Source organism: Bradyrhizobium sp. USDA 4011, from assembly GCF_054063415.1.
The window spans coordinates 6,632,530-6,689,100 of sequence record NZ_JBSSGG010000001.1 but is presented as its reverse complement, the minus strand read 5'-3'; the positions used below and the strand labels follow the sequence as shown (position 1 = coordinate 6,689,100).

The 56,571-nt window shown below is 64.7% G+C and carries 52 protein-coding genes and 2 pseudogenes (2 of these 54 cut by a window edge); 17 read left to right on the top strand and 37 right to left on the bottom strand.

Going from position 1 to position 56,571, the window contains the following annotated elements:
- The 4 genes from ACVW1C_RS31460 to ACVW1C_RS31445 all read right to left on the bottom strand — a co-directional run.
- On the bottom strand, window positions 1-234 hold the start of the coding sequence (locus ACVW1C_RS31460; RefSeq protein ID WP_456761584.1) for an MFS transporter. The gene continues 1,014 nt to the left of window position 1, outside the view; 234 of the gene's 1,248 nt are visible here — the first part of the coding sequence; it begins with the start codon at window positions 232-234; its stop codon lies off the left edge, out of view.
- A 385-nt stretch (window positions 235-619) separates the two neighbouring features.
- Window positions 620-2,101, bottom strand: coding sequence for a cell wall hydrolase (locus tag ACVW1C_RS31455; RefSeq protein ID WP_456761583.1), 1,482 nt, complete (start codon window positions 2,099-2,101; stop codon window positions 620-622).
- A 411-nt stretch (window positions 2,102-2,512) separates the two neighbouring features.
- The gene (gene ppdK, locus ACVW1C_RS31450) at window positions 2,513-5,428 is read right to left on the bottom strand and encodes a pyruvate, phosphate dikinase (protein ID WP_456761582.1); all 2,916 of its coding nucleotides are present in this window, start codon (window positions 5,426-5,428) and stop codon (window positions 2,513-2,515) included.
- Window positions 5,429-5,519: 91 nt separating this feature from the next.
- Complete coding sequence (locus ACVW1C_RS31445; protein ID WP_084518327.1) at window positions 5,520-5,675, bottom strand: DUF3096 domain-containing protein; 156 nt, start codon at window positions 5,673-5,675, stop codon at window positions 5,520-5,522.
- A 235-nt stretch (window positions 5,676-5,910) separates the two neighbouring features.
- Here ACVW1C_RS31445 and ACVW1C_RS31440 point away from each other — a divergent pair, with 235 nt between their 5' ends.
- A complete protein-coding gene (locus ACVW1C_RS31440) occupies window positions 5,911-6,270 on the top strand; it encodes a DUF1236 domain-containing protein (RefSeq protein WP_456761581.1) in 360 nt (119 codons plus the stop codon).
- A gap of 145 nt (window positions 6,271-6,415) precedes the next feature.
- Here ACVW1C_RS31440 and ACVW1C_RS31435 read toward each other — a convergent pair whose 3' ends face one another.
- The 8 genes from ACVW1C_RS31435 to ACVW1C_RS31400 all read right to left on the bottom strand — a co-directional run bounded on the left by ACVW1C_RS31435 (window position 6,416) and on the right by ACVW1C_RS31400 (window position 13,998).
- Complete coding sequence (locus ACVW1C_RS31435; protein WP_456761580.1) at window positions 6,416-7,516, bottom strand: hypothetical protein; 1,101 nt, start codon at window positions 7,514-7,516, stop codon at window positions 6,416-6,418.
- Window positions 7,517-7,636: 120 nt separating this feature from the next.
- Complete coding sequence (locus ACVW1C_RS31430) at window positions 7,637-8,230, bottom strand: class I SAM-dependent methyltransferase (protein ID WP_456761579.1); 594 nt, start codon at window positions 8,228-8,230, stop codon at window positions 7,637-7,639.
- Window positions 8,231-8,233: 3 nt separating this feature from the next.
- Window positions 8,234-10,408, bottom strand: coding sequence for a glycine--tRNA ligase subunit beta (glyS, locus tag ACVW1C_RS31425; RefSeq protein ID WP_456761578.1), 2,175 nt, complete (start codon window positions 10,406-10,408; stop codon window positions 8,234-8,236).
- On the bottom strand, window positions 10,408-11,343 hold the full coding sequence (locus ACVW1C_RS31420) for a glycine--tRNA ligase subunit alpha (protein ID WP_456761577.1): 936 nt from the start codon (window positions 11,341-11,343) through the stop codon (window positions 10,408-10,410). Before ACVW1C_RS31420 ends, glyS begins: the two co-directional genes overlap by 1 nt.
- 118 nt (window positions 11,344-11,461) lie before the next feature.
- Entirely contained in the window at window positions 11,462-11,653 is a 192-nt protein-coding gene (locus ACVW1C_RS31415; RefSeq protein WP_050403245.1) for a hypothetical protein, read from the bottom strand.
- A gap of 116 nt (window positions 11,654-11,769) precedes the next feature.
- Window positions 11,770-12,705 carry a S49 family peptidase gene (locus ACVW1C_RS31410; RefSeq protein ID WP_456761576.1) on the bottom strand — a complete coding sequence of 312 codons (936 nt, stop codon included), beginning with the start codon at window positions 12,703-12,705 and terminating at the stop codon, window positions 11,770-11,772.
- Window positions 12,706-12,950: 245 nt separating this feature from the next.
- Window positions 12,951-13,754 carry a tRNA1(Val) (adenine(37)-N6)-methyltransferase gene (locus tag ACVW1C_RS31405; RefSeq protein WP_456763226.1) on the bottom strand — a complete coding sequence of 268 codons (804 nt, stop codon included), beginning with the start codon at window positions 13,752-13,754 and terminating at the stop codon, window positions 12,951-12,953.
- Window positions 13,755-13,770: 16 nt separating this feature from the next.
- A complete protein-coding gene (locus ACVW1C_RS31400; RefSeq protein WP_456761575.1) occupies window positions 13,771-13,998 on the bottom strand; it encodes a putative signal transducing protein in 228 nt (75 codons plus the stop codon).
- A gap of 135 nt (window positions 13,999-14,133) precedes the next feature.
- Here ACVW1C_RS31400 and ACVW1C_RS31395 point away from each other — a divergent pair, with 135 nt between their 5' ends.
- A complete protein-coding gene (locus ACVW1C_RS31395; protein WP_176529732.1) occupies window positions 14,134-15,144 on the top strand; it encodes a polyprenyl synthetase family protein in 1,011 nt (336 codons plus the stop codon).
- Between the two features lie 182 nt (window positions 15,145-15,326).
- On the opposite strand, the gene ACVW1C_RS31390 is transcribed toward ACVW1C_RS31395, so the two are convergent.
- Entirely contained in the window at window positions 15,327-16,166 is an 840-nt protein-coding gene (locus tag ACVW1C_RS31390; protein WP_456761574.1) for an AraC family transcriptional regulator, read from the bottom strand.
- Window positions 16,167-16,403: 237 nt separating this feature from the next.
- Between ACVW1C_RS31390 and ACVW1C_RS31385 the strand changes: the two genes are divergently transcribed.
- The 3 genes from ACVW1C_RS31385 to ACVW1C_RS31375 all read left to right on the top strand — a co-directional run bounded on the left by ACVW1C_RS31385 (window position 16,404) and on the right by ACVW1C_RS31375 (window position 20,380).
- Window positions 16,404-17,645: an ABC transporter substrate-binding protein gene (locus ACVW1C_RS31385; RefSeq protein WP_456761573.1), complete on the top strand. Its 1,242-nt coding sequence runs from the start codon at window positions 16,404-16,406 to the stop codon at window positions 17,643-17,645.
- Window positions 17,646-17,864: 219 nt separating this feature from the next.
- On the top strand, window positions 17,865-18,968 hold the full coding sequence (locus tag ACVW1C_RS31380; protein ID WP_456761572.1) for a mandelate racemase/muconate lactonizing enzyme family protein: 1,104 nt from the start codon (window positions 17,865-17,867) through the stop codon (window positions 18,966-18,968).
- Between the two features lie 248 nt (window positions 18,969-19,216).
- Window positions 19,217-20,380 (top strand): IS4 family transposase, encoded by a 1,164-nt coding sequence (locus ACVW1C_RS31375; protein WP_456761571.1) that lies wholly within the window; start codon window positions 19,217-19,219, stop codon window positions 20,378-20,380.
- Window positions 20,381-20,440: 60 nt separating this feature from the next.
- Here ACVW1C_RS31375 and ACVW1C_RS31370 read toward each other — a convergent pair whose 3' ends face one another.
- Entirely contained in the window at window positions 20,441-20,812 is a 372-nt protein-coding gene (locus ACVW1C_RS31370) for a hypothetical protein (RefSeq protein ID WP_456761570.1), read from the bottom strand.
- A gap of 195 nt (window positions 20,813-21,007) precedes the next feature.
- Between ACVW1C_RS31370 and ACVW1C_RS31365 the strand changes: the two genes are divergently transcribed.
- Window positions 21,008-21,232: a hypothetical protein gene (locus ACVW1C_RS31365; RefSeq protein ID WP_456761569.1), complete on the top strand. Its 225-nt coding sequence runs from the start codon at window positions 21,008-21,010 to the stop codon at window positions 21,230-21,232.
- A gap of 244 nt (window positions 21,233-21,476) precedes the next feature.
- Here the strand turns inward: ACVW1C_RS31365 and ACVW1C_RS31360 are convergent, their stop codons facing one another.
- Complete coding sequence (locus tag ACVW1C_RS31360) at window positions 21,477-21,911, bottom strand: cupin domain-containing protein (protein ID WP_456761568.1); 435 nt, start codon at window positions 21,909-21,911, stop codon at window positions 21,477-21,479.
- A 320-nt stretch (window positions 21,912-22,231) separates the two neighbouring features.
- The gene (locus ACVW1C_RS31355) at window positions 22,232-22,888 is read right to left on the bottom strand and encodes a glutathione S-transferase (protein ID WP_456761567.1); all 657 of its coding nucleotides are present in this window, start codon (window positions 22,886-22,888) and stop codon (window positions 22,232-22,234) included.
- A gap of 172 nt (window positions 22,889-23,060) precedes the next feature.
- Here ACVW1C_RS31355 and ACVW1C_RS31350 point away from each other — a divergent pair, with 172 nt between their 5' ends.
- From ACVW1C_RS31350 to ACVW1C_RS31340, 3 genes and pseudogenes are all read left to right on the top strand, one after another.
- On the top strand, window positions 23,061-24,284 hold the full coding sequence (locus tag ACVW1C_RS31350) for a polyhydroxyalkanoate depolymerase (protein ID WP_456763225.1): 1,224 nt from the start codon (window positions 23,061-23,063) through the stop codon (window positions 24,282-24,284).
- 191 nt (window positions 24,285-24,475) lie between these two features.
- Window positions 24,476-25,270, top strand: a pseudogene (locus tag ACVW1C_RS31345) (substrate-binding domain-containing protein).
- A 220-nt stretch (window positions 25,271-25,490) separates the two neighbouring features.
- On the top strand, window positions 25,491-26,810 hold the full coding sequence (locus ACVW1C_RS31340) for an IS1182 family transposase (protein WP_456756648.1): 1,320 nt from the start codon (window positions 25,491-25,493) through the stop codon (window positions 26,808-26,810).
- A 109-nt stretch (window positions 26,811-26,919) separates the two neighbouring features.
- Here ACVW1C_RS31340 and ACVW1C_RS31335 read toward each other — a convergent pair whose 3' ends face one another.
- The 6 genes and pseudogenes from ACVW1C_RS31335 to ACVW1C_RS31310 form a co-directional block, all read right to left on the bottom strand.
- Window positions 26,920-28,656, bottom strand: coding sequence for a protein kinase domain-containing protein (locus ACVW1C_RS31335; protein WP_456761566.1), 1,737 nt, complete (start codon window positions 28,654-28,656; stop codon window positions 26,920-26,922).
- A 60-nt stretch (window positions 28,657-28,716) separates the two neighbouring features.
- The gene (locus ACVW1C_RS31330; RefSeq protein ID WP_456761565.1) at window positions 28,717-29,535 is read right to left on the bottom strand and encodes a formate/nitrite transporter family protein; all 819 of its coding nucleotides are present in this window, start codon (window positions 29,533-29,535) and stop codon (window positions 28,717-28,719) included.
- A 530-nt stretch (window positions 29,536-30,065) separates the two neighbouring features.
- On the bottom strand, window positions 30,066-30,812 hold the full coding sequence (locus ACVW1C_RS31325) for a transporter substrate-binding domain-containing protein (RefSeq protein WP_456761564.1): 747 nt from the start codon (window positions 30,810-30,812) through the stop codon (window positions 30,066-30,068).
- A 155-nt stretch (window positions 30,813-30,967) separates the two neighbouring features.
- Window positions 30,968-31,393 (bottom strand): DUF4399 domain-containing protein, encoded by a 426-nt coding sequence (locus ACVW1C_RS31320; RefSeq protein ID WP_173638108.1) that lies wholly within the window; start codon window positions 31,391-31,393, stop codon window positions 30,968-30,970.
- Between the two features lie 34 nt (window positions 31,394-31,427).
- A pseudogene (locus ACVW1C_RS31315) lies at window positions 31,428-32,983 on the bottom strand (SUMF1/EgtB/PvdO family nonheme iron enzyme).
- 210 nt (window positions 32,984-33,193) lie between these two features.
- Window positions 33,194-34,384: an MFS transporter gene (locus tag ACVW1C_RS31310; protein ID WP_456761563.1), complete on the bottom strand. Its 1,191-nt coding sequence runs from the start codon at window positions 34,382-34,384 to the stop codon at window positions 33,194-33,196.
- A gap of 89 nt (window positions 34,385-34,473) precedes the next feature.
- Between ACVW1C_RS31310 and ACVW1C_RS31305 the strand changes: the two genes are divergently transcribed.
- Both ACVW1C_RS31305 and ACVW1C_RS31300 read left to right on the top strand, forming a co-directional pair.
- Complete coding sequence (locus ACVW1C_RS31305) at window positions 34,474-35,274, top strand: AraC family transcriptional regulator (RefSeq protein WP_456761562.1); 801 nt, start codon at window positions 34,474-34,476, stop codon at window positions 35,272-35,274.
- A gap of 159 nt (window positions 35,275-35,433) precedes the next feature.
- Window positions 35,434-36,798 (top strand): malonyl-CoA decarboxylase, encoded by a 1,365-nt coding sequence (locus ACVW1C_RS31300; RefSeq protein WP_456761561.1) that lies wholly within the window; start codon window positions 35,434-35,436, stop codon window positions 36,796-36,798.
- 55 nt (window positions 36,799-36,853) lie between these two features.
- Here ACVW1C_RS31300 and ACVW1C_RS31295 read toward each other — a convergent pair whose 3' ends face one another.
- From ACVW1C_RS31295 to ACVW1C_RS31260, 8 genes are all read right to left on the bottom strand, one after another.
- Window positions 36,854-37,915: a hypothetical protein gene (locus ACVW1C_RS31295; protein WP_456761560.1), complete on the bottom strand. Its 1,062-nt coding sequence runs from the start codon at window positions 37,913-37,915 to the stop codon at window positions 36,854-36,856.
- 168 nt (window positions 37,916-38,083) lie between these two features.
- Window positions 38,084-39,253: a mandelate racemase/muconate lactonizing enzyme family protein gene (locus ACVW1C_RS31290; protein ID WP_456761559.1), complete on the bottom strand. Its 1,170-nt coding sequence runs from the start codon at window positions 39,251-39,253 to the stop codon at window positions 38,084-38,086.
- Between the two features lie 133 nt (window positions 39,254-39,386).
- The gene (locus ACVW1C_RS31285; protein WP_456761558.1) at window positions 39,387-39,650 is read right to left on the bottom strand and encodes a DUF3297 family protein; all 264 of its coding nucleotides are present in this window, start codon (window positions 39,648-39,650) and stop codon (window positions 39,387-39,389) included.
- Window positions 39,647-40,123, bottom strand: coding sequence for a glutathione peroxidase (locus tag ACVW1C_RS31280; RefSeq protein ID WP_456761557.1), 477 nt, complete (start codon window positions 40,121-40,123; stop codon window positions 39,647-39,649). Before ACVW1C_RS31280 ends, ACVW1C_RS31285 begins: the two co-directional genes overlap by 4 nt.
- Before the next feature lies 1 nt (window position 40,124).
- Entirely contained in the window at window positions 40,125-41,516 is a 1,392-nt protein-coding gene (locus ACVW1C_RS31275; protein WP_456761556.1) for an amidase family protein, read from the bottom strand.
- A gap of 72 nt (window positions 41,517-41,588) precedes the next feature.
- A complete protein-coding gene (locus ACVW1C_RS31270) occupies window positions 41,589-42,155 on the bottom strand; it encodes a c-type cytochrome (protein WP_456761555.1) in 567 nt (188 codons plus the stop codon).
- A gap of 72 nt (window positions 42,156-42,227) precedes the next feature.
- Complete coding sequence (locus ACVW1C_RS31265; protein WP_456761554.1) at window positions 42,228-43,484, bottom strand: PQQ-dependent sugar dehydrogenase; 1,257 nt, start codon at window positions 43,482-43,484, stop codon at window positions 42,228-42,230.
- A 183-nt stretch (window positions 43,485-43,667) separates the two neighbouring features.
- Window positions 43,668-43,925, bottom strand: a complete 258-nt coding sequence (locus ACVW1C_RS31260) for a DUF6894 family protein (RefSeq protein ID WP_050402107.1) — start codon at window positions 43,923-43,925, stop codon at window positions 43,668-43,670.
- Window positions 43,926-44,250: 325 nt separating this feature from the next.
- Here ACVW1C_RS31260 and pqqA point away from each other — a divergent pair, with 325 nt between their 5' ends.
- The 6 genes from pqqA to pip all read left to right on the top strand — a co-directional run bounded on the left by pqqA (window position 44,251) and on the right by pip (window position 48,801).
- Window positions 44,251-44,331, top strand: coding sequence for a pyrroloquinoline quinone precursor peptide PqqA (gene pqqA, locus ACVW1C_RS31255; protein WP_035635412.1), 81 nt, complete (start codon window positions 44,251-44,253; stop codon window positions 44,329-44,331).
- A gap of 175 nt (window positions 44,332-44,506) precedes the next feature.
- Entirely contained in the window at window positions 44,507-45,436 is a 930-nt protein-coding gene (gene pqqB / locus ACVW1C_RS31250; protein WP_456761553.1) for a pyrroloquinoline quinone biosynthesis protein PqqB, read from the top strand.
- 20 nt (window positions 45,437-45,456) lie between these two features.
- Complete coding sequence (gene pqqC / locus ACVW1C_RS31245) at window positions 45,457-46,212, top strand: pyrroloquinoline-quinone synthase PqqC (protein WP_342713339.1); 756 nt, start codon at window positions 45,457-45,459, stop codon at window positions 46,210-46,212.
- A gap of 93 nt (window positions 46,213-46,305) precedes the next feature.
- Window positions 46,306-46,614: a pyrroloquinoline quinone biosynthesis peptide chaperone PqqD gene (gene pqqD / locus ACVW1C_RS31240; protein ID WP_456761552.1), complete on the top strand. Its 309-nt coding sequence runs from the start codon at window positions 46,306-46,308 to the stop codon at window positions 46,612-46,614.
- Window positions 46,611-47,837: a pyrroloquinoline quinone biosynthesis protein PqqE gene (gene pqqE, locus ACVW1C_RS31235; RefSeq protein ID WP_456761551.1), complete on the top strand. Its 1,227-nt coding sequence runs from the start codon at window positions 46,611-46,613 to the stop codon at window positions 47,835-47,837. Before pqqD ends, pqqE begins: the two co-directional genes overlap by 4 nt.
- Window positions 47,827-48,801 (top strand): prolyl aminopeptidase, encoded by a 975-nt coding sequence (pip, locus tag ACVW1C_RS31230; protein WP_456761550.1) that lies wholly within the window; start codon window positions 47,827-47,829, stop codon window positions 48,799-48,801. The genes pqqE and pip overlap by 11 nt, the downstream gene beginning before the upstream one ends.
- 235 nt (window positions 48,802-49,036) lie before the next feature.
- On the opposite strand, the gene ACVW1C_RS31225 is transcribed toward pip, so the two are convergent.
- The 7 genes from ACVW1C_RS31225 to ACVW1C_RS31195 all read right to left on the bottom strand — a co-directional run.
- Window positions 49,037-49,498 carry a MarR family winged helix-turn-helix transcriptional regulator gene (locus ACVW1C_RS31225; protein ID WP_456761549.1) on the bottom strand — a complete coding sequence of 154 codons (462 nt, stop codon included), beginning with the start codon at window positions 49,496-49,498 and terminating at the stop codon, window positions 49,037-49,039.
- Window positions 49,499-49,567: 69 nt separating this feature from the next.
- A complete protein-coding gene (locus ACVW1C_RS31220; protein ID WP_456761548.1) occupies window positions 49,568-50,281 on the bottom strand; it encodes an SDR family oxidoreductase in 714 nt (237 codons plus the stop codon).
- Window positions 50,282-50,337: 56 nt separating this feature from the next.
- The gene (locus ACVW1C_RS31215) at window positions 50,338-50,712 is read right to left on the bottom strand and encodes a hypothetical protein (RefSeq protein WP_456761547.1); all 375 of its coding nucleotides are present in this window, start codon (window positions 50,710-50,712) and stop codon (window positions 50,338-50,340) included.
- 30 nt (window positions 50,713-50,742) lie between these two features.
- Entirely contained in the window at window positions 50,743-51,624 is an 882-nt protein-coding gene (locus ACVW1C_RS31210) for an NmrA family NAD(P)-binding protein (RefSeq protein WP_456761546.1), read from the bottom strand.
- A gap of 341 nt (window positions 51,625-51,965) precedes the next feature.
- Complete coding sequence (locus ACVW1C_RS31205; protein WP_456761545.1) at window positions 51,966-53,159, bottom strand: DUF1501 domain-containing protein; 1,194 nt, start codon at window positions 53,157-53,159, stop codon at window positions 51,966-51,968.
- A 15-nt stretch (window positions 53,160-53,174) separates the two neighbouring features.
- Complete coding sequence (locus tag ACVW1C_RS31200; RefSeq protein ID WP_456761544.1) at window positions 53,175-54,719, bottom strand: DUF1800 domain-containing protein; 1,545 nt, start codon at window positions 54,717-54,719, stop codon at window positions 53,175-53,177.
- Window positions 54,720-54,754: 35 nt separating this feature from the next.
- A protein-coding gene (locus ACVW1C_RS31195; protein ID WP_456761543.1) for a caspase family protein crosses the window boundary here: on the bottom strand, window positions 54,755-56,571 show its 3' portion. Its footprint extends 481 nt past the window's final position; 1,817 of the gene's 2,298 nt are visible here — the last part of the coding sequence; its start codon lies beyond the right edge, outside the window; it ends in the stop codon at window positions 54,755-54,757.

Sequence of the window (56,571 nt, the reverse complement as noted above, 5' to 3'; positions counted from 1 at the left end):
GGCGCCTGCGATCGGCTGGCCGAGGCCCCACAACAGGTTCTGCAGCGCGATGGCAAGGCCGAACACGTCGCGGCCCCAGGCGAATTCGCGGCCCATCGGCTGCACGAAGAAGCCGAGGCTGGAGCGCGGGCCGAAACTCAGCAGCGCGATCGCACAGCCGCAGACGATGATGACGAGCGGTGTGCGCCAGGTGGTGCCCGATGTCGATCGGAGATCCCCGCTGGTAACGGCCATCTTGTCTTCCCCCGCAACTGCTGCGGGGGAACCGCCCCGCGAAACATTGCGGGAGTTAATGCATCTGCATGGAAAGCCCAAGAGGCGGCGGAGAAAAATATTCGCTCGCAAGGCAGCTCTGCGAAATATGCGACGGTCATTCCGGGTCCTGGTCCGACGGGCCATCCCGGAATGACGTCGCGAGGTTCCGAAGCGGTTAAGCAAATATCGCGGCGGCTCATGCCGAATGGCAGGGAACGTCGCCTTCTCCTTCCCCCTGAAAGGGGGAAGGTCGGGATGGGGGTCAGCCACACGCATCGCTGCTCATGGAGAGACCAGATCCCCACCCGCTTTGCTCTGACGAGCAAAGCGACCTCCCCTTTTCAAGGGGAGGTTAGGTTGGCACCTATCGCTTGGCGCTGGCCTGCTCGGCCGAGCTCTGGGCGGCTTCGGCGAGTTGCGCCGAGATCTTGGCGGTCTCGGCCGGGTTGCCCCAGCTCGGCGCGTCGCTGCCGTCACCCCAGGCGCGCGGGCGATAGAAGGTGTGGACGCCGAACTTGTACGTCTTCTTCATTTCACTGACCCAGGACGGCCGCACCCAATAGGCGTGGTAGTGGGTCGAGCGATCGACTTCCGGCAGCCACAATTTGCCGTCGAGGATCGCCTTCGATATCTTCTTCGCGCGGTCCCACATGTCGGGCTCGCGGACCACGTCGGGGATGTTGTCGCAGGCGAAGGTGAACTGGCAGGCGTAGTGACGGTTCTTGTTCTGGTAGACCACGCCGCACACCGTCTCCGGATATTTGCCGGAGAAAGCGCGGTTCAGCACCACCTGCGCGACCGCGATCTGGCCGCGCACCGCTTCGCCGCGCGCTTCGAAATAGACCGCCTCGGCAAGGCACTTCTCCGACTTGGCGCGCGATTTCTCGTCGAACAGGCCGAGCCGCTCCGCCGGCGTCTTGGTGTGCTGGTCGTCGGCGTTGACCTCACCTTTCGGCGCGATGCTCTCGCCCATCTCACCGGCCTTGACCGGCCCGTCGGCATCGACCGGCAGTGACGCCATCACCTTCAGGTCGGGATCGGGCTGCGCTGCAGGCACAACGACGACTGGCGCCTCGCCGGGCTGCCAGCGCTCGAGATTTTCGGGCGTGCCGAGCGATGAGCCGAAGAACAGGCTGGCGGTCTTGAATGCAAACGGGTCGCGCTCATGCGTTGCATCGGCAGGCGGCGCAGCGCCAGGCTTTGCGGGCGCCGGCTTCAGATCGTCGAGCGGGCTGGCCTCGAGCGACATCGACACGTCGTATTGCTGCGGCGCGGGCTTGGCATATTGCGGCAGCGGCGGCGCACGCAGCGCCTCCTGCAATTCGGGATCAAGCGGCGCGTTATCGGCCGGTGCGGTTGCGGTCTTCATGCCCTTGACCGACGAATTCGATGTCGCGGGATCCTCGTTCGCCGGAGCCGTGTTCGCGGGCTGTGCAGGATCGACCTGGTCAGGCCGCCCGACGACGAGACGATCGCCCTTCAGGGTGCGATCGACCTTGGGAAAATCGGACGCCTGGTAGCGCGGCGGCGGCGCCGCGATCGGATTGCGCGTCACGGTGCCGGTGATGTCGGCGCTCGGACTGTCCAGCCTTGCGAGCAGGATTTGCGGATCCTGCGGCGCCGATGTTCCGATCGGACGGCCGAAGCTGTAGGTCGCGACCTGGATGGAGCCGACCGCGGAGGCGAAGACGCGTTTCTGCCAGCGCTCGGCGACGCCGGGCTGCCGGGCCAGGAGCGACGCAATATCCTGATATCCGAGCTCGGTCGGCATCAGTGCGAAGATGCCAAGACCGAGACCGAAGAGCGCGAGACGTGCGCCCTTCGGCTGGTTACGCGACACAAACATCGTACGCTCACGCAACGCTTACTGAGTGCAATCGAACGCGGTACATCCGCGCAATTCGACCTTTCTCGTTGCTAACTTGTTTAGGTTGCCGCGGAGTTAATCGGCGTTGCACGTGCGCTACACTCAAGCGATCGCGCATACGAGGCGCGCGGCATCAGTCGCCTTGGTAAATGCGCGGCGCATGAAAGTCGTAAACACCGGGTCAACGAAGATGGTGAATAAAGTGTTGCAGACAGTGACCGCCAATGCACCGTCATTGCGAGCGAAGCAATCCATCTCACCGCACATGCGGGTCGATGGATTGCTTCGTCGCTATCGCTCCTCGCAATGACGGTGCTTACTAAGTGCCTCAACAAGCAAAATGGCCGGGACTTGGTCCCGGCCATCGCACTCCTTGAACGACTTGATCGCTCACGCCTGGCTGGCGATCTCCTTGCCGAGCGCGGCCTGGGCTGCGGCGAGACGCGCGATCGGCACGCGATAGGGCGAGCAGGAGACGTAGTCGAGCCCGACCTCGTGGCAGAACGCGACCGAGGCGGGATCGCCGCCATGCTCGCCGCAGATGCCGACCTTGAGGTTCGGCCGCGTCTTGCGGCCCCGCGTCACGCCGATCCTGACCAGCTCGCCGACGCCGTCGCGATCGACCGAGATGAACGGATCGATCTCGAGAATGCCCTTGGCGACATAGGTGCCGAGGAAGCTCGCGGCGTCGTCGCGGCTGATGCCGTAGGTGGTCTGCGTCAGGTCGTTGGTGCCGAAGGAGAAGAACTCCGCGGTCTCCGCCACCTGGCCCGCCATCAGGCAGGCGCGCGGCAGCTCGATCATGGTGCCGACCTGGTAGGTCAGCTTGACGCCGGTCTCCTTCATCACCGCGTTGGCGGTCGCATCGATCCGCGCCTTGACCAGATCGAATTCGGCCTTGGTCGCGATCAGCGGCACCATCACCTCCAGTCCGACCGGCTTGCCGGTGCGCTTGCCGGCTTCGACGGCAGCCTCGAAGATCGCGCGCGCCTGCATCTCGGCGATCTCTGGATAGGCGATCGCGAGACGGCAGCCGCGGAAGCCGAGCATCGGGTTGAACTCGGACAGTTCGCGGGCGCGGTCGGCAAGCTTGCGCGGATCGGTGTTCATGGCGCGCGCCACTTCCTCGATCTCGGCCTGGGTGTGCGGCAGGAATTCATGGAGGGGAGGATCCAGAAGCCGGATCGTGACGGGCAGGCCCTTCATGATCTCGAACAGTTCGACGAAGTCGGCGCGCTGCATCGGCAACAGCTTCGACAGCGCTGCGCGGCGCGACTGCTCGTCCTCGGAGAGGATCATCTCGCGCACGGTGCGGATGCGGGTCTCCTCGAAGAACATGTGCTCGGTGCGGCAGAGGCCGATGCCTTCGGCGCCGAACTTCACCGCGGTGCGCGCATCGTCGGGCGTGTCGCCGTTGACGCGGACGCCGAGCTTGCGGACCTCGTCGGCCCAGCCCATCAGCGTGCCGAACTCGCCGGACAGTTCCGGCTCGATCATCGGCATGCGGCCGGCCAGCACCTGACCGACCGAGCCGTCGATGGTGATGACATCGCCGGTCTTGAAGGTGCGCGAGCCGATGCTCATGGTGCCGCGGCCGTAATCGACACGAATGGTGCCGCAGCCGGAGACGCAGGGCTTGCCCATGCCGCGCGCGACCACCGCCGCATGCGACGTCATGCCGCCGCGGGTGGTCAGGATGCCTTCCGCAGCGTGCATGCCGTGAATGTCTTCCGGGCTGGTCTCGATGCGGACCAGGATCACCTTGCGCCCGTCGGCTTGCAGCTTGGCCGCTTCGTCCGACGAGAACACGATCTCGCCGGAGGCAGCACCAGGCGACGCCGGCAGGCCGGTCGCGATCACGTCGCGCTTGGCGGCGGGATCGATGGTCGGGTGCAGCAGTTGGTCCAGCGACGCCGGATCGATCCGCGTCACCGCGTCCTTGCGCGAGATCAGGCCTTCATTGGCGAGCTCGACCGCGATGCGCAGCGCCGCCTTGGCGGTGCGCTTGCCGCCGCGGGTCTGCAGCATCCACAGCTTGCCCTGCTCGACCGTGAACTCCATGTCCTGCATGTCGCGGTAGTGCTTCTCGAGCAGCGTGTAGATCCGCGTCAGCTCCTTGAACGCGGCCGGCATCGCGGCTTCCATCGACGGCTTGTCGGAGCCGGATTCCCGGCGCGCCTCCTCGGTGATGTCCTGCGGCGTGCGGATGCCGGCGACGACGTCCTCGCCCTGGGCGTTGATCAGGAACTCGCCGTACAGCTTGCTCTCGCCGGTCGAGGGGTTGCGGGTGAAGGCGACGCCGGTCGCCGAGGTCTCGCCCATGTTGCCGAACACCATCGCCTGCACGTTGACCGCGGTGCCCCAGGATTCCGGGATGTCGTGCAGCTTGCGATAGGTCACCGCGCGCGCGTTCATCCAGGATGAGAACACGGCACCGATCGCGCCCCACAGCTGATCGTGCGGATCCTGCGGGAAGTCGTGGCCGGTCTCCTTGGCGACGGCTTCCTTGTACTTGCCGACCAGCTCGACCCAGTCGTCGCCGGTGAGGTCGGTGTCGAGCGAGTAGCCCTGGCCGTCCTTGAAGGTGTCGAGGATGTCCTCGAAGTGATGATGCTCGAAGCCGAGCACCACGTCCGAATACATCGTGATGAAGCGTCGATAGCTGTCATAGGCAAAGCGGCGGTCGCCGGAGAGCTCGGCGAGCGCCTCGACCGTGCGGTCGTTGAGGCCGAGATTGAGCACGGTGTCCATCATGCCCGGCATCGAGGCGCGCGCGCCCGAGCGGACCGAGACCAGAAGCGGGTTCTTGGCGTCGCCGAAGGTCTTGCCGGTCAGCTTGCCGACATAGTCGAGCGCCTTTTCAACCTGTGCCTTCAACTCCTTCGGATACGTCTTGTCGTGGTCGTAGAAGTAGGTGCAGACCGAGGTCGGAATGGTGAAGCCGGGAGGCACCGGCAGGCCGAGATTGGCCATTTCCGCGAGGTTGGCGCCCTTGCCGCCGAGCAGATCGCGCAAGGTCGCCTGGCCCTCGGCCTTGCCGTCGCCGAACGTATAGACCCACTTGCCGGCCTTGATCGCTGGCGGAGCCGCCTTTTTCGCAGCGGTGACGGCCTTCGCCGGCGCCTTGCTGGCGGGCTTTGCAGCCGGCTTCAGAGCCGATTTGGCAGCGGGTTTCGGCGCCGCCTTCGGGGCGCTCTTCTTCAGCGCCTTGCGCGCCGGCGCGGCCTTCCGGACCGGTGCCGAGGACTTTGATTTCGCTGCGGTTTTCTCGGCAGTTTTCTTGGACTTCGCGACGGCTTTGGCCATGTCAGACAACAATCCGAAAAGAGGGGTCGAAGATGCGCGCCTTACACCATTTTGGGGGGTTCCGCGCAAGCCGCGAAACCCCGATTTCGCGCTAGAGGTGCAGCCAGCGCAGCAGGCCCATCCCCACGAGCCCGACGAAGATCAGGTAGATCGCGACGATGTAGTTGAGCAGCCGCGGCATGATCAGGATCAGGATGCCTGCAATCAGAGCGACAATGTGCGGCAAATGCCCAGCGGTGATGACCATTGAAGAGTTTCTCCGGCGGTTTTTGGAGGAGCGAATCAGCGGCAGTTTATCCGCTGCGGGGGTTTCCACATCAAGACGTCCGTCACCTCCTGCGAGTTCCCGCAACTCACGAAAATTGCTCCAAAATGCCGCGTATGTGGCGGCGGTTTTTCCGGAACATCAGCACACCGGATGCATTGGCTCGCCGTGCGCATCGGCGAAGGCCGGCGCGCGCGTCAAAAGAATGGAGCGAGCCATGCGAAACAGAATACTTGCCGTTGCAGCGGTTGCTGCTGCGATCACGGTGCCGGCTGTTGCCGCACAGGCCCAGACCGTCGGCATTGTCCGCGGTGGCCCGCCGGTTGCAGTCGAGGATGATGAGGGCATTGCGATCGAGCAGCGCCCGGCATTCCGCGAATACATCGTGCGCGAGCGCGTGCCGAACTACACCGTTCCGGATCGCGTCGTGGTCGGCACCGTGCTGCCGGATGCCGGCGTAACCTATTACGACGTGCCGCAACGGTTCGGCGCGACGCCCTATCGCTACACCGTCGTGAATGGCGAGACCGTTCTGGTCGAGCCGCGTTCGCGACGGATCGTTCAGGTGGTCGACTAGCTCAACGTCAGCACGATCGCCTGAACGAACAGTCCGGGCGCCGCGCAAGCGGATGTGCGCGCAGATCGACCGGACCAGAAAGCCCCGCCCGGCCTCCCCTCCGGGCGGGGCTCTTCTGTTGCGATGATTTGAATGCCGTGCTGGCTTACGATTTCAGGATCGAGAGCAGCGTCGAGGTCGACTTGTAGCTCTTGATCGCAGCGTCCTGGAAATCCTGCGTCCAGTTGGCCGCCTGGCGCTCCTCCGCGCTCATCGAGGAATATTGCTTGAGGATGCCGAGGCTGAACTGGCGCGGATCGCCCGCGGACTGGCTCTGCTTCAGCGCATCGAGCACGGCAAGACGGGTCCGCGTGTTGAGTTCCTGCTTGGCCGCGAAGATCTCCTCGCCCGAAAACTTCTTGTCCTGGTTCAGCGAGATCGCCGACAGCGAGCGGTTGTCGAGCGAGGACAGGTCGGCGAGCTGTCCGGTCTTGCGGCGGGAATCGTAAACCAGTTCCTTGCCGCTCTTCGCCGCCTCGCTCTTTTGCCGATCGAGGAATGCGCGCGCATCGCTCGCCACGCTGCCGAAATCGCGTGGCTTACCCGTCGTGGGCGACGTGGTTCCCGCCAGCGCCGCCGCGACCGGGTCGCCTGAAATTCCCGTCGGCGCCTTGTTCGGATCCTGCTGCGTCGCCTGATGGCCCTTCAGCACCGCGGCGCGCTGGCTGGCCCAGGTTGCGGTTGCCTTTTCCTCATCGCTGGCACCGTCGAGATAGTCGAGCGCCGACTTGTAGCTGACACTGTAGTCGCCGGTCAGGCGGGTGGTCGCAAGCGACGGCGCCAAGGCCTTGTCGAAGCGCTGCTTCAGTTCGGTGGCGGCGACCGCCTGCTCGTCCGGCGTGAACTTGCCGCCATTGTTGGTCGAGATCGCAAACAACGAGCGGCGATCAAGTGTCGAGAGATCGATGGTGGTCTTGCCGTCGACGATCGGCTTCTTCACGCCCGCGACCGTGTAGAGCCGGTCGAGCGTGACGCGCACGTCGTTGGTGACGGTCGCAAAATCCGGCAGCGGCGCCTTGGCGAGCTGCGCGCGGGCGGCGTCCGACAGCGTGAGATTGGTTGCAGCGCCAGATGTCGCGGACGCCGACAGGTCGCCGGCGGTGCCGTCGCCTGACAAGGTCGCCGCCAGCGAGGGCGTCGCTGCGGCCCGTGCGTAGGCCGAACCATATTGGGCGTAAGGATTGGGCGTGGTGCCGATCGAGGTCATCGGGGAGGTCCCTGCATTGGCGCGAGGGGCGATTTCTTAAGAAATCGTTGACTCGCCAGGACCCTCGCAGGGTATGGTTAATAAATTGCGAATTGTGTCTAAATATTTCAAAGAATGGGATCAGTTGCGCTTCCGCGCCGCGATGCGGTGAATGACCTTGCCGGATGAAGCGCTGACGACTTCCGCATCGAGCAGCAGTTCGGCCGCCGCCAGTTCGGCCCGCACCAGTCCCGTATCGAACGCTGCATAGAGCCGGCCATGCGCATCGCGCGCATCGTCACCTCTGGTGACGCGCCAGCTCAGATAGAAGATACCGCCGGGCTTCACGAGTTCGAACATGCGGCGCACCGACGGCGCGATCAGCGCGGGATCGAGATGCATGATCACGGTCTCGCACAGCACATTGTCGAAACTATTGGCGGCGATGCCGGATAGCTCGGGCAATTCGGCGCGGGTGAAGCGCAGCGTCGGATAGCGGGCACGGGCTTCCGTGAGCAGGCCCTCGGAGGCATCGAAGCCTTCGGCCGGAAAGCCGTTGGCATTCAGCCACGCCACCTCGCGGCCGCTGCCGCAGCCGATATCGGCGGTCGCGCCGCCCTTGATGAAGAAACGCGCGACGATCTCTTGCAGATCGCGAGGGGTCGGCTGCTCGTGCCAGTCCTGCGCAAACGCCGCCGCATCCTTGTCGTAAGCGGCGAGCGTCGCGCGGTCCATCGGTCAGCCCTCGATCCTGGAGAAGTCCGCCACCGCACGGGTCGCGGCGCGGATCTCGTTGAGCAGCTTCAGGCGGTTCTCACGCACCTTCGGATCATCGTCGTTGACCTTGACCTTGTCGAAGAACGCATCGACCGCTGGGCGCAGCTTCGCCATCGCGCTCATCGCGGCGGCAAAGTCTTCCCTGGCGACGGCGGCGGAGGCTTCGGCCTTCACCTGGTCGATCGCCTTGGCCAGCGTCTTCTCTTCGTCGAGCTTGTAGAGCGCGGCGTCGGGCGCGCCATCAAAGGTACGCTTGTCCTTCTTCTCCTCGATGCTGAGGATGTTGCTGGCGCGTTTTGTGCCCGCGAGCAGGTTCTTGCCGTCGTCACTGTCGAGGAATTTGCCGAGCGCCTCGACACGGCGAACAATGCGCAGGAGATCATCGTCGTCGTTAAGCGCGAATACTGAGTCAACAAGATCGTGCCTGGCGCCCTGTTCACGCAACTGGACTTTCAGGCGGTCAGCGAAAAAGCCCAGCAACTCTAGCGAAACATAGTACCTCTCCGACCGCGCGAGCCCGGTGTCTGGCTTTTGCGAGATCAGATGCGCGGCGTAGGCTTCCGTATTTTCTTCCCCCGGCAGTTTGGGCGGGAACAGCGCACACGCTTCGTCGAAGAGCTTGAGCAAGTTCAACGGACGATTAAGGGTCAGAATAGTTCTTACCACGCCAAGCGCTGCTCGTCTCAGCGCAAAGGGGTCCTTCGATCCGGTCGGCTTCTCATCGATTATCCAGAACCCCGCCAACGTGTCGAGCTTGTCCGCCAGCGCCACCGCAACGCTCACCGGATCGGTCGGCACGCGATCGGTCGGCCCCTGCGGCTTCCAGTGCTCCTCGCTTGCCGCAGCAACCGAGGCATCCTCGCCCTGCGCCACCGCGTAGTACTTGCCCATGAGGCCCTGTAGTTCGGGGAATTCGCCGACCACTTCGGTCAGCAAATCCGCTTTCGCGAGGCGCGCGGCGCGCCTGGTCTTCTCGACATCGGCGCCGACCAGTGGCGCGATCTCGGCGGCGAGCCGCTCGATCCGCTTGATGCGCTCTGCCTGGGTGCCGAGCTTCTCGTGGAACACGATCTGCTCGAACTTCGGCAGCCGGTCCTCGAGCTTGGTCTTGAGATCGGTCTCGTAGAAGAACTTTGCGTCCGACAGCCGCGGACGGATCACGCGTTCATTGCCGGCGACGATGGTCTTGCCACCATCGGGCGCCTCGATGTTGGCGGTCAGCACGAACTTGTTGGTCAATTTCCCGGTCTTGGGATCCCTGACCACGAAGCACTTCTGGTTGTTGCGGATGGTGGCGCGGATCACCTCGTCGGGAATCGACAAAAATTCCTTCTCGAACGATCCCATCATCACGACCGGCCATTCGACGAGACCCGAAACCTCGTCGAGCAGCACCTGGTCCTCGACCAGTTCGAGGCCCTGGGCGAACGCCAGCTCCTTGGCGTCCTCGAGGATGATGTCCTTGCGGGCCTGCGGATCGAGGATGACTTTGGCGGCCTTCAGCTTGGCCTCGTAATCCTCGAAGCGGCGCACTGAGATCGCACCCGGCGCCATGAAGCGGTGGCCGTAGGTGGTCTGCCCGGCCTCGATGCCGTCGACGGAGAACTTGACGATGTCGGGTTCCTCGGTCTCCAGACCGAAGGTCGCGGTGATGGCGTGCAGCGGGCGCACCCAAGTGAGCGAGCCTGATTTCGCCGAGCGCGCGCCCCAGCGCATCGATTTCGGCCAGGGGAAGGTGCGGATGATGACAGGCAGCATTTCCGCGATCACGTCGATCGCGGCGCGGCCGGGCTTCTCGATCAGCGCGATGTAGAAATCGCCCTTCTTCGGGTCGGTCTGGATCTTGGCCTCGCTGATCGAGGTGAGACCAGTGGCCTTCAGGAAACCCTGGATCGCGGGCTCGGGCCCGCCGACGCGCGGGCCGCGGCGCTCGTCCTTCAAATCGGGCTGGCGCGCAGGAATGCCGTGCACGCTGAGTGCAAGCCGGCGCGGGGTCGCGAACGCCTTGGCGCCTTCGTAGACGAGGCCTTCGGCGACCAGTCTGTCGGTCACCATGCGGCGCAGATCGTCCGCCGCCTTGGCCTGCATGCGCGCGGGAATTTCTTCGGAGAACAGTTCGAGGAGGAGATCGGGCATCAGACCGCCCTGCCCGTTTCGGTGTGGATCCATGCCTCGCCGCAGGCCTTGGCCAGGTCGCGCACTCGCGCGATATAGCTCTGCCGCTCCGTCACCGAGATGACGCCGCGGGCGTCGAGCAGGTTGAACACGTGGCTCGCCTTGATGCACTGGTCGTAGGCCGGCAAGGCCATCAGATGTTCCTTCGAATTGCTTCCCTCGCGCCAGCCGGCGGCGAGATATTTGCGGCAGGCCTCTTCCGCCATCTTGAACTGCTCGAACAGCATCGCGGTGTCGGCGTATTCGAAATTGTGCCGCGAATATTCCTGCTCGGCCTGCAGGAAGACGTCGCCATAGGTGACCTTCTCGGCGCCCTCGCGGCCGTTGAAGTTCAGGTCGTAGACGCGGTCGACGCCCTGCACATACATCGCGAGCCGCTCGAGCCCATAGGTGAGCTCGCCCGCGACCGGCGCGCATTCGACGCCGGCGACCTGCTGGAAGTAGGTGAACTGCGACACTTCCATCCCGTCGCACCAGCATTCCCATCCCAAACCCCAGGCGCCCAGCGTCGGGCTCTCCCAGTCGTCCTCGACGAAGCGGATGTCATGGACGGCGGCGTCGATGCCGATCGCGGCGAGCGATTTCAGGTACAGGTCCTGAAGGTTCGGCGGCGACGGCTTCATGATCACCTGGAACTGGTAGTAGTGCTGGAGGCGATTGGGATTTTCGCCATAGCGGCCGTCCTTGGGCCGCCGCGAGGGCTGCACATAGGCCGCGTTCCAGGGCTTGGGCCCCAGCGCACGCAGCGTGGTCGCGGGATGGAAGGTGCCGGCGCCCATTTCCATGTCGTAGGGCTGCAGGATGACGCAGCCCTGCTCGGCCCAGAATCGCTGGAGAGCCAGGATGAAGCCCTGGAACGAACGTTCCGGGCGCATGTGGTCAGGCAGAGCGTCCATCGTCAGCACAGGTCTCGCGAGGGGGTTTTGAAGCGCGCGGGACCGTATCGGCGGCAGCCAATGGAATCAAGGCGATGCCGGAAATCCGGCACCGCCATTTTGCGGGTTTTAAAGCCTGCTAGCCCGGGCGATAGGCCCCGGTCACGGGGTCGCGGCGCAGGGTCTTGATTTCGCTCGCACGCGTGGTCTCGGCCACGCGGGACAATCGCGCCTCTTCCAGTTCCTGGTTGATCCGGACGGCCGTCTTGTAAGCCCAGCGGACCACGGCCAGGCCACCCAGGACGCCTGCGAATGCAATCAGCGGCGGCATCGGTCGATCCTTGTCGTTCACGTCTGTCAGGCCCCCAATAAAAGGTATTCTCGCGCAAGGCAGCCTGCGCCGCAATCGCGCTTTTGAGGCTAAATGGCGCGCTCAAATCCCCGTGTTCAGAGCCCGAATCGGGCCCAAATCGCCCTGGTTTCCACCGCCGAGATCAGGTCGTCCGGCAAGCTTGCCAGCCCGTCCAGCGCCGCCATCGTGCCCGCCCCCGGCGCCCGCCGGCCGAGCAGGCCGGACAGCAGGCCGCTCGCGGGCGCGATCACCGGGGTCAGCACCTTCTCGCCATAGCGGGCCCGCAGCGTCGCGCGCAGGTCGCCGATCCCGTCGGCAAGCCCGAGCCCGATCGCGGTCTCGCCCGCCCAGTATTCGCCGGTGAACAACTCGTCGTCGGGCCCCTTCAGGCGGCTGCCGCGGCTCTGTTTCACCAGCGCGATGAAGATCGCATGGATCTCGCGCTGGATCGCCTTCAGCCGGGCGACGTCATCGGGGTTCTCGGGAAGGAACGGATCGAGCATCGCCTTGTGCGCCCCCGCCGTATAGAGCCGCCGCTCGACCCCGATCTTCTTGATCAGCCCCTCGAGGCCGAAGCTGCCGCCGACCACGCCGATCGAACCCAGGATCGAGGACGGGTCGCAATAGATCTCGTCACCCGCGCAGGCGATCATGTAGCCGCCGGAGGCCGCGACGTCCTCGACGAACACCAGCACCGGCAGCTTCTTCTCGGCGGCCAGCTGCCGGATGCGCAGATAGATCTGCCGCGACTGCACCGGCGAGCCGCCCGGCGAATTGATCACCAGCGCCACCGCTTTGGCATTCCGAGTGCCAAAGGCGCGCTCCAGCATCTTGGCGACGCCGGAGAGCGTCATGCCTGGCCGCAGCGGCGTCACCGCGCCGATCACGCCTGACAGCCGCACCACCGGCACGACAGTAATGCCGGGCCTGAACCGCGCCGGAAGCATTCCCTGCACGCTTTCGAGCCATCCCGAACGTCCTTCAGAATGCGCTCCGGAATGTCCTTGGCGATCACTTGTTTGTTCATTCATGCCGTTACCTCGAATTAACCACTTTTTATCACGCCAGTGTCATTGGATTTCGTGGAACGCGTTTTGCATTTTGTCATTGGGGTTGCAACGCGCGGGCGGAGAGGAAACCATGAAGATCTACCTGCTGATTTTGCTGATCGGTACGCTCCTCACGGCGATCCACTTCACATCCAGGCCGGAACACCAGTCGGAAACGGCCCCGCAGTGATTTAGTGCCAGCACGACGCGGGCAGCGTCCCTGCCCGTCAGCGCCGCGCCAGCGGCAATTCCCCCTTCCCAGCCAAGATCTCCTGCACCCATTTATTGGGCGCACCTGACTCTTCCTTGAGCAGCAGCGCGGCATGCAGCCGCGTCGGCGCCCGGCCGCCCTTGGTGGCCCGCACCAGGATTCGGATCGCCGGCGAGGCCGCCTCGCCATGAACCGGCAGGATCTCGAGGCTGCCGAAGCCGCGGTCCAGCGCGGCCAGCACCTCGGCAATTCCGTCGGCCCGCCAGATCATCGCAAGCTGCCCGTTCGACTTGAGGATCCGCCGCGCCACGTGAACCCAGCCAGCAAGCGTGGTCGCGGTCGCGACATGGGCGCGCTGCCGCACGCCGTCCGGCGAGGCGCGATGCCTTGAGGGATCGTTGAACGGCGGGTTCATCAGCACGACGTCGGCGCTATCGGGCGAGAGGCCAAAATCATCGAAAGCGGAGGCGCCGGCCTCGACATCGAGCACGATCACTTCGGCCATGATCGCGTTCGCGCTGGCGTTATTCCGGGCCAGCTCGGCCAATGCCGGGTCGATTTCGACCAGAACCAGATCGATCCCGCTGACCCGCCGCGCCACCGCCAGCCCGGCGGCGCCGACGCCGGAGCCGAGATCGACGACGCGCTCGCCTGATCGGGCCGGCGTCGCCGCGGCCAGCAGGATCGCGTCATGGCCGGCGCGATGGCCGCTGCGCGGCTGCCGCAGCCGCAATTGCCCGCCGAGGAATCCGTCTTCGGTGATCTCAGCGGCCGGAGACTCGTTTCTTGACGCGTTTTCTTCACGCGAACCCGGGCCAATTTCGCTTGAAAACGCTCTACTCATTGGCCCGCAATTCGTGGCCCAGGCCGGCATCGGTCAGGAGCTGGCGGGCCTTGTGGTTGTCGTCCTCGTGCACCAGGATCCGCCGCGGCAGCACGCCGAGCGAGCCCTCGATGATGCTCATGTTCTGGTCCAGCACCAGATGATGGATGTTAGCGCTGTCGAGCAGCGCGCCGACGGCGGAGACCAGCACCACGTCATTGGTCCGTACCAATTCCCGCAAAATCCACTCTCCTCTCCGCCCGGCTGTGCGGCCAATGCGTCACATGTCAACAACTTCGTGGCCTTGCCGCTGCACCGCGCAGTTTCTATTGTTATAGCTGAGGATAGTGCGAATTCGGCAAAATTGGAGACCAGCGTGGCGGTTATTGTACCCTTCGAAAGCCCGTCCAATGCTTCGATCGACGGGCTGGTGGGACTTGTCGCCGCCGACATGGAGCGCGTCAACGCGACCATCCTTTCGCGGACCGGCTCCGAAGTCACCATGATCCCCGAGGTCGCCAATCATTTGATCTCCTCCGGCGGCAAGCGGCTGCGCCCGATGCTGACCCTGGCGATGGCCCAGCTCGCCGACTACACAGGCGACGGCCACATCAAGCTCGCCGCCGCGGTCGAGTTCATGCACACCGCGACCCTGCTGCACGACGACGTGGTCGACGAGAGCGAGCTGCGCCGCGGCAAATTGTCCGCGCGGATGCTTTGGGGCAACGAGGCCAGCGTGCTGGTCGGCGACTTCCTGCTCGGCCAGGCATTCCGGATGATGGTCGAGGTCGGCTCGCTGCGCGCGCTCGACATTCTCTCCGCGGCCGCCGCCACCATCGCCGAGGGCGAGGTGATGCAGCTTGCCGCCGCCAAGAACACCGCGACCACCGAGGACGAGTATCTCGCCGTGATCCGCGGCAAGACCGCGGAGCTGTTCGCCGCGGCCTGCGAGGTCGGTCCCGTGATCGCCAACCGGCCCAAGGCCGAGCAGACCGCGTGCCGCTCGGTCGGCATGAATCTCGGCATCGCCTTCCAGCTCGTCGACGACGTGCTCGACTATGGCGGCAAATCCGCAAAACTCGGCAAGAATGTCGGCGACGATTTCCGCGAGGGCAAGATCACGCTCCCGGTGGTGCTCGCCTTCCGCCGCGGCAACGACACCGAGCGCCAGTTCTGGATCCGCGCACTCGAGCGCGGCGAGATCGGCGCGGCCGATCTCGATCACGCGATCGGGCTGATGACCAAGCACCGCGCGCTGGAGGACACCATCAGCCGCGCCCAGCACTACGGCGCAATGGCGGTCGACGCGCTGGCGCTGTTCCCGTCCTCGCCGATGAAGACGGCGCTGGAACAGGTCGTGGCGTTCTGCCTGGCAAGGTCGCATTGATTCAGCATGCCAAGCTCGCAGCCTCATAACCGGTGTCGTCCCTGCGGAAGCAGGGATCCATACGCCGCGGCGGATGTTGCAGGCGGGACTCGCCGTTCCGGCAGCGCACCACCATCAATATCTGTGGTGATGGGTCCCTGCTTTCGCAGGGACGACATCGAATTTGTGATACGAGTAGGCGCCTACTCCTCCACCGGCACCCAGATCTCGAGCCCGCCGTTGCCGCTGTTCTTGTCGAACTTCTCGTCATAACGCTCGAAGTTCGGCGCGTCCGCGACCTTCATGCCGGATTGCGGCAACCAGCGATTCCAGATCGTGTTGACGGTGCGGCGAATGGTCGAGATGTGGTCGGCGTGGGTGAACACCACGTATTTCTGCGCGGGAATCCGGACCCGCGCGAACTCGCGCGGCAGGTCGGAGAAATCGGCGACCTCGACACCCGCGATGTAATCGAAATTGCCGGCATCGTCGCCGTTGCAGCAGACACCATAGGCAACGTTACCGACCTGGCGGGGAATATGCGCGCGTTGCTGGTGGAAGCCATGCCACTGGTTCGGGATGCCGGCCGTGCTGTCATTGGCGTGGTTGTAGCGCTCGCCGATGCCGGCGACGAGAAATGCCTTGCCGGTCGCGATGCGCGGCGGATCGATGTGATCGAGAGCGGTCGAGATCATGGTGATCGGCTCCTGGAGCTTGAGCTTGGTCAGGCACGTCGTCGCGCGCACCGTCTCCGGCGTGACGCCGAAATGGTCGCGAAACGCGCGGGTGAATGCCTCGTGGGAGCCGTAATCCGCATCCAGCGCGAGCGTGAGAATGTCGGGCGCACCGGCCGCCAGCTCGCGCGCCGCCTCGCTGAGACGGCGCGCCCGCACGTAGCGCATCGCCGAAAACCCGGTCGCCTCCGCGAACGCCCGCACCAGATGGAAGCGCGAGACCCCGGCAACGACCGCGATATCATCGAGCGTCAGCGACGTGCGCAGGTGGCTTTCGATGTACCAGAGCGCCTTCTGGGCTGGATTCATGGACGACGGCCTTCCTGCAAAGCTCGGGCATCATGCGTGGCCGCGGCGCACGGCGTTTGACAGTCCTTGCTGCGCGGCCGCGAAACTGTGGTTCCGCTCCGCGAAATTTTACCGCAAAGCCGTCGCTGGCAACACCGCTGCAATCGTGCATACTCGCAGCTGCATCGATCCGACGGCTCACCAAGCTGCCCGAAAATCAAGACTGCACGAGCCGCGGCCAGCATGTCAGGGAGAACAATGATGCACCACCAACGCCTGAGCTATGTCAACTGCGTCAAGTCTGCGGCGCTTGCGGGGCTTTTGACGATCGCCGTCGCCAGCGCAGCCAACGCCCAGAAGAAATACGATCCGGGCGCGACCGACACCGAGATCAAGGTCGGCAACATCATGCCCTATTCGGGCCCGGCATCCGCCTATGCCACGATCGGCAAGACGGAAGCGGCCTATTTCAACAAGGTCAACAGCGAGGGCGGCATCAACGGCCGCAAGATCAACTTCGTCTCCTACGACGACGGCTACAGCCCGCCGAAGATGGTCGAGCAGGCCCGCAAGCTGGTCGAGAGCGACGAGGTGCTGTTGATCTTCAACCCGCTGGGCACGCCGGGCAACACCGCGATCCAGAAATACATGAACGCCAAGAAAGTGCCGCAGCTGTTCGTCTCCACCGGTGCCGCCAAGTGGAACGATCCGAAGAACTTTCCGTGGACCATGGGCTGGCAGCCGAGCTACCAGGTCGAGGCGCGCATCTACGCCAAATACATCCTGCAGAAATATCCCGGCAAGACCATCGGCGTGCTCTACCAGAACGACGATTTCGGCAAGGATTATCTGATCGGCCTGCATGAGGGGCTCGGCGACGCGGCCAAGAAACTGATCGTCGTCGAATCCTCGTACGAGACCACGTCGCCGACGGTGGATTCGCAGATCGTGCAGATCAAGGGCGCCAACCCCGACATCTTCGTCAACATCGCGACGCCGAAATTCGCGGCGCAGGCGATCAAGAAGGCCGCCGAGCTCGATTGGCATCCGGTCCAGTTCCTGACCAACGTCTCCGTCTCGATCGGCGGCGTGATGAAGCCGGCCGGCTATGAGGCGAGCCAGGACATACTGTCGACCCAGTATCTGAAGGATCCCGCGGATCACGAATGGAAGAACGATCCAGCCATGAACGAGTGGCGCGCCTTCATGACCAAGTGGTATCCCGAGGGCGACCAGAACGACGCCTCGACCGTGTTCGGCTACGGCGTCGCCAAGGGGCTCGAGCAGGTGTTGCGGCAATGCGGCGACAACCTCACCCGCGAGAACCTGATGAAGCAGGCGGCGAGCCTCAACTTCGAGATCGGCATCTATCTGCCCGGCACCAAGATCAAGACCGGACCGGACGACTATGCACCGATCGAGCAGTTGCAGATGATGCGCTTCAAGGGCGAGAGCTGGGAGCGGTTCGGCCCCGTCATGAGCGGCGAAAAGAGTTCGTAGCAGCCTTCTCGACAGTTTCGGAGTTCGTGATGCCCGGCGCCACGCCGGGCATCCACGTCTTCGACACGATTCACGAGCAAGACTTGTCACGAGCAACGCTTGCCACAAGCAAGAGCTGCGATGGCTGGAACCCAGGCGAGCCGAAGCAACGCCGTCCAGGCTGCCGCCTCCGGCCGTCACGAGCTCCTGCTACATCCTGCGATCGGAAGGACAACAACAATGAAAATCACCGACGTCCGCGCCCACCATATTCGCATTCCCTATGACGCGGGCCCTGCGAGCTTCCGCCAAGGCGCTTCCGCGATCTCGGCGCTCGACATGGTGCTGGTCGAGGTTTCGACCGATGCCGGCCTGACCGGCTGGGGCGATGCCTTCGCCTATGTCTGCCCGAAGACGAGTTGCGCGGCGGTGGCCGAGATGATCGCACCGCAGGCCCGCGGCCTCGAGGTGCCCGACGCGGCCAGCATTCCCGCCGCGATGGAGCAGATCCAGCGCAATCTGCATCTGTTCGGCCGCTACGGCATCACGATGTTTGCGATCTCGGCGCTCGACATCGCGCTGTGGGACCTCGCCGGCAAGGTGAAGGGCGTACCGCTGCATCAATTGATCGGCGGCGCCAAGCGCGACACGATTCCGGCCTATGCGAGCCTGATGCGGATCGGCAATCCCTCGCACATCGCCGCCGAGTGCACGAAGGCGATCAAGCTCGGCTACGCCGCGATCAAGCTGCACGAGACCACCGTGCCGGCCGTTGCCGCGGCGCGCGAAGCGATCGGCCCCGGCGTGCCGCTGATGATCGACATGAATTGTCCGCTGGATGGACCGGCGGCGATCCAGTTCGCCCGCGACTGCAAGCAGGCCGCACCGATGTTCCTGGAGGAGCCGATCTGGCCGCCGGAGGATTTTGCGACGCTCGCCGAGGTGCGGAGAGAAGGCCGGCTCGATATCGCGGCCGGCGAGAACGCCTGCACCGTGCATCAATTCCGCCAGATGATGACCGCGGGCGCGGTCAGTCACGCGCAGCCATCGGTGATCAAGGTCGGCGGCGTCACCGAATTCCTGCGCGTGGCGGTGCTCGCCGACGAGTTCGGCGTCCAGGTGATTCCGCACTCGCCCTATTTCGGACCTGGCTTCCTCGCCACGCTGCATCTGATGGCGATCCGCGACGAAGGCCTGATCGAAGTGTTCTTCATGAAGCGCCCCGCCTGCCTGTGGGGCGACCGCATCGACGTCGATGCCCGTGGCCATGTCGCCGTGCCGCAGGGCCCCGGGCTCGGCTACGAGCCGGATCGCGATGTGATGGAGACGTATCGGGTGGCGTGAGCCGTAAGCTGCGAGCCGCGACAACGGTGCGCCCCCTCTCCCGCTTGCGGGGGAGGGCTGGGGTGGGGGCTCTCTCCACGAGTCAGATCGTGGAGAGACCCCCCACCCGTATCGCATCTGACGATGCGATACGGCCTCCCCCGCAAGCGCAGGGCTGTCCGGGGAATGATTCACTGTGTCGCGGTGCATGCTCGGCGAAACCGAGGCAAATCGGTCTTTTCTGGTTGTCGAGACACAGAAGGCCGAGCATGCGATTTCGCGATAGCATTTTTAGTAGGCTGCTTGAACCGATCAATCGGCGGCAGTTTCAGGCGGCTGTGGATCGTCTGGACGGGGATGCCTATGACAAGTCGTTCAAGAGCTGGGATCACCTGGTAGCGCTGATCTATGCGCAGTTGAGCGGGAACAACAGCCTGCGCGCCGTGGTGACCGGCTTCAACGCCAATCCTCAGCATCACTATCACCTGGGCACCGGCAGGTTGTCCCGCTCGACACTGTCGGATGCCAACAGCCGCCGCCCGTCCAGCATTTTTGCGCAAACCTTTGCACGATTGTCGGCGATGGCAAGCCGGCAGTTGCGGGGCGAAGGCACGGAGATGGTGCGCCTGATCGATGCCAGTCCGATCCCGCTTGGCAAAGTTTGCACCTGGGCGGCGTGGAACGGCCGCATCCGCGGCATGAAGCTGCACGTGGTCTACGATCCCAAGGGCGATATCCCGAAGTGCGTCGAGGTGACGGCTGCCAACGTCAACGATATCGAGATCGGTCGCCAGACTCCGATCCAGGCCGGCACAACCTATGTGTTCGACAAGGGATATTGCCGTTTCGACTGGTGGCATAAGATCAATGACAGCAAGGCTTTCTTCGTGACCCGGCCGAAGACGAGCATCCGGCTACGCGCGGTCAGGCATCGCACCATCCGCAACAGCAAGGGGGACGGCTTCAAGATCATCGTCGACGACGAGGTGAAGCTCACCAGTAAGGGCGCCTCGCGTTTGCCGATACCGCTGCGGCGCATCAAGGTCAGGCGGGAGAACGGCAGCGTGATCACGCTTCTCACCAACGACACGACCCGAACGGCTGTCGAGATCGCCGCCCTCTACAAGAGCCGGTGGCAGATCGAACTGCTGTTCCGCTGGATCAAGCAACACCTCGACATTCGCAAGTTCCTCGGCACCAATGACAATGCAATCCGCCTGCAAGTCCTTGCTGCGATGATTGCCTACCTACTGTTGCGCATTGCCGCGCGGACCAATTGCATCAAAATGCTGCCGCTCAGGCTCGCCGAACTCGTCAGCCAGTTCCTGTTCACCCGGCGAGCCTTCGCCAGCATCGAAAAGCCTCCGCCAATCAACCCTGGCCGTCGCAAATCCACAACGTCCCTCGACCAGATGGAACTCTGCTATGGTTGAACTTCCCCGGACAGCCCTGCCGCAAGCGGGAGAGGCGAAGAGACTGCCGATGGACTTTGCCTACTTCGTCCCATCCTTCGCGGTCGGCGTCGCATCCTTCGCCGGCGGCACGTCGGCTTTCTTCTTCAGGTCTTCGGTCAGCTTGACCTGCGCCGCCTGCAAATCGGTGACGAGCTTCTGCAAGCCCGCGATTGTGCTCTTCAGGCTCTCGATCTGCCGGTTGGCGGCGTCGAGCTTCTGCTGATGATCCGATGCGAGCTTGCCGATCGTCTTCTGCAGGAAATCGACGTTGCTCTGCAGACAGCTGGTGCGCCGCTCCATCGTCTTCTCGACGGTGCAGATCTCGATACCGGGAACGTCCTGCGCATGCGCGGTTCCGACGAAGCCGAGTGCAAGCGGCACGAGCAAGGCAACAACGAAACGCGCGATCATCGGCATCCCCAATCACATGCGTCATTCACAGTTTTGTGCTCGCGACGCTGAAAGCCAGGCACACATACCACACTGAAACCGCATTCGAGCGGTGTGCTTGACCCATTACGGGGACTACTCGTGGGGACGGGGGCCTTCGGAACTAGTTTGGTTCGACCCCTTTTGGCTCGACCTTGGGCAGTGGAGACAGATCGTATGGCTACGCGCGAAAAACGGCTGGCGCAATTCGACGGCAATGGTGAACCTTCGCCGGACCAACGCGTGGAAGTGCTTTGTGAGGATCACAGCGGAACGTATCAGTTGCCGTTCGCCTGCCGCTTCATCGACGGCCAGTGGCGCAACGACACAACCGGCGGCGCGCTGGAGGTCAACGTCATCGCCTGGCGCATGCCACGCGTGAAGCAGGCGGGCATGGCCTGAGGGCGCATTGGCGCGCTGTTTCAAAACGCGACGCGCACGCGAGGCGTTTTAAGATTTGGAACGTGGATGGAACGAACCGCGTCCGAATCACTGATCGAGCAACGTACTCCGTTGTTCACGGCTAGATGTGGTCGTCAGTCCGAGGCAGCGCACCACATACAGAAGCATGACGATCGGCCGCAGCCAGCGGCCGACGACAAAGGTTAATTCCTCCGCGGACGACATTTGCGCTCCCTCCTCGCGATCATTTCCACGGCGTCACCGGCGGCACGGTCTCGGTTGCGGGCGGCACATCCACGGTCTTGAAATCGGCGGGGCTGACGATCTCGAGGTATTCCATGTCCTTCGAGTAATCGAACAGATAGTGGGTGATGCCGGGCCGCTGATGGATCACGTCGCCGGCCTCGACCAGCGTCTCCTTGTCCTCATACATGAAGCGCGCCCAGCCCTTGGTCATGATGACGATCTGAAAATCGCACAGATGCTTGTGCCAGCCGGTGCCCTGTTCCGGCGGCAGGTCGGGATTGGCCTTGACCAGATGGCAGATCACCTGCCCGCCGGTGGCATCGGCGATGCCGAGATCGCGATACAGGAAGAAGTCGCGCAGACCTCCGCCCTTGAACTCGGTGTCACTGGGTTTGACGTGGGAGAATTTGCTGACGACGGCGTGCTGGTTCATTTCAAGCCTCCACGGTTCTCGTGTTCGCGAGATCGCGGCGCGGGCTCAGCGTCCAAATTTTCGGCAGCGTCGCATCGTCGCGGTCACAGCTCGCTTGTTGCTATGCGAAATCCTTGCCAGCCCGATTGTGCTGCGGCGATCGGTCCCGCCCTGCGCCGATATCGCCGCCGAAGCATTTGGCGCGAGGCACATATTTGCGTTCGGCGGCTGCCGGGCGCGCCCGCCGCGCGCAGCCGGTGCTGGACGCCGAAGGCACGTCCATTGAGCAAGGCTTGCCTGGAGCTTGAGCCGCCGCCGCGGGCAGGCCGGGCGCGCGCTGCCTAATATTCGACCTCGAGCTCCTCGACATCGGCCGGCTCCGCCTTCGCCGCCTCGATCCATTCCTGCATCTCGGGCATGGTCATGATGGCGCTGGCATACACCGCAAGGGCCGGTTCGAGCTTGACGTCATAGGTCATGAAGCGGGTCACGACCGGCGCATACATCGCGTCCGCCATGGTGCGGCGTTCGCCGAACAGGAACGGGCCGCCGGACTTGCCGAGACAGTCGCGCCAGATGGTGCAGACGCGGTCGATATCGGCCTGCGCCCGCGACCAGATCTTGAAGCCGGGAAAATGCCCCTTGAGGTTGACCGGCAGCGAGGACCGCAGCGTGGTGAAGCCGGAATGGATTTCGCCCGAGATCGAGCGGCAATGCGCGCGCTGGATCCGGTCCTCCGGCAATAACCCGGCGTGTGGCATGACCTCGTTGAGATACTCGCCGATCGCCAGCGTATCCCAGACGGTCGCGCCCTCGTGGCGCAGGCAGGGCACCAGGATCGACGACGACAGCAGCAGCAGTTCGGCCCGCGCCGCGGCGTCATCGGGCGCGGTGACCACCTCCTCGAATTCCAGCCCGGCGAATTTCACCAGCAGCCAGCCGCGCAGCGACCAGGACGAATAATTCTTGCTGCTGATGGTGAGTGTCGCTTTCGCCATATCGGATCCTCACGCCTGAACGCGTCCTTGTCCCCGGTGACCGCGCGCCGGTCCAGCCGCCGCGCCCCGGAGCCGTTCAATTTTGCAGCAAGCCACGTGCCAATTTGCCGGGCACCCCGCCCCCGCTCTGGCGTCGATATTGCATAGCCAGCCGGGCCAGGGGCGGATGCGTATGATGTCAATGATGTACCAAGCCTATCAGAACCACATGGACCTCACCGCGCCATGGCGGACCGGGGCTGCAGCGGCGCTGAAATACCTCAATCTGGTGCCGCAGGGCGCCGCCGACCGGGTGTACGGCCGGCTCGCGGCGGCGCTTGAGCTGATTTCGCGCTCCACCCTGACCTACGCCCGTCCTGACTACGCCATCGGCAGCGTGTCCACCGGCAACCGGGAATACCAAGTGACTGAGGAGGTCGCCTACGCGACGCCGTTCGGCTCGCTGCTGCATTTCAGGAAGGTGGACGGCCCGGAGCAGCCGCGGCTCTTGCTGGTGGCGCCGATGTCCGGCCATTTTGCCACGCTGCTGCGCGGCACCGTGAAGACGCTGCTGCAGGACCACGACGTCTACATCACCGATTGGCACAATCCGCGCGACATCCCGCGCCAGGAGGGCCGCTTCGGGCTCGAGGACTACACCGACCACCTGATCGACTTCCTCGGCCAGCTCGGCCCGCGCGCGCATATGGTGGCGATCTGCCAGCCGTCGGTGTCGGCGCTGGCGGCAGCCGCGGTCATGTCCGAAGATAATCATCCGGCGCGGCCGGCATCGCTGACCCTGATGGCCGGACCGATCGACACAAGGATCCTGCCGACCAAGGTGAACGAATTCGCCAAGAGCAAGCCGATCAAATGGTTCGAGGACAATCTGATCAACTACGTGCCGATGCAGTGCAAGGGCGCGCTGCGTCAGGTCTATCCCGGCTTCGTGCAGCTCACGGCGTTCGTCTCGATGAACCTGGAACGTCACATCAAGCAGCACATCGACCTCGCCGACCATCTCGCCAAGGGCGAGACCGCCAAGGCCAAGGTGATCAAGACCTTCTACGACGAGTACTTCGCCGTGATGGATCTGCCGGCGGAATTCTACATCGAGACGGTGCGCGATGTGTTTCAGGAGCATCTGTTGCCGCAGGGCATGCTGATGCATCGGGGCCGCCCAGTGAATCCGGCGGCGATCCGGCGCATGGGCCTGATGACGGTGGAGGGCGAGAAGGACGACATCTGCTCGATCGGCCAGACGCTCGCCGCCCAGGACCTCTGCACCGGCGTGCGCACCTATCGCAAGGTGCACCACATGCAGGCCGGCGTTGGCCACTACGGCGTGTTTTCCGGCAAGCGCTGGAACAACGAGATCTACCCGCTGCTGCGCGATTTCGTGCATGTGAATTCGTGAGTGAATCGCGGCGGTCTTTCCCGTCATTGCGAGCGAAGCGAAGCAATCCATATCTCCAGCTGGGGATGGATTGCTTCGTCGCTTCGCGCCTCGCAATGACGGCGGCACAACCCTAGTCACGCATTCCCTCGCGCAGTAATCTCCCCGCCTACGACGACCTGTTTCCCAAGAATCGTCCAGGGAGAAACTCCATGCGCGCCGCCACCGCCTTCCGCGTCCTCACGCTCGCCGTCATCGGCACCCTCGCCCTCACGTCGGCCGCATCCGCCGCCGAAGTCCATGTCATGATCTCGGGCGGCCTGACGGCGGCCTACAAGGCGCTGGTGCCGGAATTCGAGCGCAAGACCGGGCACAAGGTGGTGACCGCCTTCGGGCCGTCGATGGGCACCACGACCAACGCCATTCCGGTGCGGCTGGCGCGCGGCGAGCCGGCCGACGTGCTGATCATGGTCGGCTATGCGCTGGGTGACCTCATCAAGCAGGGCAAGGTGGTGGCCGACAGCCGCGTCGACCTCGTGAAGTCGCCGATCGGCATCGCGGTCAAATCAGGCGCGCCACAGCCGGACATCAGCTCGGCCGATTCAGTCAAGCAAGCGCTGCTGGCGGCGAAATCGGTCGCCTATTCCGACAGCGCCAGCGGCGTCTATGTCTCGACCGAGATGTTCGGCAAACTCGGCATCGCCGATCAGATGAAGGACAAGGCGAGGATGATCCCGGCAACCCCGGTCGGCGAGATCGTGGCCAAGGGCGAGGCCGAGATCGGCTTGCAGCAGATCTCCGAGTTGAAGCCTGTTGCCGGCATCGATATCGTCGGTCCGCTGCCGGAGCCGTTGCAGAAGATCACGGTGTTCTCCGCCGGCATCGCGACCGTCTAGAAGGAGCCCGATGCCGGCAAGGCGCTGATCGGCTTCCTCGCCTCGCCGGACGCGCGCGACGCGCTGGTCAAGAGCGGGCTCGATCCGATTGCCGCCGGCGCGACGCATTAGCGAGGCGCTGAACCGCGGGTGCTGACCCTGCACCGTCATCCTGAGGAGCGCGCAGCGCGTCTCGAAGGATGCACGGCCCGGCCGGGGCCGTCGACCCTTGGAGACGCGCGCAAGTGCGCGCTCCTCAGAGCGTGTGAATTTTTCCTGTTTTAGACTGCCGATGTAGCCGGTTCGGTCGGGATGTGATTCTCTGCACGGAGCGAGTTGCGGGGGATGGAAGATGGCCGGGGACAAGCTGTTCGGAGAACTGCCTGAGCGGTCGAAGCCGCAAACTGATGGGGCGCCGTTGGGCTCGCCGCGGCTGCGCGAACCGAAGCGCGATCAAGTTGAGCTGCGAGCGGTCGATATCGAGAGCCTCATTGGGGAGGGTCATCCGGCGCGGGTGATCTGGTCCTATGTCGAAGGTCTCGACCTGAGCGAGCTTGAGGATCGGATCAAGGCCCGGGGCCACAGGCCTGGTCATCCGGCGACCTCGCCGCGACTTTTGTTGGCGCTGTGGCTCTATGCGACCAGCGAGGGGGTGGGGAGTGCCCGGGCTCTGGAGCGGCTGTGCGAGAGCCACGATGTCTATCGCTGGCTGTGCGGCGGGGTGTCGGTGAATTATCACTCGCTGGCGGACTTCCGGGTCGGATATGCCGATTTGCTCGACCGGCTGCTGGCAGAACATCTGGCGGCGCTGGCCGAAGTCGGCTTAGTCGATCTCGACACGCTGGCGCAGGATGGCGTGCGGATTCGGGCGAGCGCCGGAGCAGCCTCGTTCCGGCGCCAGGCAACCCTCGACCGGCATCTGGGGGTGGCGCAGGGGGTCGTGGAGGAACTCAAGCGAGAGGTCGATGCGCGCTCCGACGCGAGCAACCAGCGCATCAAGGCGGCCAAGGAGCGCGCAGCACGTGAGCGCGCGCAGCGGCTGAAGGCGGCACAGGCAGCGCTTGAGGAGATCAAGCGCCAGCGTCAAGCGCGCGCGGAAGAGCGCAACAACGGCAAGACGCCCAAGGAGCCGCGCGCCTCCACCACGGACCCACAGGCGCGCGTCATGAAGATGGCCGATGGCGGCTTCCGCCCGGGGTACAATTTGCAAGTGGCAAGCGTGGCCGGAGAGCAGATCGTCGTCGGGTTCGAGATCACCAATGCCGGCTCAGACCGCGGCCTCATGCGGCCGATGCTCGAGCGGACGCGCGTGCGGATTGGTCGTCTTCCGGGGCGCCATCTCGTCGACGGCGGCTTTAGCAGCGCCCACGACATCGAATGGGCGCACAGCCAGGGAGTTGAGGTCTTCTGTCCACCGACACAATCCAAGCACGGCACCGATCCCTCCCTGCCGCGGCGCGGGGATGGCCCGGGTGTCCTGGCTTGGCGGGCTCGGATGGCTAGCGAGGCCGGCAAGGCTCAGTACAAGCTTCGCTCGATCTGCGAATGCATCCATGCCCGCTGGCGAAACTGGAACCTGCGGCAACTGACCGTGCGCGGCATCGAAAAGGTCCGCGCTGTCGTGCTCTGGTACGCACTCGCCAACAACATCCTGCAAGGCCATCAAATCTGAAGCTTCGGCTATCCCGCCAACACACCAGAAATTGGCGAAACAAAAAGATTCACAAGCTGTCAGGGTGACGGGGATGGACCTCCCGGCACGCTATTCAACTGAACCTTCGCTACCGCAAATGATGCGCGCCGTAGGCCAGCAGCAGCACCACGACGAGCGTCAGCAGCAGCGTGGTCGACTTCCAGAACAGCACCGGGTTGCGCTCGATCAGCGGGGTCGATGACGTCGTCAGGTATCTTGCGTTGGGATTGCGCAGATCGAACAGGAACTCCGAGAAGGTGTCGTAGCGTTTGAGCGGATTGGCGTGCACGGCGCGCTCCAGCGTGCCGTCGACCCAGCCCGGGATGTCGCGGCCGCCATGCGCAGCCGGACGATAGACCAGCCGGTTGAAGTCGGATCGGGTCCGGGCGCGCGCGATCTGCGCACCGTAGGGCAAGCGGCCGGTCAGCATCTGATAGGTCACGACGCCGAGCGAGAACAGATCGGAGCGCGCGGTGCCGCCCTCGCCCAGGAAATACTCCGGCGCGGTGTATTGCTGGGTGCCCAGAATGTCCTCGACGCCCGCCGGCGCCGCATCGGCAACGCCCGAGATCCGCGTCGAACCGAAATCGATGATCTTCACCGTTCCGGACCTGTCGATCATGATGTTGTCGGGCCTGACGTCCTGGTGCAGCATCTCCTTGCGGTGGAACGCGCGCAGCCCTTTTGCAATCTGCTCGGTGATGTCGCGCACTGTTTCCAGCGCGGGAGCAGGATTGTCGATCATCCACTGCGTCAGGGTCTGGCCGTCGATATACTCCATCGCGACATAGAGAAAGTTGCGCTTGCGCTGCGGCAGAAACGGCTTCAGCACATGCGGGCTGTCGATCCGCCGGGCGACCCACTCCTCCAGCATGAAGCGCCTCAGATAGGCGCCATCGTCGCGCAGGTCGATCGAGGGAATCTTGATCGTGACCGTGGTGCCGCTCTCCTCGTCAACCGCGAGATAGATGTGGCTGCGGTGCGATGCATGCAGCTCGCGGACGATGCGGTAGCCGTCGAACAGCATCCTTGCATCGAGCAGCGGCGGCAGCGCCAGCTCGGTGGACTGGCCGAACACCTCGCCGGCGTCGCCGTCGGGCAATTCGTCGATCCGGATGATCTGCGCGGTGAGATTGTCCGGGCTGCCGTTCTCATAGGCCAGCTCGACGATCGATTTCGCGGCGGCATCGAGATCGGCAGCGCCGTCGAGGATCATCCGCGCCAGCTGCCGCGCGGGAACGTGCTCGTAGATTCCGTCGGTCACCAGCAGGAAGGTGTCGCCCCGCTCGAGCCGGAGATTCTGGTAGTCGATCTCGAGCTGCGGATTCACGCCGAGTGCGCGGCCGAGATAGCTCTGCTGCGACGACAGCACGACGCGGTGGTCGTTGGTCAGTTGCTCGAGGCTGTTGCCCGCGACGCGGTAGATCCGGCTGTCGCCGACATGGAACAGATGCGCCGTGGTCAAGCGGATGACCAGGGCGCTCAGCGTGCAGACGTAACCCTTGTCCTTGTCGTAGGGGTACTGGCTGCGCCTGGTCTGGGCGTGCAGCCAGGAATTGGTCGCCTCCAGCACCCGCTGCGCCGAGGTCTTCACCGACCAGGATTCCGAGGTGCAGTAGTAATCGGTCAGGAAGCTCTTGACCGCCGACTCCGCGGCAATGCGGCCGACGCTGCTCGAGGAGATACCGTCGGCAAGCACCACGGCGATGCCCTTCAGGCCGAGCAGCGGCTCGTCGGGGATCAGCACGCCGTGGAAATCCTGATTGGTGTCCTTGCGGCCCTGATCAGAGAATTGCCCGACCGATATTGTCAGCGCGCGCGGCATCGACCGTCCCAATGCGAATGGGGCCCTCCGTGACAGGAGAGCCCCATAAGCCGGCCAGGATCAAGCCGCGAGGCGCTGGCGCTTCGGCGCCGTCTTCACATGCGTCGTGTAGAGCGTGAGCCCGGTGAAGGCGAGACCGCCGGCGAGGTTGCCCAGCACGGTCGGGATTTCGTTCCAGATCAGGTAGTCCATGATCGAGAACTTGGCATGGAGCATCAGTCCCGACGGGAACAGGAACATGTTCACGACCGAATGCTCGAACACCATGTAGAAGAACACCAGGATCGGCATCCACATCGCAATGACCTTGCCGGGCACGGTCGTCGAGATCATGGCGCCGACGACGCCGGTGGAAACCATCCAGTTGCAGAGCATGCCGCGGATGAACAGGGTGGCCATGCCCGCCGCGCCATGCGCCGCGTAGCCCAGCGTTCGCGCCTCGCCGACGTTTCCGATGGTCATGCCGACCTTGTCGGGCTCCTGCGTGAAGCCGAAGGTCGTCACGAACGCCATCATGAACGCCACCGTGAGCGCGCCGGCAAAATTGCCGACGAAGACGAGGCCCCAATTGCGCAGCACGCCGCCGAGCGTGACGCCCGGCCGCTTGTCGAGCAGCGCGAGCGGTGACAGCACGAACACGCCCGTCAGCAGGTCGAAGCCCAGCAGATAGAGCATCACGAAACCGACCGGAAACAGCAGCGCTCCGATGATCGGCTGTCCGGTATTGACGTTGATCGTCACGGCAAACCAGGCCGCCAGCGCGAGGATCGCACCGGCCATGTAGGCGCGGATCACAGTGTCACGCGTCGACATGAAGATCTTGGATTCGCCGGCGTCCACCATCTTGGTGACGAATTCGGACGGTGCGAGATAGGCCATTCGTAAATTCCCCTTGCGCAATTCGGCCGCGCCGGTTGCCTGCCGGAAGCGACGCGGGTTGGATTAATTGCTCGTCCATCCGGGGGAGTTAGGGGGTGCAACGATTGCTCGCGACGCCCGGGCGGGGCGCCTTGATCCCCTCACCTCGGCCTGCATTGGCTTCGGCAATCCGGAGGACGGCAGTCGTCGTTGACTGTTGCATCTAAAAGCAATGGCCATGCCAACCGGAGCCGCTCGCGGACGGTATTAAATCCTTGTCAATCCAATGAGTTAGAGAGGTAACGCAGGAACTGCCCAGCGCGATGGCGCGGAATTATGCAGCATGCCCAGATGTCACCCAAGGGGGCGCGCCTCTTCATCCCCGTCATCCCCGCGCAAAGGCTTTGCCTTTGTCGCTGGAGGAGCGCGTAGCGCGTCTCGAAGGATGAACGGCCCGGCTGGTGGCCGTCGACCCTTCGAGACGCGCTGCGCGCTCCGCAGGGTGACGGGGATAGTTGAGAATTGCGGAGATAGAGCCGATACGCGCCGGTCTACTTCACCTCGGTGCGGACCGGGGAGCCCTTCAGCCCGTTATTGTCATAGGCCTTGCGCAGCGTGCCGTTGGCGATCGCATCGGTCATGAACCTGGTGGCGAACGCCGCGGCCAGCGGATGGTTGAGCGGCACCGCAACCGCGGTGACGGTCTGCTTGAAGGTCTCGTCCAACACGCGGCTGCCCGGAATCTTTTTGGCCATCGCATTGAGCTGATCGCGCGACAGCGCGAACGCGTCGATCTCGCCGCTCTTCAGCAGATTGAAGATCTCGTCATAAGTCTGATAGCCCGTGACCTTGGCGTGCTTGAGGTGTGCGATCGCGCCGCGCATCGTGGTGGTGGCGTTGACGGCAGCGACCTTGACGCCGTCCTGGTCCAGTGCGGCGAAATTCGCGATCGCGGAGCCTGGCTTGACGATGTAGGTGGCGTCGGCAACCTCGTAGATCGGCCCGAACGTCATCCTGGTCTCGCGCACGGGATCCTTGGGCAGGAAGGTGATGTCCCAGCTATTGCTCGACGCCGCGTCGGTGATCTGGCCGGAATTCTGGTACACGACATAGTCGACGGGAACGCCGAGCTGCGCCGCCATCTCCCTGCCGAGATCGACGGGAACGCCGGCATAGCCATTCTCGGTCCGAGTCGACCAGAACGCGCCGCCCGCCGGGCTGATCGCGATCGCGACCCGGAGCTTTCCGGTCGGCGCGATCTGATCCTTCAAGGCGTCGGCATTGGCGGATGTGGCCATGATAATCAATCCCAGAACGAGGCCAGCCAGACGCAGCAATCGCGACAACATCGGACGCCCTCCACGCCGGGTCTAGCGCCCGGCGGTCCGCAACAAACCGCACGAGGCCGCTTTGCGCAAGCGGCGGTTCGCGCAAGGGAGCTATCCGTGTCGGCCTATTTGACCCGGATGGTGATTTTTTCGGAGACGACCGGCGGGTTGAATGGATAGTGCTTGGCGTCGCCCAGCACCAGCTGCAAGGTGTGCTTGCCGGGCGCCAGATCGAGCTGCGTCTCGGTCTGGCCCGCACCGAAGTGCTGGTGAGACTTGTCCGACGGGATCGGCTCATTCGGATTCAACGGCTCATCCACATCGATCAGAAGATGGTGATGGCCACTGTTCGGGTATTCGTCGCCGGCATGCGTAATGCCCATGTTGCGCAGCCCAAAGCGGCACCAGAACGGGCTTCTGACCTTAGCTCCGTCGTGCGGCCAGATGAAATACAGCTTGGCGTCTTTCCCCGCCGGTTTGTTTTGCGCGATGGCCGGACTGGCGAGCAATGTCAGTGCCGCAGCGAGCACGATCAGGCCTGCACTTTTCATAACCCCTCCAAACCTGGCGATTGCAGACGATCTCTCAGGGAGACAGCGCGACCCGGAAACCGTGGGTCGGGTAGCGAACATTGGTGTCGTAATTGTCGCGATTGGCCGGACGGACATAGCGTGCATCATTCTTCCAGGAGCCCGAACGAATGACGTGGGAGGCACAGTCGCCGCCGGACCACACCGCACCGTCGGCCGGGGCGCCCTGGTAGTTCCTGTGCCAGCAATCCTCGACCCACTGATCGACACTGCCACCCATGTCGTAAAGACCGAACGGATTCGGCTTGAAGCTGCCGACCTTGACCGGCTGTTCTGAGCCGTCAGCGCCGCCGCAATCCTTGCAACCGGCATTGCCCGATTGCATCTGGTCGCCCCACCAGTATCTCGATTGCGTTCCACCGCGCGCCGCATATTCCCATTCGGCTTCGCTCGGCAGCCGGTAGGCCTTCCCGGTACGCTCGGCGAGCCACGCCACATACTGTTTCGCGTCGCTCCAGCTCACATTGGTGACCGGCACGTCGTCCTTGCCGCCGGCCGTGAAGTCACAGGCCTTGGCCGCCGCGCAGGCGTTCCATTCCCGCACCGTGACCGGATATTTGCCCATCGCGAACGACTTGACCGTCACCCTGCGGATCGGGCGTTCCGAGGGATCGTCATTGCTCCCCATCGAGAAGCTGCCGCCCTGGAGCGCAATCATTTCGGGCTCCGGCACCGACGCCACGGCTGGACTAGTCGAGGGTGCGGCTTGCGGTGTCGCTTGCTGTGCCGGCGCGGCACCTGGGATCGGACTTGATGTCTGGCCTGGAGGCTGAGCGGGAGCGGCGGTTGTTGCCGGCTGCTGAGGTGCAGGCGATGCCGTCGGCGCGGAAGGCGCCCGCGCCACGTCTGTCAACCTGCCGCGCGATTGCGCGAGCATGTACCAAAGCGCACCCGCGGCGATGATTGCGATGGCCAATCCGAGCAGCGTCAGCAGGATGGACTCACGACGCCTGCGCGTTCTTTGGTATGCGGCGGCGTCCGGCAGCACGCGATAAACCCGGACCGGATCGGTGATGTTCTTGACCTTCTTGTCGCCGAGCGATTCATACCCGCAGACCATCTTGTGCTTGATCTGCTCGTAGATGCCGCCGGAAATGAACACTTCACCGGGCGCCGCAATCCCTTCCAGACGCGAGGCCACATTGACGCCGTCGCCAAAGATGTCGTCGGCCTCGATGATGACGTCGCCGAGATTGACGCCGATCCGGTACTCGATCCAGCGATCTCTCGCGATCGCCGCGTTGCGGCCGATCATGTTTTGCTGAATCACGATGCTGCAACGGACGGCCTCGACCGGACTGTCGAACATCGCGATGAAGCCGTCGCCGGTGGTCTTGACCAGCTTGCCGTGGTGCTCGGCAATGGTAGGCTCGATCAGATCGCGCTCGATCCGCTTGACGCGGTTGTGGGTGCCCTCTTCATCGAGCTGCATCAGGCGGCTGTAGCCGGCGATATCGCCCGCAACGATCGCGGCAAGGCGCCGCGGCATATCGCTTCGCCGGGCGGTGGCTTGCCCGGCTTGCCGGATTTGAAGTCGCGAATTTCGCCCATGGCCTCGGCTGCTCCACAAACCACAAATGGCAGTGACCGGCGCAACCGGCGCCTTGGGCCCGAAGGCCCGGGTGGAGCGTATCACACCACAGGGTCCGGACAAAGTTTACGGATACAATTGTGCGGTGCGCGAAAAAGCGCCATCCGCTTGGGGCGGATGGCGCCGTGGCCTATTTCAAGCCGAAATGGGTGCGGCAAACCGCCAGGACGTCAACCCGCCTGCGTGGCGGGCGTCCGGATCTCGCGCGGGAGGATGATCGCGGCCGCAATCGCCAGCAGGCATAGCGCAGCGAAGGCACGCAGCATCATCGAGAAGCCGCCCTGGTCGTACAGCCAGGCCACCAGGCCGACGGAGGCGCCCGCGGCGGTGAAGCCGACGAAATAGCGCACTGCGTAGGCGCGCGAGCGCCATTCCTCTGTGGTGTACTTGCCGACCATGGCATCGTTCACCGTGACCTGGCCGAACGCGCCCATCACGATGCCGATCGAGACCACGATCAGCGGCAGGTTGGACAGGCTCGCTGCCAGATAGAGGAACGGCGCCAGCATGAACGACAGCGGCAGCGCCACCGTCTTCAGCGAATGTCTGTCGAGCAGCTTGCCGATCGTATACTGCGTCATCGCGCCGAACACATAGACCCCGGCCGCGATCACGCCGAGCAGCGCCGGGCTCCTGGTCAGATCGGCGAGCCGTTCGGCGAACAGCTTCGGTAGCGCCACCGTCACCGCGTTGAACGTGGTCGAGATCGCGATCACCACGATCAGCAGCGACAGCACCACCCGCCACATGTCTTCCTTGGCGACCCGCACCTGGGCTGCGGCCTGCCTGGAGCCCTTGCGGTCCTCATGCACCACCGTCATCGCAAAGGCGATGCCGATCAGCACGGTGACCGTGCCCGGCACGATGAAGGCCCAGCGCCAGCCGAGATACTGGCCGATCACGCCGGTGACCAGCGCCGAGGAGGCGACGCCGAGATTGCCCCAGACGCCGTTGATGCCCATCTGGGCGCCGAGCTTCTCTGCATAGGACACGATCATCGCGGTGCCGACCGGATGGTAGATCGAGGCGAAGATGCCGATGGCGAGCAGTGCTGCGCCGAGCTGCAGCGGCGTCTGCACGAAGCCGACCGAGATCATCGACAGGCCGATGCCGACGAAGAAGATCACCATCATATGGCGGCGGCTCCAGCGATCGCCGAGCCAGCCCGTGACCAGCGAGCCGGCGCCGAAAGCGATGAAGCCCGGCGTCGCATAGGGCAGCAGCTCCGAATAGGCCATGCCGAGCGCCGGGCCCATGATGATGACGGCGGCCGCGAAAATCAGCATCGCATAGTGGTCGATGAAATGGCCGGCGTTGACGAAGCTGATCACCCGGCTTGGACCGTTCGTTGGGCTGCTCATGGGCAGGTCTTTCACTGGCACGTCTCTCACGCGATTCTTCAATTGCTCGAAAATAGGTTATAGGTCCTTGTCCTGACGGGATGTCGCCAATGACTATCGCTGAGCCGCCAATAAGAGCCCTCCACAAGGACCGGCGCGTCACCGGCGACGGGGTGCACATGGTCGCGCGCAGCTACCAAAAGGGCGTCCGCCTCGACCCGCACATGCACCGCGAGGCACAACTGGTCTATGCCGCCAGCGGCACCATGCAGGTGACGACCCCGAAGGGCCGGTGGCTGGTGCCACCGGACCGCGCGGTGTGGGTCCCTGCTCTGCTTCCCCACGCGATCGACGTGCTCGCCGATATCGAGATGCGCACGCTCTATTTCGACCGGGCCTGGCTTGCCCGCGAAAATCGCAGCGACAGCCTCGGCCATGAATTCGTGGTGCGGGTGTCGCCGCTGGTGCACCAGGCGATCCTTGCGCTGTTCGACGCCTCATGCGGACGCGAGCGCACCGACCTCCTGATCAGGCTCGTGATGCTGGAACTGAACCAGGCCGAGGATTCCGCGACCTTCATCCCGCTGCCGCAGGAGCCGCGCTGCCGCCGCGCCGCCGACATCGTGCTGGCCGATCCGACCAAGGACCACGAGATCGATGGGCTGGCGCGCACGGTCGGCACGTCGGCGCGGACGCTGTCGCGCCTGTTCGCGGCGGAGACGCAGCTGTCCTTCAAGAGCTGGTGCCAGCGCGCCCGCATCGCGGCCGCGATCGAGCGCCTGTCGACTGGCGCGAATGTTTCGGTCAAGCAGGTCGCCTCCGACCTCGGCTATGCCAGCGTACCGGCATTTTCCCATGCGTTCCGACAGGTCACCGGCAAGACACCGACCGCGTTCGCGGAGAAAACGTGAACGGGGGTTTGTCACCACCCGTAGCGATGACGAATTATACCGTTGTCGCGCTGCGACATATTTCCGTACGATCCATGCGCTTGATTGCAGTCCTCCCGACCTTAAATCCCGTGTAAGGTCCGGCTTCACTGAATACGACCCGCTGGATACGACCCGCAAATGGCCAACGCCTTCTTCTCCGACCTGCTCTCGACGATTTCCGAACGCGGCCGCGTCCTGCTCGGCCGTGCCAGCCCGGCCAACGACAGGCAGGATGCGTCCGAGCTTCTGGAATTGTGCGAGGCGCTGCTGTCCGGCCGCGGCGAAGCCTCCGGCACCGCGATGGCGCGCGAAGTGCTCGACCGCTACCATCACCTCGATGCCGCCGGCCGCCTGTCGTTCTTTCAGACGCTGGCGCGCGATTTCGGCCCCGATCACGCCAAGCTGGCGCAGGCGATCGAAAGCTGGCGCACCAAGACGAATGACAAGACCAATGGCGACGACGCCAGCGACCTGCATTTCGCCTCCGAGCCGCGCCGCCAGGAATTGATCCGCCGGCTCAACCGCGCGCCGGGCGGCACCGGCGAGCTGGTGTCGATCCGCTCGGATCTGCTTTCATTGATGAAGGGCAACAAGGACCTCGCCGCGCTCGATCGCGACGTGGTGCATCTGCTCTCGTCCTGGTTCAACAGGGGATTCCTCGTGCTGCGCAGGATAGACTGGTCGTCACCGGCCAATATTCTGGAGAAGATCATCCGCTATGAGGCCGTGCACGAGATTCGCGACTGGGACGATCTGCGCCGCCGCATCGATCCGGTGGATCGCCGCTGCTACGCCTTCTTCCACCCGGCGCTTGCCGACGAGCCGCTGATCTTCGTCGAGGTCGCGCTGACCGAAGCCATTCCGGGCGCGATCGCGCCGCTGCTTGCGGAAGAGCGCGAGCCGGTGCCGGTCGAGCGCGCCCGCACCGCGGTGTTCTATTCGATCTCCAACACCCAGCGCGGGCTCGGCGGCATCTCGTTCGGCAGCTTCCTGATCAAGCAGGTGGTGGAAGAGCTGCGCCGCGAATTGCCGAAGCTCGACAATTTCGTGACGCTGTCGCCGGTTCCGGGCTTCATGCAGTGGGTGAAACAGGCCGATGACGTGCCGCTGTCAGATGAGGACCGTCAGCTCCTGGAAAGCCTCGGCAAGCCCGGCTGGTTCGAGAACGCCGAACTCGCCACGCAGCTGCGGACCGTGCTGGAGCCGCTCGCCGCCTACTACTTCCTGAAGGCACGCACGCCGAAGGGACGGCTGATCGATTCGGTGGCGCGCTTCCATCTCGGCAATGGTGCGCGGCTTGAGCGGATCAACTGGCTCGGCGACCTCTCGCCCAAGGGCCTGCGCGAATCCGCCGGCGTCATGGTCAACTACCTCTACCGCCTCGACGACATCGAGAAAAACCACGAGGCCTACGCCAACAATGGCGAGGTGATCGCCTCGAGCGCGGTGAAGAAGCTCTTGAAGGGCGAAGGCCGGCGGCTGCTCGACATGCGGCTGTCGTAGGACCCTTTCCAGATACGAACCAGCTCTCTCAATTGTCGTCATGGCCGGGCAGGCGTCACGCGGTGGCAGACCGCGGACGCAGCCCCGCCGGCAGATGCGCCCCGAGCCAGACGGCGATCGCACGCTCGTTGCGATGGTAGAGCAGCCCTGCGGCGATCACGGCAATTCCGATCAGCGACAGCGAGAACGGAAACCACAGCGAGTCCTTGAAGACGACGTCGGCGAGATGTCCGAGATAGATGCAGATTCCGAACGCGCCGAACACCGCATAGGCGCGCCGCATCAGGATCACCGCGACCGCGACGAGACCGATATTGAGCAGGCAATAGACCGCTTTCGAGAGTTCGGTTGATCCTTCGGACGCGGTAATGCCGCCCCAGAACGCCATCAGGCCGAACAGATGCAGCCAGAACGCAAAGTCATCGTTGCGGCTGCGATAGTCGACGATCCAGGCCACCGCGAGGACGGCCAATCCGAACCACACCGACACGCGGCGCCGTGTCTCGAAGTCGGCATAATTCGTGCCGCTGAACCACGGCGCCAGATCCATCGACATGAACCACAGCGCGAACGCGATGATCGCGACGATGAAGGCGAAGCGGAAGTAGCGCAGCGCGACGATGCCGGCGGCGACGGTCGCGATCTCCATGAAGATCCAGCTGCCCTTCACCCAGACGTAGAAATCCTGCACGGTTCCGGGCTTGCCGAACTTGCCCCACCAGCCGAGCTCGTCCTGGATGCCATAGACCGCAAGCGGCGCCATCGAGACCGCGATCGCGATCAACAGGCCGCCGGGAACCCGCAGATTCTTGCCGTACCAGAGGTGGTGACCGGCCACCGCGAAAGCGGCGGCGTAGGCGATCGCGCAAGCCGTCAGCGCCCGTCCGCCCATCTGGGTGAACGCCAGGGTCGAGAACAGGCCCATGGCGCCGATCACGATCAGCGCGCCGGCGTACCAGAGCACATGGGCGGCATCGAACCTCGCCGCCGGGCTCGCATCGCCCGCCGCGCCCTGCCCGCCATGGCTGGCCAGGAAGGCGAGCAACCGGTCCAGATCAGCCGCGCTGATCACCCCGGCATCGGCAGCGTCGCGGAGATTCTTCGCTGAATATGGCATGCGGTGATCCTCATGGCCGGTTCCGCGCCTCCCCAGTGACCCGGACAGAGGCGTCTCTCCTGGATGTGTATAACGGAACGTGAGCAACGTTCAATATTTTATTGAGCGGCGCTCAAAAATGTTTTGCAAGCGGACTCAAGCCTGCCGGGCTGGCCCGATGGGCACCGGCTACGCCGCCAGCGCCTTCATTTCCGCATAGAGGTCGGATTTGCCCTCGAAGCCGATGCCAGGAAGGTCGGGCATGACGATGTGGCCATTCTCGACGCGCACGCCGTCCGGGAACCCGCCATAGGGCTGGAACAGATCGGGGTAGCTCTCATTGCCGCCGAGGCCGAGGCCGGCGGCGATGTTGAGCGACATCTGGTGGCCGCCATGCGGGATGCAGCGGCTCGGCGACCAGCCATGGGTCTTCAGCACCGCGAGCGTCCGCTGATATTCGCAGAGCCCGTAGGACAGCGCGCAGTCGAATTGCAGCCAGTCGCGGTCCGGCCGCATGCCGCCGTAGCGGATCAGGTTGCGCGCATCCTGGTGGCTGAACAGGTTCTCGCCGGTCGCCATCGGGCCCGGATAGAATTCCGCCAGCGCGGCCTGCAACGCATAATCGAGCGGATCGCCGGCCTCCTCGTACCAGAACAGCGGATACTCCCGCAGCATCTTGGCGTAGGCGATCGCGGTCTCCAGGTCGAAGCGGCCATTGGCGTCGACCGCGAGCTGCGCCTCGCGGCCGATCTCCTTCAGCACCGCCTCGATGCGCTCGCGATCCTCGGCAAGCGGCGCGCCGCCGATCTTCATCTTCACGACGTTGTAGCCGCGGTCGAGATAGCCGCGCATCTCCTTGCGCAGCGCGCCGAGATCCTTGCCCGGATAGTAATAGCCGCCGGCGGCATAGACGAACACGCGGGGATTGGCTGATAGCCCGTGGCGCTCGGCGAGCAGCCGGAACAGCGGCTTGCCCGCGATCTTCGCCACCGCGTCCCACACCGCCATGTCGATGGTGCCGACGGCAACCGAACGCTCGCCATGGCCGCCCGGCTTCTCGTTCGACATCAGCGTCGACCAGACCTTGTCCGGATCGAGATTGGCGCCAGAGGCATCGAGCAGCGATTTCGGACCAGCCTCGAGCAGCCGCAGTGCAAAGCGCTCGCGGATCAGCCCGCCCTGCCCGTAGCGGCCGTTGGAATTGAAGCCGTAGCCGACCACCCGCTTGCCGTCGCGCACGACATCGGTGACCACGGCGACCAGGCTCGTGGTCATCTTAGTGAAGTCGATATAGGCATTACGGATCGGCGAGGAGATCGGCTTTGTCACCTCGCGGACGTCGACGATGCGGACGGACATGCTTGCGTTCTCCGAATTAGGCCTGGCGCTCTCATCGTCATTGCGAGCAGCGAAGCGACGAAGCAATCCAGTTCTCAACATGCGGAGGAATGGATTGCTTCGCTTCGCTCGCAATGACGGTGGAGGAAGCGCCTCAGGACTTCGCCTTGTCCCGGAAATACGGCTCGACCGGCCCGTGCACTTTGATGGTCAGCGGATTGCCGTAGCGGTCCTTGGCGTTGCCGGCGGTGACCCGCACCCAGCCTTCGCTGATGCAGTACTCCTCGACATTGGTCTTCTCGGCACCTTTGAACCGGATGCCGACATCGCGCGAGAGAATCTCCGCGTTGTAATACGGGCTGTTCGGATCGACCGAGAGGCGGTCGGGGAATTGGTCGTTGGTGGTGTCGTCGCTCATAGCAGCGCCTCGATTTCCTTCTTCAATCCTTCGGGCCGGGCGGTCGGCGCATACCGCGCCACGACCTTGCCGGAGCGATCGACCAGGAACTTGGTGAAGTTCCATTTGATCGCCGGCCCGAGCAGGCCCGATTTCTCACGTTTCAGATGCTCGTACAATGGATGCGCACCTGAGCCATTGACGTCGATCTTGGCGAACATCGGAAACGTCACGGCGTAACTGGTCTCGCAGAACGCGGCGATCTGCGCGGCCGTCCCCGGCTCCTGCGCGCCGAACTGGTTGCAGGGGAAGCCGAGCACGGCGAAGCCGCGCGGCGAGAGGCCGGCGTGCAGCTCCTGCAGGCCCTTGTACTGCGGCGTGAACCCGCAGGCGCTCGCCGTGTTCACGATCAGCAGCACCTGGCCCTCGAACCGCTGCAGCGGCACCTCGTCGCCAGTGAGCGACTTGGCGGTGAAATTGTAGACCGTCGTCATCTCAGACCACCGGATCGATCGGCGACGACGGCGTGCCGCCGGCTTCCACCGCCTCGCCCGCGGCAAGGCAGAGGTCCTCGCGGTAGCGCCCGGCCACCAGCTGCACCCCGACCGGAATCCGCCCGACGAGGCCCGTAGAGACGACGAGCCCGGGAAGCCCCATGAAGGGGATCGCGATCTGCGGCAGCTGCGCGTGCCACACCCGCGCGAACGACGCCTCGTCCTTGCGGTCGAGATGATCGGGGAACGGCAGCTCGCCGGACACCGGCATCAGCAGCACCGGGTATTTATCGAGGAAGGCAAACCATTCGCGGGTCAAGGTCGCGCGGCGGGTCAGCGCCTGCGACAGGTCGAACGGATGCACCCTGGCGCGGACGCCGCGCAGGCAGGCCAGCGCGCCGGGATCGCCCTCGCGTTCGGCAAACGCAAGCTGGGCCTCGTAGCCGTCGCCGAGCCAGAGCCGGGTCTGGATCTCGGCCGCCTCGCGCAGGGACGGCGTGTCGGCGATCTCCTCGACGATCCAGCCGGCCTCTCGCAATCGCTTGCCGGCATCGGCCACCGCGGCGACCACTTCCGGCACCGGGTTGAGGCCATCGGGGTTGAGGCACATCGCAACGCGCTTCTCGCGCGGCGGTCCCTCGAGCGGCACCGGCGCGTACCAGGGATCGCGATAATCCGGCGCCGACATCGCCGCGAGCGAGATGCGCAGATCGTTGACGGTGCGCGCCAGCGGCCCCGACACCGCGCTGATCTGCGGGCCGATCGGACGCTCCGGCAAGGCCGCGTTGAAGGCGGGGATGCGGCCCATGCTCGGCCGCAGGCCATGCACGCCGCAGGCATAGGCCGGATAGCGGACCGAGCCGGCGATATCGGTGCCGTGCGCGATATGGCCGATGCCGGCCGCGACCGCGGAGCCCGCGCCGCCGGACGAGCCGCCCGGCGTGATGCCGGGATCGCGCGGGTTCTTGGTGTCGCCGTGAATGAGATTGGTGGTGAACCAGCGATAGGAGACCGCCGGACAATTGGTGCGGCCGAGCAGCACCGCGCCGGCCTTGCGCAGATTGGCGACCACCGGATTGTCGACCTTGGCGATCAAGTCGCGCTGCGCCTTCAGCCCGTTGGTGGTGGCGTAGCCCTCCTGATCGACATTGACCTTGATGGTGACAGGCACGCCGGCGAGTGGCCCGACCGCCTCGCCGCGCGCAATGGCCGCATCGATCGACGCTGCCTGCGCCAGCACGTCGTCCGGCCGGTGATCGACCACCGCGTTGATCTTCGGGTTCACCGCGTCGAGCCGGGCGAGACCGGCCTCGGCCGCCTCCTTCGCTGACACCTTCTTGGATTTGATGAGGGAGGCGAGTTCAGCCGCCGACAGACGCCAAATATCCTGCATGAGACACTCCGTATGACGCAGGCGTTTTAGCCCCACACGAAGAGCAAGGCCAGCGGCCGGCCGCCTGATGTTTCAGCGGACATGCGCGATGTAATAGGCAAGGTCGCCGATCTGCTCCTTGGTGACCGTCTGCATCACGTCCGCCATGGTGGCGTCGTAGCCGTGGCGGCTGTTGTCCTTGTACTCGGCCAGCGTCTTGGCGAGGTAGTCCTCGCGCTGGTTGGCGATGCGGGGGACATTATCCTTGCCCGAAAAATCGGTGTTGTGGCAGCTGTTGCAGCGGTTCTGCTGCGCCAGCGCCTGGCCGCGCGCCATCCGCGCCGGATCGCCGGCATCCGCGGGCGGCGCAGGCTTCGGCAAGGTGGCGATGAAGTCCGAGAAGCTGCGCAAATCGTCGTCGGTCATCGGCTTCGCCATCTCGTTCATCGGGTCGAATACCCTGAGCTTCTCGCGAAACATGAAGAGCTGGATCAGCGCATAGGGCGCCTGTTGGCCGCCGAGCGAGGGCGTGTTCTCGGTTTCCGACGTGCCATGCTCGCCATGGCAGGCAAAGCACGCAACAGTGCGCTCCTGGATGGTCTCGGCATTTGCTGAGAAGCTGAGAGCGGCCAGCGCCGCGGCGATTGCGAGCTTACGCATCGGTCCATCCTTACGTGCAGTTCAAAAGAAAATCGGGGGCAGCAGACGCTGCCCCCGATCTCTGGTTTCAGCTTACTGGTTGGCGACCTTCGGCTTGCCGTAGCTGATGCGATAGACCGCGCCGTTCCAGTCGTCGGAGACGAGCAGCGAGCCATCCTTCAGCAGCATCACGTCGACCGGGCGGCCGACATACTTGTTGTCCTCGAGGAAGCCGGTCATGAACGGCTCGACCGACTTCACGGTGCCGTCCTTGTTCAGCTTGACGACGACGACGTCACCGCCCTGCTTCTGCGACTTGTTCCAGGAGCCGTGACGCGCGACGAAGATCGCGTTCTTGTAGGCCTTCGGGAACATGCTTCCGGTGTAGAAGCGCATGCCGAGCGAGGCGGTGTGCGGACCCATCAGGCCGACCGGCGGCGTGTAGTCCTTGCAGTTCTTGCCCCAGCCGAGCTCCTGGTCGATGATGTTGCCCTGGTAGCAGTAAGGCGCGCCGAAATCCTCGCCGGCCTTGGTGACGCGGTTGAGCTCGTCTTCCGGCACCGTCTCCGACAGCCAGTCGCGGCCGTTGTCGGTGAAGTACATCTGCTTGGTCTCGGGATTCCAGTCGAAGCCGACCGAGTTGCGCACGCCGAGCGCGTAGACCTCGGCGCCGGAGCCGTCGAGATTCATGCGGCGGATCTGACCGTGATCGGCGTCGTGCAGCACGTTGTTGCCGGGCTGGCCGACCGGGACATAGAGCTTGTTGTCGGGGCCGATGGCGATGAACTTCCAGCCATGCGCCTCGTCCTTCGGGAGCTTGTCGTAGATGACGGTCGGCTTCGGCGGGTTGTCCAGATTGTCCTCGATCTTGTCGATCTTGGAGACCTTCGACAGCTCGGCAATGTAGAGCGTGCCGTCCTTGAAGGCGACGCCGTTCGGACGGTAGAGGCCGGAGGCGATCACCTTGACCGAGCGTTTGCCGTCCTTGTTGACGATCGCATAGACCTTGTCGACGAGCCGGCTGCCGACGAACACGGTGCCCTTGTCGCCGAGCGCCAGCGAGCGCGCATTGGCCATGCCCGCGGCATAGACCTCGACATTGAAGCCGGCCGGGACCTTGAGCTTGGCGAGCGGCAGCTTGTCGGGCGCGGTCGGCAACGGCGGGGGTGCCACCGGCGCGAGCTTGGCGGCGGCCTCATTGTCCGGACGCCCGATCAACGGCGAGCCCGGCGGCAACGGCTGGGCGGCGGGCGCGGCCGCCGGCTGTTGCGCCGCAGCAGAGAGCGTGAACGCTCCCAGCATGGCCCCCGCAATCAGCAGGCTCCGCGGTGCGAACGAGTGTTTTTTCATGATGATCTCCCCTGGGTGGAAGCCGTTGTTGATTGCGCCATTGACGTCGACCGGCGCGGTTCGGCTTTCCGTTCATAGTCTTGCGAATTTGTCCGGACAATTGCAATCGGAAACATGCCGACATCGGCCAACGCATGGTTGTGGCCACGCGACGCTGTAGGTGCGCCTGTGTGTCGGCGTCCCTCAGTGCCTCGTCATCGAGCGGTCCGGGCGATCGAGAATCGCCTCGGTGAATGGAAACTCCAGCACGATCTCGCCCTCGTCGTCGGTGACCTCGATCACCGCGCCGAGCAGCGCGCCGTCGGCCCCCTCGGTCTTGAGCAGTTCGCGAATCATCGCCCGCGCCATTTCCCATGCACGATCCGGATCCCGCAGGATTTCGCCGTCGGGGTCGGAGATCAGCTCGTCGCCGATACGGGTATTGAAGAAATAGCGTGGCATCGGCTGAACTCGGCTCGGTTAGTCGCTTCCCGTCACCGGGAAGCACGGAATGGTCATCAGGACCTTCGGAGGATCACGTGGTCCCTGTCTCTTAGTCCAAGATCAACATTCACCGTGTGGCGAACAACAGGAAAAAGGTCTGATCCCACCGGGTTTTGACCGGAAGTGCGCGCACAAATTTGTGAGGGGGCCGGTTTCGCTTCCCGCAGTGCAGCATGCCTCTCCGCAGGGTCGCTTGCGAAAAATTTAAGTGGCGAACTTTTCCAACCGCAGTAGTTTAACTTGCAGGGCGGAAAGTTCGTCCGGTTGCAACAAGGAGAGCCTAATGGCCTGGAAAGCACCGAAGATCGTCGAAGTGTCGGTCGGCATGGAAATCAACATGTATATGTGCGCCACCCGCAAGTAAGCGGCAGCGCCCTCTACACGTTTAGCGTTTTAGCGCAGGTGGACATCCGGGCGTGACGCGCTCCCGAGCGTGGGAGTGTGTTCCAAGCCGGGGTCCACCTCGTAACGTTTCTGGGTCCGAGTAATTTAGGTCCGAGTAATTTAGCTCCGAGTCAAACGTCTCCAGGGGACGGATCATGCTTCGTATCGTCGTCCTGGGTGCCGCGGCGGGTGGCGGCGTTCCGCAGTGGAACTGCGGATGTGCCGTCTGCAGGACCGCACGCAGCGACCGTCCCGAATTGCAGAGCACGCAAGCCTCGATCGCCGTCAGCGGCGATGGCGCGCACTGGTTCCTGGTCAACGCGTCCCCGGATCTCCGTCAACAGTTGAACGCGACGCCGCAGCTGCATCCGAAGCACGGCGCCTTGCGCCACAGCCCGATCGCCGGCGTCATCCTCACCAATGGCGAGATCGATGCGGTCGCCGGGCTGTTGTCGATGCGCGAGGGCTCGCCGTTTGCGATCTACGCGCATGAGCGGGTGCTGGCGATCCTGCGCGCGAACAGCATCTTCAACGTACTGAGCGAGAAGAACGTCGCGCGCCGGCCGATCGCGGTCGACCAGGCCTTCGAGCCGGCCCTGCCCGACGGATCGCCGTCCGGGCTCGAGGTGCTGCCGTTCGAGGTTCCCGGCAAGGGCGCCTGGTATCTCGAGGGCAAGGCGCACCCGGCGGGCGCCGACGGCGTCGGCGATACGCTCGGCCTGCGTATTGCGGACAGGCGGAGCGGCAAATACTTCTACTTCATGGCCGCCTGCGCCCGGGTGACCGACGACCTGAAATCACGGCTCAGGGGCGCCCCCCTGGTGTTCTTCGACGGCACGGTGTGGCGCGACGACGAACTGATCGCGGCGGGGCTTGGCAACAAGACCGGCCAGGGCATGGGACATATCGCGATGTCGGGCGATCAGGGCGCGATCGCGAGCCTCGCCGGGCTCGACATCGGACAAAAAGTGTTTTTGCATATCAACAACTCCAACCCGGCGCTGCTCGGGACATCGGCCGAACGCAAGGCGGCCGAACAGGCGGGTTGGCAGATTCCCGCCGACGGAACGGAGATCGTGCTGTGAATGTCGTGCCCACCTCTGGAATGACCGCGCTCTCGATCGGCAAGGGCATCACGCTCGATAGCGCCGAGGCGATGGAATCTGTGCTGCGCACGATCGGCGCAACGCGCTATCACAGCCTGCACCCGTTCCACCGCTTGCTGCATGGCGGCAAGCTCAACAAGGGCCAGGTCCAGGCCTGGGCGCTGAACCGCTACTACTACCAGAGCACGATCCCGCTGAAGGACGCGATGGTGATGACGCGCTTTCGCGACCGCATGACGCGGGTCGAGTGGCGCCATCGGATCGAGGACCATGACGGCGATCTCGGCAATGAGGGCGGCATCGAGCGCTGGCTGAAGCTGACCGAAGGCCTCGGCCTCGACACCGCCTATGTCGAGTCCACCGAAGGCATCCTGCCGGCGACGCGCTTTGCCGTGGAGGCCTATGTGCATTTCTGCCGCGACCGCACGCCGCTGGAGGCGATCGCCTCCTCGCTCACCGAATTGTTCGCGCCGAACCTGCACGAGGAGCGCATCTCCGGGATGCTGAAGCACTACGACTTCGTCAACCCCGACATCATGAGCTATTTCAGCCGCCGCCTGACCCAGGCGCCCCGCGACGCCGGCTTTGCGCTCGACTACGTCAAGCAGCATGCCAGGACGCCGGCCGAGCGCGAGGCGGTCTGCAACGCGCTGATCTTCAAGACCAACGTGCTGTGGGTGCAGCTCGACGCGCTCTATCACGCCTATGTCGAGGGCCACATTCCGCCCGGCGCCTTCGTGCCGAAGACGAGCTAGAGCATGATCCGGAAAAGTGGGAACCGATTTTCCCTCGCGACAAACGCGAACGCGTTTGCGCGGAGATCATGCTCAAATAAAGAGACTTAGAACATGGCCAGCCGCAACATCAGCGTCAGCGAGACCAGCCGGCCGAAACTGCCGCGCCATGCCAGGCTGAAATTCGACGAGACGCGGCAGGTCTGGGTGATCCTGGCGCCGGAGCGCGTGCTGGCGCCGGATGAAATCGCGGTCGAGGTGCTGCAGCTCTGTGACGGCGTGCGCAGCGTCGCCGAGATGGTGGACCAGCTCGCCGAAAAATACGCCGCGCCACGCGAGGCGATCGCGACCGACGTGATCGCAATGCTGCAGGATCTGGCCGACAAGGGCTTTCTCACCGAAGCGCGCGAGAGCACGGCATGACTGACACGCTCGCAGGTAGCAAGACAACGACAGCAGGCCCGACCGACGGGCTCGCGGTGCTCGAGCAAGCGCGCTCGGCGGCGGAGACCTACGGCATCCCGCTCGCGGTGCTGCTCGAGATCACCCACCGCTGCCCGCTGCAATGTCCATACTGCTCCAACCCGGTCGAGCTCGACCGCGGCTCGACCGAGCTCACGTCAGAGGAATGGAAGAAGGTGCTGGGCGAACTTGCCGAGCTCGGCGTGCTGCAAGTTCATTTCTCCGGCGGCGAGCCGACCGCGCGCAAGGACATCGTCGAGCTGGTGCAGCACGCGACCGATGTCGGGCTCTATTCCAACCTGATCACCTCGGCGGTGCTGCTGACCAGGGACAAGCTGTCGGCGCTTGCCGATGCCGGCCTCAGCCATGTGCAGATCAGCTTCCAGGGCAACGAACCTGTCGTCGCCGACCGGGTCGCCGGCCTGAAGGACGCGCACAAGAAGAAGCTCGAAGTCGCGAAATGGACGCGCGAGCTCGATATGCCGCTCACGGTGAACGCCGTGATGCACCGGCAGAACCTGCATCAGCTGCCCGACATCATCCAGATGGCGATCGACCTCGACGCCGACCGGCTCGAGGTCGCCAACGTGCAGTATTACGGCTGGGCGCTGAAGAACCGCGCCGCGCTGATGCCGACGATCGAGCAGATCGAGGAAACCAGCCGGATCGTCGAGGAAGCCCAAGTGCGCCTGAAGGGCACGCTCGCGATCGACTATGTGGTGCCCGATTACTACGCGCTGCGCCCGAAGAAGTGCATGGGGGGCTGGGGCCGCCAGTTCTTCAACATCTCGCCGGCCGGCAAGGTGCTGCCGTGCCACGCCGCCGAAAGCATCACGGGGCTCGAATTCGAGTCGGTGCGCTCGAACCATTCGATCGCCTGGATCTGGCAGAACTCGGAGGCCTTCAACCGCTATCGCGGCACAGGCTGGATGCCGGAGCCGTGCAAGAGCTGCGAGTTCCGCGAGGTCGACTACGGCGGCTGCCGCTGCCAGGCCTTTGCGCTGACCGGCGATGCCGGCAACACCGACCCGGCCTGCGCGCTGTCGCCGCGGCACGAGGAGATTTTCAAGCAGGCCGAGCAGGAATCCACCGGCACGCAGAACCGTTTCCTCTACCGCAACTTCGCCGGCGGCACGCTGGAGACGGACGAAGGCAAACGCCCGGACGACGCCAATGGCGCCTGATGCCGATGCCGGCAAGGCCGCAAGGCGCGCCGATCCCTTCGCTCCCCTGACATCGGAATGGCTCGATGTCGGCGACGGCCACGAGCTGCATGTCGAGAGCGTCGGGCGCGAGGGTGGCATCCCCGCGGTCTATCTGCATGGCGGCCCGGGCAGCGGCTGCCAGCCCGATCATCGACGGCTGTTCGATCCCGAGCGCTTTCACGCTGTGCTGTTCGACCAGCGCGGCTGCGGCCGCAGCCGGCCGAAGGGCAGCCGCGACCACAACACCACGCAGCATTTGATCGCCGACATGGAGAAGATCCGCGAACGCTTCGGCTTCGCGCGCTGGATGGTGGTCGGCGGCTCCTGGGGCGCGACGCTGGCGCTGGCCTATGCGCAAGCTCATCCCGAGCGGGTCAGCGGGCTGGTGCTGCGCGCGACGTTCCTCGGCACCAGCGAAGAGCTGGAAGACGTTTTCCTGCGCGCCCTGCCGCGCTTCTATCCCGGCCTCTCCGAGGACTTCCTCAACTTCCTGCCCGAGAACGAGCGCGCGGCGCCGCTTGCGGCCTACTACCGCCGCATCCTCGATCCTGATATCGCCGTGCATGCGGCGGCCGCACGCGCCTGGCACGACACCGAACGCACGCTGTCGGAGCACACGCCGAAGCAGACGCGGCTCGACCTTGCGAAGGCATCAGGCGCCCTGCCCTCGACGCCGTTCATGGAAGCGCATTACTTCGCCAACGACTGCTTCATGCGGCCGAACCAGCTGATGAGCGAGGCCAATAACCTCGCCGGCATTCCCGGCATCCTGGTGCAGGGCCGCTACGACCTGCTGTGCCCGCCCGCCACGTCGCACGCGCTCGCCGCGCGCTGGCCGGGCAGCGAGGTCCGCATCATCGATGGCGCCGGCCACATCCTCTACGATCCCGGCATCCGCAACGCCGTGATGAAGGCGATCGCGGATTTGGCGGCAAGACAATGATCCGGGCGCGTACTCAGAAACTGGAGCGCCCGCAATGCGGACTGATCGGACTGTGAAGACGGCAGGAGTTCAACCTGTCCGTCCAGGGTCTTTTAGATTTGTCGTACCAGGTCGTTTGCCGCTTCGTCTGTCCAATCAGGATTAAGGATTTGAAGACGCCCGCCGTATAATCGGTATGGCGTTCCTCGTGCCGGCCACGCATCGCGGCCGCGTGCTCTCGCTCGAATGGCGGCGTTTAATCCTCCGACGAGCTCGGCTTGATGTTACCGACGACCATGTCGCGCAGGGCCCTTCGCAGCACGGCGACATCTTTCGCCCCGTTCAGTTGCTCGAACTCCCGCTGGGCACGCTGCCAAAGCGGAGCGGCCTTGTCGTGAAGGCGGCGGCCGGCATCAGTCAGCTCGATGAGGCGGCTTCGTCCATCGGTGGGCGAGGACCGGATCCGAACGAAGCCGTCACGTTCCAGGAAGCCGACCATCTTGCCCATGGCGGTCCGCTCGATATCGAGCTGCTCGGCGAGCGCGTTGACGGCTGCGCTACCGAGTTCGTTCAGCGCCGCCAGGGTGAGGAACTGCGTGATGCGCAGGCCGACCGGTTCGAGCTGAGCGTCATAGAAACGCGAGATTTGCCGGTTGGCCTTCCTCATGGCGAAGCAGTTGCATTGATCGATTCCCAGAGGCTTGTTCACCGGCAACACTCCTTTCGTTCTCGCTTCTATCGCAGCCAGCGCCGCGAATACAGCAGCGGCGCGGCCGCAGCGATATCCTCAAGACCCTTGCGGCGGGGTGATGTAGCCGGGCTCCTCGGCCGCAAGCGTTCCCTTCAGCACCGTCGTTCCCCGGTCGGCCATCACCTCGCTCTTGCCGGCGGCGAGGGCGTCGTAGGTCTGCCGCACCACGTCCTCGGGGCTCGCCTTCGGCACGTCAATGCCGTTGGTCAGGTCGGTGTCGACGAACCCGACATGCAGGCCGAGAACCTGAACGCCGCGTTCGCGCAGATGAAAGCGAAGCTGGTTGGTGTAGCTCCAGGCCGCTGCCTTTGACGCGGCATAGGGCGTCAAGATCGGCCGCGGCAGCCACACGATGTCGGAGAGCACGTTGACGATGGCGGCGTTCGGCTTCGTCGACAGGATCGGTTCGAAGGCCTGCGTGGCGCGCACGACGCCGTAATAGTTGGTATCGAACATGCGGGCGGATTGCGCCACGACGTCGGTCGACAGCGGCCCGTCGATCAGAGCAGCGATTCCCGCGTTGTTGATCAGTACCGTCGTATCGGCCGCCAACTTGGCGGCAGCCGAGATCGAGGTCGGATCGGTGACGTCGATCTTGACGGGGATGATGCCGGGCTCGTTGAAGCCGTCCGTCTTGCGCATGCCCGCATAGACTTTCGCGGCGCCGCGGCGACGTGCCTCGCGTGCAAAGGCCAGGCCCAGGCCGCGATTGGCTCCAGTGATGAAGACGGTTGCGTTCTTGATATCCATGACGGTCTACCTTTCCAATTTCGTCAGAGGCCGTTCGCGCTGCTGGCCTCTTTGGTTTAGATAACGAGAGTTTCCAGCAGTTGCTCCGACAGCCGCTCGCGCAGGCCGGCGGCAAGGGACAGCACTGCGCCAAGCGGACTCATCCGCACACTGACGCGCGGTACCGATCCGTCGGGATTGTGCTCGACGATCACGGCTGCGCTCAGTTTCTCTCCACTGGTAAGCGTGGCTTCGTATTCGAGAACAAGCCGCGAGCCGACATCCTGCACGAAGGTCGGTGTTTGTGACGCGTAGAAGCTGCCGACGGCATCGACGACGCATCGGATGGCATCGCGTCCCGTGACGGGACCGCGCAGGACGGAGCTGACCAGCTGCGCGTCAGTGGTCAGATCGTCCAGAAACGGATGGCGCTCGGTTTGGGGATGGGACATTTTTCAAACTCATGCTGGCTTTGATCATGTTCAGGCGAACACCGCGCGGTTCTGCGCGATGAATTGCCGGACCGACAACGGCGGCGTTCCCGTGATCTTCTCGACGGCATCGTTGGTGCCCGAGAAAATGCCGTCGCGATAATTCTGGGCGACCTCGACCAGGTGCTGCACCAGGAACGGAGGAAACTTGTAGAGTTTCTCCATCTTCTCCTTGAACACCGCGATCGAGGTCGGCGCGTAGTCGATCCGGGCGCCGAGCACTTCGCTCATCTCGGCGGCGATTTCGGTGTGGTCCATCTCCACCGGTCCGTGCAACGGATAGATCTTGCCCTCATGGCCTTGCGGCTTGGCCAGGAGGTGGGCAATGACACGCCCCTGATCGTCGCTGGCGATCGGCGCGTGGCGGCCGTTCTCAAACGGAAATTCGATCTTCTTCTTCGCCCAGATTTCTTTTCCGAAATGCGGGTACACCAGCCAATCGGCAAAAAACGTCGGGCGAAGATGCGTTGTCGCAACGCCTGACCAGTCGAACACGCGCTCTGAAACCCAGTGATCCTGCGCCGCATGGCTCGCCGATTCCCGGCGCGCCGAAATCTGCGACATGTTGACGATCGCGCTGACGCCGGCCTCTCTCGCTGCCTGGGCGAAATAGGCCGCCGCGCTGATGATTCCGGGTGCGATCGGATGGAGGAAATAGGCGGATTGGATGCCCTCCATAGCCGCGCGAATAGCGTCGATGTCCGTGAAATCGCCGACGGAGATATCGACGCCGCGCTGCCGCAGCGCTGCCGCGCGCTCGCCATCCGAGCGCACATAGGCGCGCACCCTCTTGCCCATCTTGAGCAGTTCGTCGACGGCCGCCCCCCCGGTCCGCCCGGTCGCACCGCTGACCAGAATGGTTGCTTCGCTCATGACGACCCTCCTTTGTTCATTTGAGAGCATATGCTCTTATATGAACTACAATAGGTGCATATGCTCCTAAGTCAAGTGGCTTGTTTCGGCAGCGGGCGCGGGACCGTTCACGTCGCCGTGTGGTCCACAGGCGGGGCCGACTCAATGACGGCCCTGCCGGGAGAGCCGGCAGATGTCGGAATTCGTCGGGCATGACGCGCCGGGCGGCCTTTATGCGCGCGACACAGGCGGCTTTGCGCTATCTCGACCGAGTACTGCCGCAACCCGTCAAGTTGCCGTGCCAAACACCGGCAACCGGCTCCTTTGCATGGGGTTGTTTTCGATATTTTGGCAGTGCCCCGTCAAACCAGGTTCAGGTCCTTCGGCTTGATGCCGGTGAAGATGCGCTCGAGGCTTGCCTGCTGCAGGCCGTAGACATGCTGGATCAGGCCGGCGAAGAACGCCTTGTAGTCGGTCAGAACAGGATAGTCGCGGTTCTGGAACAGCGTCGCCTGCGCGACCTGGACCTGTTCGCCGGCCATGCGTCCGCCGTTGATGCCGCCGCCCATCACCCAATAGACGCTGCCATGGCCATGATCGGTGCCGCGATCGCCGTTCTCGCGGAAGGTGCGGCCGAATTCGGAGATCACGACCACGACAGTGTCGCGCCACATCGCGGGGCCGATTTCCTCGGAGAAGCCGGCGAGGCCCCTGCCCAGTTCGCCGAGACGGTCGGCGAGATAGCCGGTCGCCGCGCCCTGGTTGACGTGGGTGTCCCAGCCGCCGACATCGACGAAGCCGAGGTTGAACTGCTCGCGCATCAGCCGGCCGATCCGCCGCGCCGACAGCTCGAAGCCGCGCGGCGACACGGCGCCGCGGTTGGCCGCCATCATCTCCTCGGACACCGATTTGTAGACGTCGTCGCGGACCCGAAAGCCTTCCGACACCGAATTGGCGAGGTCGCCTTTCGCATACATCTGCTTGATCAGCCGCGCCTGCCGGTCGTCGACACCAGGCTTGCTGACGCTGGCGATGCCGATGTTCGGGATCTGGTTCTGGCCGCGGAAGATCAGCGGCAGCTGGTCGGTGAAGGAGATCGGCTTCACCCGCGTCAGCTCGGTCGCCAGCCGGCTCATGAAGCCGGAACGGTAATCCCGGCTGCCGCCGACGGCCTGCCCGAGCTCGATCGTGTCCTGGGTCTCGAAATGGCTGCGCGAGAGGTCGTCGCTGGTGCCGGCAAAGGGAACGAATGCGACCTCGCGCTTGGCCCACAGCGGATAGATCGAATCGCGCAGTGCCGGATGCAGCCCCCATCCGGCATCGAGTGCCAGCGCCGCATTCGGATTGCCGGCGTCGGGCCGCGCGACCGCAAGCGTCGGGCGCGAGGCGTAGTAGAATTCGCTGCCGACGGGCACGACGACATTGGCGGCGTCATAGGCGCCGCGCAGGAACACCACGAGCAGCCGCGCGTCGGTCGCGGGCGCGGCCCAGACCCGGCCGGCAAGGGTCAGCGAAGCGGAAGCGGCGAAGGCCTTGATCAGTTCGCGGCGGTTCATTGGCGAACCTCCCTTTCAGTGCATCAACTCGGGTGACGACAGAAACAGCGTGTTCCAGTCCTGCGGCGAGACCGCCTGGTCGAGCGCGGCGAGCGTGGTCGGGCTCAGCGTCTGCCTGATGTTGCTGAAGTAGAGCCCGTTCATCACGAGCGGAAACGCCGGCTGGTCGACGGCGTTGGGCTCGTTCGGCTTGAACAGGCCGGCCGATCCCGAGCCGATCGCGCGCGCGATCTCGAAACGCAGCATCATCTGCCCGGGACCGTTCCAGGCCGCCGACAGCATCGAATAGCCGTCGGGCGTCTCGTGATTGAACAGGCCCTCGGACAGGCGATTGAGCCAGCCCTGGATCGGCAGCGTGTTGAGGACGACCTTGGTATCGTAGGCGAGCCGCAGCGACGACATCACGTAGAGCATCGGGTCCTTGAACTTGGCGCCGCCCTTCAGGCTCGCGGTAAGCTCAGGCGCATGAACCAGCGTCGACATCACGGCCGCGATATCGCCGTCGGTCTTCTGGAAGGTCTGCGCCATCTGCTGCACCAGCGCGGGCGGCGGATTGTCCGACACGAAATAGGTCGCAAGCTGCTTTGCGATGTGCGTCGCGGTCGCCGGATGACGGCAGAGGATATCGAGGGCCTCGTCGACCTCGGCGAGACCGCGGCCCTTGATCTGATGGCCGAGGAAGGTCTTGTGGCCGAAATCGTGGCGCGCCGGATTGAACTCGAAGGCGCCCTCGCGGACCAGCTGGGATTGCAGCTCCGGCTTCAGCTTCGGATCCTCCGACTTGAAGTCGATGCCGACGCCGGTGAGGATCCGCGCCAGCGCCTCGACGTCGGCCTGGGTGTAGCCGGAGCCGACGCCCATGGTGTGCAGCTCCATGATCTCGCGGGCGTAGTTCTCGTTGAGGTGGCCGGCCGCGTTGTCGGCATTGTCGAGGTAACGCAGCATCACGGGATGATGCAGCGTGGCCGAGAGCAGGTTGCGAAATTTGCCGAGCGCGTTGGCGCGGATCGCGCGATCCTCGTAGTCGCCGACCAGCACGCGGATGTTGGCCTTGTACTGGTGGACGTTGAAGTGGTTGAACCAGAACCAGGTCAGGCGTTCGCGCAATTGATCCGGCGCGTAGAGCGCGTGCAGGATGGTACGGGCCGCGGCCTGCCTGGCGCGGTCGTTCACGGCCTGCTGATAGACCTGTTGCGCCGCCTTGCGCTGCTCCGGATCCGCGACCTGGTTGGCGGATTTCGCCTGCTGGTCGAACGAGGCCGCAATGTCGAACGGGAAGCGATGCACGTCCGGCATCGCCTCGATCTGCTTCTGGACGGCGGCCGGCAGTGCGGTGTTGGCCGGATGCAGCTGCTCCTGCAGCCAGCGCTCGGTGCCGATCTCGCGCAGATGCGCCGCGCTCGAGGCGCTGACGCCCCAGGTCAGGCGATCGAGCAGCGCGATATCCTGCGCTGCGAGTTCGGCCGCCCGCGCCGGCTGGTGGAACGCCACCAGCCCCGCGATCGCGCCGATCATCAGTTTCGCGGCTGTCCGCACTCCGAGTGTGGCCGTGATGCTCATGTAAGCTGACCTGCCCGGCTCATGGTGTCATGCCCTCAGTGTTTGCACTTGCCGGGAGGGCATGCCGGCGCGGCGCGGGGTGCTGCTGCGGGCCTTGGCGGCGGTGCCGGCCGCGGCGGCGGCGGCGCTGCGCGTTGCGCCTGGACAGCCGGCCGTGGTGGCGGCGGGGCGGCACGCGGAGCCGGTGCCGGATGCGGCGCAACGGCTGCGGCGCGCGGCGGCGGAGGAGCCGCGCGGGCCGGCGCAGGCCGGGAGACCGGTGCCGGCGACACCGCGGCGTGCGCGGGTGCCGAACGCGCAGCCGGCGTCTGCCGTGCTGGCGCCACGCGGGTCGCCGGCGACGGCGCCGTTGCGGGCTTCACGTTTGCGGTGGGTGCGGTCGCCGCATGCGTGAGCGGTTGCTGCCTCCCGGGCTTGCCGGCGGTCGCGGGCGAGGCCGGCGCGTTGGCCACCGGGGCAGCGCCGGGCTTGGTCGGCGGAGCCGGCTGCGCGTTGGCAGGCGCCATGGCTGTCGCCGGCTTGCCTGGCGTCACCGCGTTCGGCTTTGCCCTAGGCTGCGCGGCACCAGGCTGCGTGCCGCCCGGCTGCACGGTGCCCGGTTGCACGGCGCCGTGCTGCTGCGCGGGATTGGCCGGCGCGGTCGCCGACTGCGGCAGCGGCGGTCCATTCTTGGCGCCCGGCAAAGTGTGCGCACCCGGCGCACCCATGGCGTTCGGCGCGGCGGCCGCGTTCGGCGCAGCGCCGGGCGCTCCCATCGCCGCGCCCTGCGCCGGCGTCGCGCCTTGCGGAGCGGAGGGCCTCGTCAGATTGGCGCGCTGCATCGCCGCGGCCGGCAGTTGCGGCGCCGCCGTGACCGGTGCGCCGCCCATTGCCGCCGTCACCCCGGCCGCATGGAGTTGCGCCGGCGTCGGGTTGGGATTGTTGATCACCGTGTTGATCACGGTCGTGTTGTGGATGTTGTTGAACACGATGTTGTTCTGCGGCGGCACGACGTAGGCCGGCGCGGCGACATAGGCCGGCATCGCCACGAAGAACGGCGTCGGCAGCACGAACAGTCCGATCGGCGGCGGCGGCGGCGGCAGCACGACGAAGTCGGGCGGCGGCGGCGGCAGGAAGAACACCGGCGGCGGCGGGGGCGGCGCGAAGTCGAATACCGGATCGCTGTAGTAGAGCACCGGGCGGTCGACATAGACGATCTCGTCGGGCGGCGGCGGCGGCACGTCGTAGTCGAGCGCCGTGAACTGCGGCGGCGGCTCCAGCGCGGCCGACAGATAGGCGAGCCGGCGCCGGGCGTCATATGCATGCGGGCCGCGCGGATAACGCCGCAGATACGACCAATACGCATCGGGCGTATCGGCGTTGTAGGTGCGCCGCCAGGTGATGGCCTCGCGCCGCGCCGCCACGATCGCGCGCACCCGCTTGGCCAGCGGATCGCTCGGATAGGCCTGCAAGAAATCTTCGTAGCCTTGCAGCGTGTCGCGCTCCAGCGCGGCGGCATAGGCGTCCTGCGCCGGGAAGTCGCGGATCGGCTTGGTGCGCAATCCGGCATCGACTTGCTGCGGCGGCGCGTCCGGCTTGCGCTCGAAGAACATGAAGGGCGCGTCGACCTTCTGGGCATTCCACGGGATCTCGGCGCCCTTGGTCATCTCGTTGACGCGCAGGCGCACGCGGTCGAACACCTCGGGCAAGGTCAGGCCGCCGGCGCGAATCATTTCCGCCAGCGCTTGCGCGTAGGGCCCGTAAGGCGGCGCACCGTCTGGAGCGACGGTGCCGGGCGCCGAGTTGAAGGCGATCAAGAGCTTCGGATCGGGGTCGACCAGCGCAAGGCCGCCGGCCAACGGCGGGCCGTCCT

Coding starts and splice junctions, on each gene's coding strand:
- ACVW1C_RS31455 (WP_456761583.1), bottom strand. CDS start 2,101: ATGTTTGTGTCGCGTAACCAGCCGAAGGGCGCACGTCTCGCGCTCTTC.
- ppdK (WP_456761582.1), bottom strand. CDS start 5,428: ATGGCCAAAGCCGTCGCGAAGTCCAAGAAAACTGCCGAGAAAACCGCA.
- ACVW1C_RS31445 (WP_084518327.1), bottom strand. CDS start 5,675: ATGGTCATCACCGCTGGGCATTTGCCGCACATTGTCGCTCTGATTGCA.
- ACVW1C_RS31440 (WP_456761581.1), top strand. CDS start 5,911: ATGCGAAACAGAATACTTGCCGTTGCAGCGGTTGCTGCTGCGATCACG.
- ACVW1C_RS31435 (WP_456761580.1), bottom strand. CDS start 7,516: ATGACCTCGATCGGCACCACGCCCAATCCTTACGCCCAATATGGTTCG.
- ACVW1C_RS31430 (WP_456761579.1), bottom strand. CDS start 8,230: ATGGACCGCGCGACGCTCGCCGCTTACGACAAGGATGCGGCGGCGTTT.
- glyS (WP_456761578.1), bottom strand. CDS start 10,408: ATGCCCGATCTCCTCCTCGAACTGTTCTCCGAAGAAATTCCCGCGCGC.
- ACVW1C_RS31420 (WP_456761577.1), bottom strand. CDS start 11,343: ATGGACGCTCTGCCTGACCACATGCGCCCGGAACGTTCGTTCCAGGGC.
- ACVW1C_RS31415 (WP_050403245.1), bottom strand. CDS start 11,653: ATGCCGCCGCTGATTGCATTCGCAGGCGTCCTGGGTGGCCTGGCCGTG.
- ACVW1C_RS31410 (WP_456761576.1), bottom strand. CDS start 12,705: ATGAATGAACAAACAAGTGATCGCCAAGGACATTCCGGAGCGCATTCT.
- ACVW1C_RS31390 (WP_456761574.1), bottom strand. CDS start 16,166: ATGAATCCAGCCCAGAAGGCGCTCTGGTACATCGAAAGCCACCTGCGC.
- ACVW1C_RS31385 (WP_456761573.1), top strand. CDS start 16,404: ATGATGCACCACCAACGCCTGAGCTATGTCAACTGCGTCAAGTCTGCG.
- ACVW1C_RS31380 (WP_456761572.1), top strand. CDS start 17,865: ATGAAAATCACCGACGTCCGCGCCCACCATATTCGCATTCCCTATGAC.
- ACVW1C_RS31375 (WP_456761571.1), top strand. CDS start 19,217: ATGCGATTTCGCGATAGCATTTTTAGTAGGCTGCTTGAACCGATCAAT.
- ACVW1C_RS31370 (WP_456761570.1), bottom strand. CDS start 20,812: ATGATCGCGCGTTTCGTTGTTGCCTTGCTCGTGCCGCTTGCACTCGGC.
- ACVW1C_RS31365 (WP_456761569.1), top strand. CDS start 21,008: ATGGCTACGCGCGAAAAACGGCTGGCGCAATTCGACGGCAATGGTGAA.
- ACVW1C_RS31360 (WP_456761568.1), bottom strand. CDS start 21,911: ATGAACCAGCACGCCGTCGTCAGCAAATTCTCCCACGTCAAACCCAGT.
- ACVW1C_RS31355 (WP_456761567.1), bottom strand. CDS start 22,888: ATGGCGAAAGCGACACTCACCATCAGCAGCAAGAATTATTCGTCCTGG.
- ACVW1C_RS31350 (WP_456763225.1), top strand. CDS start 23,061: ATGATGTCAATGATGTACCAAGCCTATCAGAACCACATGGACCTCACC.
- ACVW1C_RS31340 (WP_456756648.1), top strand. CDS start 25,491: ATGGCCGGGGACAAGCTGTTCGGAGAACTGCCTGAGCGGTCGAAGCCG.
- ACVW1C_RS31335 (WP_456761566.1), bottom strand. CDS start 28,656: ATGCCGCGCGCGCTGACAATATCGGTCGGGCAATTCTCTGATCAGGGC.
- ACVW1C_RS31330 (WP_456761565.1), bottom strand. CDS start 29,535: ATGGCCTATCTCGCACCGTCCGAATTCGTCACCAAGATGGTGGACGCC.
- ACVW1C_RS31325 (WP_456761564.1), bottom strand. CDS start 30,812: ATGGCCACATCCGCCAATGCCGACGCCTTGAAGGATCAGATCGCGCCG.
- ACVW1C_RS31320 (WP_173638108.1), bottom strand. CDS start 31,393: ATGAAAAGTGCAGGCCTGATCGTGCTCGCTGCGGCACTGACATTGCTC.
- ACVW1C_RS31310 (WP_456761563.1), bottom strand. CDS start 34,384: ATGAGCAGCCCAACGAACGGTCCAAGCCGGGTGATCAGCTTCGTCAAC.
- ACVW1C_RS31305 (WP_456761562.1), top strand. CDS start 34,474: ATGACTATCGCTGAGCCGCCAATAAGAGCCCTCCACAAGGACCGGCGC.
- ACVW1C_RS31300 (WP_456761561.1), top strand. CDS start 35,434: ATGGCCAACGCCTTCTTCTCCGACCTGCTCTCGACGATTTCCGAACGC.
- ACVW1C_RS31295 (WP_456761560.1), bottom strand. CDS start 37,915: ATGCCATATTCAGCGAAGAATCTCCGCGACGCTGCCGATGCCGGGGTG.
- ACVW1C_RS31290 (WP_456761559.1), bottom strand. CDS start 39,253: ATGTCCGTCCGCATCGTCGACGTCCGCGAGGTGACAAAGCCGATCTCC.
- ACVW1C_RS31285 (WP_456761558.1), bottom strand. CDS start 39,650: ATGAGCGACGACACCACCAACGACCAATTCCCCGACCGCCTCTCGGTC.
- ACVW1C_RS31280 (WP_456761557.1), bottom strand. CDS start 40,123: ATGACGACGGTCTACAATTTCACCGCCAAGTCGCTCACTGGCGACGAG.
- ACVW1C_RS31275 (WP_456761556.1), bottom strand. CDS start 41,516: ATGCAGGATATTTGGCGTCTGTCGGCGGCTGAACTCGCCTCCCTCATC.
- ACVW1C_RS31270 (WP_456761555.1), bottom strand. CDS start 42,155: ATGCGTAAGCTCGCAATCGCCGCGGCGCTGGCCGCTCTCAGCTTCTCA.
- ACVW1C_RS31265 (WP_456761554.1), bottom strand. CDS start 43,484: ATGAAAAAACACTCGTTCGCACCGCGGAGCCTGCTGATTGCGGGGGCC.
- ACVW1C_RS31260 (WP_050402107.1), bottom strand. CDS start 43,925: ATGCCACGCTATTTCTTCAATACCCGTATCGGCGACGAGCTGATCTCC.
- pqqA (WP_035635412.1), top strand. CDS start 44,251: ATGGCCTGGAAAGCACCGAAGATCGTCGAAGTGTCGGTCGGCATGGAA.
- pqqB (WP_456761553.1), top strand. CDS start 44,507: ATGCTTCGTATCGTCGTCCTGGGTGCCGCGGCGGGTGGCGGCGTTCCG.
- pqqC (WP_342713339.1), top strand. CDS start 45,457: ATGACCGCGCTCTCGATCGGCAAGGGCATCACGCTCGATAGCGCCGAG.
- pqqD (WP_456761552.1), top strand. CDS start 46,306: ATGGCCAGCCGCAACATCAGCGTCAGCGAGACCAGCCGGCCGAAACTG.
- pqqE (WP_456761551.1), top strand. CDS start 46,611: ATGACTGACACGCTCGCAGGTAGCAAGACAACGACAGCAGGCCCGACC.
- pip (WP_456761550.1), top strand. CDS start 47,827: ATGGCGCCTGATGCCGATGCCGGCAAGGCCGCAAGGCGCGCCGATCCC.
- ACVW1C_RS31220 (WP_456761548.1), bottom strand. CDS start 50,281: ATGGATATCAAGAACGCAACCGTCTTCATCACTGGAGCCAATCGCGGC.
- ACVW1C_RS31215 (WP_456761547.1), bottom strand. CDS start 50,712: ATGTCCCATCCCCAAACCGAGCGCCATCCGTTTCTGGACGATCTGACC.
- ACVW1C_RS31210 (WP_456761546.1), bottom strand. CDS start 51,624: ATGAGCGAAGCAACCATTCTGGTCAGCGGTGCGACCGGGCGGACCGGG.
- ACVW1C_RS31205 (WP_456761545.1), bottom strand. CDS start 53,159: ATGAACCGCCGCGAACTGATCAAGGCCTTCGCCGCTTCCGCTTCGCTG.
- ACVW1C_RS31200 (WP_456761544.1), bottom strand. CDS start 54,719: ATGAGCATCACGGCCACACTCGGAGTGCGGACAGCCGCGAAACTGATG.